This is a genomic window from Gemmobacter serpentinus, assembly GCF_008973825.1.
Taxonomy (GTDB): domain Bacteria; phylum Pseudomonadota; class Alphaproteobacteria; order Rhodobacterales; family Rhodobacteraceae; genus Gemmobacter; species Gemmobacter serpentinus.
The window spans coordinates 112,584-169,454 of record NZ_WCHR01000020.1 but is presented as its reverse complement, the minus strand read 5'-3'; the positions used below and the strand labels follow the sequence as shown (position 1 = coordinate 169,454).

The following is a 56,871-nucleotide window of genomic DNA, read 5'->3' as shown; positions in this document are numbered from 1 at the left end:
GCCCGCAGCAATCCACCGTCGATGATTATTGCGACGATATCCTGCGTGTCATGCAGGTGCTCGGGGCCAGGCGGCTGGTGCTGGTCGGTCTGTCGTACGGAAGCTGGATCGCCACATCTTTCGCGATGCGCCATCCCGACCTTCTGGACGGGCTGGTCCTGTCAGGCGGCTGCACCGGCATGTCCGAGGCGGGCCCGGAGGAGCGTGAGGCCTTTCGCCTGTCGCGCGAGGTGCCGTTGGATGCGGGCCAGACCCCGCGTGATTTCGCGCCGGCGGTGGTCAAGGTTCTGGCCGGGCCGGATGCCAGCCCGGAGGTGCGCCAGCAATTGTTCGATTCCATGGCCGCGATCCCGAGCGCGACCTATCGCGATGCGCTGACCTGCTTTACCAACCCGCTGGAACGGTTCGATTTCGCGCGCCTGACCATGCCGGTGCTGCTGATGACCGGCGCGCATGACCGCCTTGCCCCCCCTGCCGAAATTCGCAGTGTGGCGGGCCGGATCTGGGATCTGTCGCCGCGCCCCGATGTGCGGTTCGAGGAAATCGCGGGTGCCGGACACCTGTGCAATCTGGAACGCCCCGAGACCTATAACCGCCATCTGGCCGATTTCCTGCGGCGCCTGCCATGACGCAGATCTCGCGCCGCGAACAGAACCGGATCGAACGCGAGCATCGCATCCTTGAGGCGGCGATGACGGTCTTTGCGCAATCGGGCTATTCCGGCGCGGGGATGGATGCCATCGCCGCCGAGGCCGGGATCACCAAGCCGACGCTCTATCAGTATTTCGAAAGCAAGGAGGCCCTGTTCTCCGCGATGATGCGGGGCTTTCGCAACGAGATGCTGGATGTGTTCCAGCACCCCTCGGATGAGGGCATGGTGCAGGATCTCTACCTTTTCGCATGGGATTACGCCGATACGGTGATGCGCCCCGATATGCTGGCACTGGCCCGGCTGATCATCGGCGAGGTCGGCCGCTTCCCCGAGATCGGCCGTTATTATCAGGAGGCCGGGCCGGATCGTCTGTTGCAGGGGATCATGACCTATCTCGACAGTTGCCGCGCGGCGGGCAGGCTGGAGTTTCAGGATGCGGAGCTGGCGGCCGAAGACCTTTGGGGGCTGATCCTTTCCGCCCCGCGCACCCATGCGCTTTACAAGCCGGACCTCGTGCCGCCGCGCGCCGATCTGGCGCGGTTCATCCATAACGGGTTGCGGGTGTTCCTGCGCGCCTACTCCACCCGGCCTGCCGACGATCTGACACAACTCGAGAAGCTGACAAGGCTTCCGCCCCCCGCTTCAACAGGTGATGCATGACGCTTGACGAATTTCTGGCGGATCCCGCCAGCCGTTTTGCCACGGTGGCAATGACCGATACCAACGGGCTTTTGCGCGGGCAGATGGTCTCTGCCAGCAGTCTGAAGGGGATCGCCCGGAACGGCATGGGCATGTCCCCCGCGCAACTGGCGCTGGACCCGACCGATGCCTTCCAGACCATCCCTGGCGTCAATGATGACAAGGGCGATTTTCACGACGATCCGCTGGAGCTTGACCCCGCGACGATCCGCCGCCTGCCATGGTCGAAACCTGGCCATGACCTGCTGGTGCTGTCGAATTTCACCGGGGCCTCGGCGAAGATCTGCCCGCGCTCCATCCTCAAATCGGTGCTGGCCCGCGCCGAGGCGGCGGGTCTGGTGCCGAAATACGGGATGGAGCTGGAATATACCCTGTTTGACGAGACACCCGAAAGCGCCCGCGCCAAGGGCTATCGCAACCTTAAGCCCGCGACCCAGCACGCAAGTCACGATCTAATCCTTTATCAAGTGGTGCAGACCGAATGGTATGAGGCGCTGGCTGCGATCTGCGAGCCGTTGAAGATTGATCTTGCGAAGATGCATGAGGAAATCGGTGCGGGGTTCATGGAGGCCTGTATCGGTGCGGGCACCGGGCTGGAGCCTGCCGACCAGCTGGTGCTGCTCAAGAATTTCCTGCGGGCGCTGGCGCTGCGGCAGGGCAAGTCGGTCACCTTCATGCCGCGCTGGAGCGAACAGGCCGACAGCCAGTCGATCCATCTGCATATCAGCCTGCTGGACAAGGCCAGGGCACCGCTCTTCTGGGAGGAGGGGGCAAAGAACGGCGTTAGCCAGACCTTCCGCCATTTCCTTGGAGGCTTGCAGAAGTATATCGGGGACATGACGCTGCTGTTCCAGCCGACGGTAAACAGCTACCGCCGGTTTGCGCCGGGCACTTTCGCGCCGCCGGGCCTGACCTGGGGCTATGAGAACCGGACCACCTGTTTCCGGCTGGTCGGTCACGATCCGGGCAGTCTGCGGGTGGAAAACCGTCTGCCGGGCGCGGATTGCAATCCCTATCTCTCGGCTGCGGCGACCATCGCTGCAGGTGTGGCCGGGGTAATCGAACAGGTAGAGCCCGACCCGGAGGTGATCGGGTCCGGCTATGCGCAAGAGCCCGGCCGCGATTTTGCCCGCTCCATGCCCGAGGCGATCGCGCGGCTGCGCGGATCGGATTTCGCCAGGGACTGGCTTGGCCCCCGCTTTGTCGAGGCCTTCAGCGCGACTCGCGAAGGCCAGTATCACGAATTTTGCCGCAAGGTTCCCGATGTGGAGCTGGAGCGGTATTTCGATCTGGGCTGACGGGGATGGAGGATCTGCGCGCCCGTTTCCTCGAAGGCATGAGCCGTGCCGCAACCTTTGTCGCGGTGGCGACCACCGATGGGCCTGCGGGGCGTTTCGGGGTCACGATTTCCTCGCTGACCTCGGTTTCGGCGGATGGCGATCAACCCTCGCTTCTGGCCTGCATCCACCACCTTTCGCCCGCCGCGGGCGCAATCCTGAAAAACCGCAGCTTCTGCGCCAACCTGCTGCATGAGGGGCAAGAGGCGATGGCGAACCTTTTTGCCGGGCGCGGCGGCGACGGTCATGACAACCGCTTTGACCGGGCGGGCTGGACACCCGGTCCGCTGGGCCAGCCGCAGATCACCGGGGCGACAGCGGTGTTTGAATGCCGTCTGGCCACCGCCCTGCTGTGGGAAACCCATCACATCATCGTCGGGCGGGTGGTCGGGATCACACTTTCCGAAGATCCGGCGGCGTTGCTTTACGGCCAGCGCGCCTATCGCCGCGCGGTGCATCTGCCAAAGGAAAACTAACCACGCGTGACATCTTGGGTGACCCAGGCGGCGACAAGACCGCAGGGCCCCGGAACAGGGAGACGGAACATGACGGATATCGCGGGGGCTGGGGCGAACCAGCTGCGCAAGAATTCACTGGGGCTGATGGCAGTCACCTTCATGGTGATCTCGGCGGCGGCGCCCCTGACCGGGGTAGCGGGGGCCATGCCCATCGCCTTTCTGCTGGGCAATGGCACGGGGATCCCGGCCACCTTCATCGGGGTCACGTTGCTGATGCTGGCCTTTTCGGCAGGCTATGTCGCGATGGCGCGGCATGTGAAGAATGCGGGTGCCTTTTACGCCTATACCGCCCGCGGCCTTGGTGGTCAGGCCGGGGGCGCGGTCGCGATGGTGGCGGTGCTGGCCTATAATGCCATGCAGTTCGGGCTGATCGGCCTGCTGGGTGGCATCTCGGCCGGGGTCTTTGGCGAAATGGGGCTGACCGCGCCATGGTGGGTCTATTCGCTGGTGGCGATCCTGCTGGTGGGCTTGCTGGGCTACCGTCAGGTTGATCTCTCGGCCAAGGTGCTGACCATTCTGGTGATCGCCGAGTATTTGATCGTGCTGATCGTGGATCTGGCGATCATCGGCAAGGGCGGTGCGCAGGGGCTTGGCTTCAATCTTTTCGACTTTGCCGCGATCAATTCCGGTTCGCTGACGGTGGCGGTGCTGTTCTGCCTTGGCTCTTTCATCGGGTTCGAGGCGACCACGATCTATGCCGAAGAGGCCCGCGATCCGGCCCGCACCATCCCGCGCGCGACCTATCTGTCGGTCCTGATGATTGGGGTCTTCTATGTCTTCACCACCTGGCTGATGATCGTGGGCATCGGTGCGGCCGAGCTTGTGCCGATGCTGGCAGGGCTGCCCGATCCTTCTGCGTTGTTCTTCATTCTGGCCGATACCTATGTCGGCGGTCCGGTGCCGATGGTGGCGGGGCTGTTGCTGGTCACCAGCCTGTTTGCCGCCCTTTCGGCCTTTCACAATTACATCGCGCGCTATTCCTATGTCGCCGGGCGCGAGGGGCTGCTGCCCGGCGCCTTTGGGCGCACCCATGATGTGCATCAAAGCCCGCATGTCGGATCGCTGGTGCAGACAGCGGGCGCGCTGCTGGTTCTGGCGATCTTTGCCGGGCTGAAGCTTGATCCGGTGCTGAACATGTTCACCTGGATTGCGCAGATCGGCACGCTGGGCGTTCTGGGGATGATGACGGTCACCTCGGTCGCGGTGATTGTCTTCTTCCGGGGCCGTGGCGATGGATCGCCCGTGACCACGCTTGTCCTGCCCGGCCTGTCGGCGCTGATCATGGCGGCGCTGTTCGTTTATATCTTCCTGCACTTCGGTGACCTGACCGGCACGGCGGGCGCGGCCCTCGGGGTGATCCTGCCCAGTCTGGTGCCGCTGGTGGCACTGGCGGGTTGGCTGATGGCTGCCCGGCTGAGGGCGCGCGATCCGGCAGCCTTCGCCCGGATGGGGGAAAACCGTCTGGAATGAGGGGGGCTGTCTTGCAGGCGCGTCGTGACCGGTGGGCCTGCAAGCATCAATTGCATGTCGCTCCGCCCGGCGTCCCGTCATGCCACGACTGCGGTCTCAATTGGACGGTTGGCCGGGCCAAGGCCGAGAACAGCAGACAGGCAACAACCGTACCTTTGGGGCGGGGCCACTCCAAGGTGGTGCCAACGGCACCCTTGTCAGTGAGCCTCAGCTCTTGTCGGCTTCTGCCATCATCCGCAGGCGGATCTGGAAGCCCGCCAGAATGTGTTTGCGGGCCGCCCGCTCCGCACGGTCGCCATCGCCTTCGGCAATCGCCGCCACGATCTCTTCATGCTCGCGCTGCGCTGCCTCCAGCCTGCCGGCTTCCATATAGGTCGTGCCCGGCAGCAGGCTGAGATGCACCCGCAGATTGTTCAGCGCGTCGATCATGAACTTGTTATGCGAGGCATGGGCGATCTGGCGGTGCAGAACTTTGTTGCGCTCCAGCAGTTTGACCGGATCTTCCAATGCGCGGTCCGCCATCACCATATCGCGCAGCAGATTGACCTCTGATCTTGAGGCATGTTCTGCGGCAAGCCGGGTCGCCATGCCCTCCAGTCCTTCGCGCACGGCAAAAAGCTGACGCAGCTGGTCGTAGCTCAGATGGGCGATAATCAGCCCGCGCTGCGGACCATGTTCGGCCAGGCCCATGGCATGAAGGCGATGCAGCGCTTCACGCACGGGGGTGCGGCTGATGCCGAGGCGTTGGGCCAGTTCAGTCTCGGTGAGGCGGCTGCCCGGACGCAATTCACCAGCTTCAATCAATTCCATAAGATGATCCAGCGGGTTGCGCCGGATCATCGTCGCCTCGGTCTCTTGCTTCATAACGATGGCTAAGCCTTTCACGGAACTTCTGGCCGCACCAGAACAACACGGAGCATTCAATTGTATCCTGTATACAAATGTTCCCTGTTCGGCGCCAGAGGGTGGAAGGTTCTTCCATGGGATGCTTGGCTTGGGGAAGCTTATTCTCTCAGGCGGTCAAAGCCGCGCCGCAATTCGGCGATGAGGTCATCGGGGTCTTCCAGGCCGACATGGATACGCACGGTTTGCCCGCCTGGCGTCCAGGTGGTGGCGCTGCGATAGACGGACGGGTTCGAGGGCACCAGCAGGCTTTCAAACCCACCCCAGCTTGATCCCATCCCAAACAGGGTCAGCCCGTCGAACATCCGGCCAAGCGCCGCGCGGTCAACCGAACGCATCACAAAACCGAACAGGCCCGACGCGCCGGAGAAATGCTGTTTCCACAGGTCATGCCCTGGATCGCCCGGCAGCCCGGGATGCATCACGCGCAGCACTTCTTCCTGTTGCAGCAACCAATTGGCGACCTTCAGGCCACTGGTGTGATGGTGCGCCATCCGCACGGCCATTGTCCGCAAACCGCGCATGGCAAGGAAGGCATCATCGCCACCGACACAGACGCCAAAGCGCAGATAGGTGTCGCGCAGCCGGTCATATTGCGCGTCCCTGCACGCAATGCTGCCAAGCATCAAATCGGAATGGCCGGAGATATATTTGGTGCCCGCTTGCACCGAAATATCAACCCCTTGCGTCAGAGGTTGGCAGAAATAACCGCCACTCCAGGTGTTGTCGATCGCGGTTGGGATGGCACGGCGCTGCGCGACTGTGCAGATTGCGGTGACGTCCTGCACTTCGAAGGTCTGCGAGCCGGGCGATTCCATCCAGATCAGCTTGGTTTCCGGCCGAATCAGGCTCTCGATCTCGGCACCGATGGCGGGATCATAATAGGTCGTTTCGACGCCGAATTTCCTGAGCATCAGCTCGCAGAACTTGCGGGCCGGGCCATAGGCGCTGTCCGTCATCAGGAAATGTGCGCCGGGTTCGGCAAAGGCCATCAGGACGACACTGATCGCATTGACGCCCGAGGGGGTGACCAACGCCTTGTCAGCCATTTCCAGTGCGCAGATCGCATCTTCCAGCGCATGGGTGGTGGGGGTGCCCCGGCGGCCATAGCGCAGCTTTGTGCCCTCCTTTGCTTCCAGCGCAGCCAGATCGGGGAACAAGATGGTCGATGCCCGATAGACCGGAGTGTTGACCGCGCCGGAATGCTGCGCGGGGGCGCGGCCTGCATGGGTCAGGATCGTGTCATAGCGCAGATGTTCACTGTTCATGTTGGCTTCCTTTGGCGAGGAGTTCCCTGTTGCATACTGCATAAAACATATGTATACAGTGATGCAAGGGGCATCAATCACGCATAGCGAAAAGCCATGAGCCGCCCCGCAACAGAGAGGGAATGACATGATCAAGACAAAGGTTGCCGGACTTTCCGCCGTGGCAGGCCTCATGCTGGGTGTTGCGGTCGGGTCGGTGGCGCAGGCCGGTGCGGGCGATACGCTGGCTGCCGTCAAGGCGCGGGGCGAGTTGCTTTGCGGTGTCCATCCGGCCCGTCATGGCTTTGCGGCCCCCGACAGCCAGGGCAAATGGAGCGGCTTCGAGGTTGACTTCTGCCGCGCCATCGCCGCGGCAGTGTTCGGTGATGCGTCCAAGGTCCGCTTTGTCGCGCTTTCGTCGCAGCAGCGTTTTCCCGCGATCCAGTCGGGCGAGGTGGATGTGCTGGCCCGCAATGTGACGGCCACGCTCAGCCGCGATACGGCCTTGGGTCTGAACTTCGCGCCGCCGATCTTTTACACGGGCACCGGCTTTCTCGTGCGCAAGGCCGACGGTATCGCAAAGGTGTCGGATCTGGACGGGGCGGTGATCTGCATGGCACCCGGCTCGACCACCGAGCGGAACGTCGCGCAGATTTTTGCGGCCGCGGGGATGACCTATACCCCGGTGGTGATCGAGAACAACAAGCAACTGGTGGATGCCTATGTCACCGGGCGCTGCGATGCGCTGACCAAAGACAAGGCCGCCCTGCCGGGTGTTGCCGCGTTTGACACCGAAAACCCCGCCGACCATATGCTGCTGCCGGGCATCTACTCCAAGGAGCCGCTGGCAATGGCCGTGCGCCAGGGCGACGATCCGTGGTATGATCTTGTGAAATGGGTCACCTATGCGACCTTCAACGCCGAAGAACTGGGCGTGACGCAGGCCAATGTCGACGAGATGAAAGCCTCGGCCGACCCCGACATCCAGGCCTTGCTGGGCGTGATCGGCGATAACGGCACCAAGCTGGGCGTCGACAATGCTTGGGTCTACAATATCGTCAAGCAGGTCGGAAACTACGAAGACATCTACATGCGTCATTTCGGTCCCGAGACGCCGGTGGCGTTGGACCGCGACCAGAACACGCTGTGGTCCGAAGGCGGACTGCTTTACGGCTTCCCGATGCAGTAACGTCGCTGGCCCGCTTATCCCGTCTCCCTCGCGCCCGGCTTGCCCGGGGGTGAGGGACATGCTTGCCCGGCACCGGGCCCATCTTCGGGGACGACAGATGATTGATACCAACCAGGACCGGAGCGGGAAACGATCCGCACGCAGCCTGACAGACATCCTTTACAGCGAGAGTTTTCGCACGCTGATCTATCAGGTCGCATTGGCGGTCGGTGTGGCCCTGCTGGGCCTTTACCTTTACCAGAACGTCATCGAGAACCTGAGCCGCCAGAACATCGCCACCGGCTTTGGCTTTCTGGATCAAGTGTCGCAATTCGAGATCGGCGAGACGCTGATCAACTATTCCTCGCGCGATACCTATGGCCGCGCGCTGATGGTCGGGTTGATGAACACGCTGACCGTTTCTGCGGCGGGGATCGCTGTCGCCACGGTGATCGGCTTTTCGATCGGCATCGCACGGGTGTCGAACAACTGGCTGCTGCAACGCATCGCCATCGCCTATGTCGAGATCGTGCGGAATATTCCCGTCATCCTTCAGGTGATCTTTTGGGGGGCGGTGATCCGCAACCTGCCCGCGCCGCGTCAGGCGGTCGAGCTTTGGGGGCTTGGGTTCCTGTCCAACCGAGGGCTGACCTTCGCGCTGCCCGCCACCGACCCTGCGCATGTCTGGATGTTTGCGGCGTTGATCGCCGGGATCGTTCTCGCCATCGTCGCCTGCCATATGGCCAAGCGGCACCGCGAGGCGACCGGCCGGTATATCGACATGCTCTGGCCCTGTGTCGCGCTGGTTTTCGGGCCGCCTGCAATGGTCTGGCTGGGGTTCGGTGCGCCGCATGACATCAGCTTTCCCGAACGCCAAGGGTTCAACTTTGTCGGCGGGGCCACGATCAGCCCGGAATTCGTGGCGCTGATGGCAGGGATCGCGCTTTATTCTTCGGGGTTTATCGCCGAAATCGTCCGCGCCGGCATTCAGGCCACCCCGCGCGGCCAGATTGAGGCAGCCCGTTCCATCGCGCTGCGCCCCCGTTTTGTCATGCGCTATGTCGTGCTGCCACAGGCGCTGCGGGTAATCGTGCCGCCGCTGACCAGCCAGTATGTCAGCCTGGTCAAGAACAGCTCGATCGCGGTCGTCATCGGCTACCCGGATCTTGTGAACATCGGCAACACGGTGATGAACCAGACCGGGCAGGCCGTCGAGGCGATTGCGGTGATGATGATGGTCTATCTGATCATCAGTATCGTGACCTCGCTTCTGATGAACTTCTACAACCGCCTTGTGGCGATCAAGGAACGGTAAGATCATGACCTCGGTTTCCCAACACCCTGTCGCCAAACCCGCCGCCTATAACCCTGACGCCAAGATCCCCGCTCTGGTCTGGCTGAAAAGCAACCTTTTCAGCTCGGTCTGGCAAAGCCTGCTGACGGTCATCGTGGCTGCCGTGCTGATCCGGTTCTGCTGGTTCGTGCTGGATTGGGGCGTCATCAACGCGGTGTTCTACACCGCTGACCCCGATACCTGCCGGGCTGCTACCGGGGCCTGCTGGGCGGTGATCGTCGAAAAGCACCGGCCCATGCTGTTCGGGCTATATCCCTATGCCGAGCATTGGCGGCTTGTGCTGATGATGGTGATCTATCTTGTCACGATCGTCGTCTCGCTCAGCCCGCGCTTCTGGAACCTGCGCCTGCTGGTGCCGCTGTGGATCGTGGCGACATCCGCCATTGGCGTCCTGATGTTCGGCGGTGTTTTCGGTCTGCGCTATGTGCCGACATCGGAATGGGGCGGCCTGCCGCTGACCATGCTGCTGTTCACCGGCACTGTGCTGATCGGGATGCCGATTGCGGTGCTGCTGGCTTTGGGGCGGCGTGCGCCTTTGCCGGTGGCGCGCAGCGTATCGGTTGTGTTCATCGAGGCGCTGCGTGGCGTGCCGCTCATCACCATCTTGTTCGTGGCCGTCAACGTGTTTCCGCTGTTCCTGCCCGCCGGGGTCGAGGTGAACAAGCTGTTGCGCATCACCATCGGCATCGCGATCTTCTTCGCCTGCTATCAGGCCGAGGTGATCCGGGGCGGGCTTCAGGCCATTCCGCGCGGCCAGTATGAGGCCGCAGCCTCGATCAGCCTCAGCTATTGGCAGACCACCCGCAGGATCATCCTGCCGCAAGCGTTGCGGATCTGTCTGCCCGCGATCACCAATCACATCATCGCTGCGATGAAGAACACCTCGTTCGTCATCATCATCGGCCTTTTCGACATCCTGACCGCAACCACGGCGGTGATGCAGGATCCCCTTTGGCGCAGCTTCTACATCGAAGCCTATCTGTTCGTCGCGCTGGTTTACCTCTTCTTCGGCTATGCGCTGTCGCTCTATGCGCGCCAGGTCGAGAAGTGGATCGCCTCGGGCCGGATCTGACAGCACATACCGGAGAATATCATGACCCAATCCTCCTTTACCGATCAGACCGCAGCGCCCGTCATCCGCATGGAGAACGTGTCAAAATGGTTCGGCAGTTTTCAGGCGCTGCACGAGGTCAACCTTGATGTGCGCAACGGGGAACGTGTCGTTGTCTGCGGGCCTTCCGGCTCGGGCAAGTCCACGCTGATCCGCTGCATCAACCGCCTTGAGGTGCACCAGTCCGGCCAGATCTTTGTCAAGGGTCTGGAGATGACCGACAACGTCAAGAACATCGACACGATCCGCCGCAACATTGGCATGGTGTTTCAGAACTTCAACCTTTTCCCGCATCTGACCGTGCTGGAAAATCTGACCCTGGGGCCGATGCTGACAAAGCAGGTGAAGAAATCGGCCGCGGAAGAGCTGGCCATGCATTTTCTGCGAAAGGTCCGCATCCCGGAACAGGCGCATAAGTATCCGCTTCAGCTTTCGGGCGGGCAGCAGCAGCGCGTGGCCATCGCGCGCAGCCTGTGCATGGAGCCGGAGATCATGCTGTTTGACGAGCCGACCTCAGCCCTTGACCCCGAGATGATCAAGGAAGTGCTCGATACCATGATCGAACTCGCCGAAAGCGGCATGACCATGATCGTGGTGACGCATGAAATGGGCTTTGCCCGCACCGTGGCCGATAGCGTGGTGTTCATGGCCGATGGGCGCAAGATCGAAAGCGCGCCACCCGAAGAGTTCTTCGGTAACCCGCGTGAGGAACGGACCCGCGCCTTCCTCGACCAGATCCTGAAGCACTGATCCGATCCGGCCCAGACTGGGCCGGATTCCCTAACAGGAGTTTCCCTCGTGCCGTCCTTGACGTCCGAGCTTGCGGCCCGCGCCGCAGGCCTGTCTTTTCACGACCTCAGCCCGGCGGTATGCCACTGGGCGTGTCATGCCCTTGCCGATACCATCGCCTGCGGCATTGCGGGTGCCAATGAAGATGTGGTGCGCCGTCTCGCCTCGGTTCTGCCTGCCGCCGCCGGGAGTTCTGCCCTGCTGGGTCAGGCCGGGCGGCTGCACGAACTGGACGCCGCCCAGATCAATGGCGTCGCCGCTCATGCGCTGGATTTCGACGATTGCAACCTTGAGATGGACGGCCATCCGTCCGTTTCCATCGTGCCCGCCCTTCTGGCGCTTGGTGACCGTCTGGATGTCAGCGGTGCGGATCTGCTGACCGCCTATATCGCAGGGATAGAGACCGAGATCCGCATTGCCCGCCTGTCGAACCCCGCCCATGCCGACCGCGGTTGGCATCCGACAGTAACCTTTGGCGTGCTGGGCGCGGCGGTCGCCTGTGGGCGGCTGCTCGGGCTTTCGGCAGAGCGTATGGCGGTGGCGATCGGCATCGCGGCCTCGTCCGCAGCCGGGCTGCGGGCCAATTCCGGGACGATGACCAAACCGCTGCACGCCGGGCAAGCCAATCGCAACGGATTGCAGGCGGCCTTGCTGGCAGAGGCGGGTTTCACCGCCAATCCCGCCGTATTGGAGCACAAGTTCGGCTTCATGGCTGCCTTTAACGGCAGCGTCCCGGCAGATATCGCCCCGGCGCTGGAGGGGTGGGGGCAGGATTTTGCGCTGTTGTCGCCGGGGATCGCGATCAAGCAATATCCCTGCTGTGCCTTCATCCATTGCGCCATTGACGCCGGCGCCGAGCTGCAATCCCAGATCGGCACCAGCACGATTGAGGCGGTCGAGGTGGCGCTGCACCCAAGGCGGCTGAAGAACATTGACCGCCCGCAGCCGCGTGACGGGCTGGATGCGAAGTTCTCCACCCAGTATCTGACGGCCCGCGCGTTGATCTCGGGCACTGTCGGCTTTGCGGATTTTGAGCAACCGCTGCTGTCGGATGCGGCAACCCAGACACTTTCGGCCCGCGTCGGCCTGACGGCGCATGAGGGCGATGACCTCTCTTTCGGACGGGTCACTGTGACCCTGAACGATGGCCGCCGCCTTTCCGCCGGTGCCAGCGTCGCGATGGGGCGCGGCCCTGCAAACCCGATGACCGAGCCGCAGTTTCGCGCCAAGTTCACCGATTGCACCCGGCGGGCGCTACCCGCTGCGGTGGCAGCCGCGTTGTATGACCGGCTGGCAACCCTGGCCGATCAACCCTCCCTCCGGCAGCTGACGGCGCTGATGCAGCCTGGACCACAACGCAGCCTTCCCCTTGCGGCAAACGAAAGGTAATCCGATGTCCCTGTCACGCGAACTCGCCAAGCGGGTGGCCGCCCTTGATCCCGCAAGCTTCGATCCCGAAGCGGTGAAATGGGCCCGCAACGCCATTGCCGATATGATCGGCTGCACCCTGCTGGGGGCACCCACCGACACGACCGATGCGGTGCTGATGCCCGATCTGTATGGGGCCGGCCCCTGTCTGGTGCTCGGCCGCAAGACCCGACTGGGGATGCTGGATGCGGCTTTTGTCAACGGCACCGCCGGCCATGCGCTGGACTATGACGACACCTCCAAATCGCTCTCCGGTCATCCCACCGTCATCATCATCCCCGGCCTTCTGGCGCTGGCCGAGGCGCGGGGGGCCAGCGGCAAGGACCTGACGGATGCCTATATCATCGGGGTCGAGGCGGCGACGCGATTTGCCCGTGGTGTCAACTTTCAACATTACGAAAAGGGCTGGCATCCCACCGCCACGCTCGGGATTTTCGGTGCCGCTGTGGCAGCCGCAGTCCTTATGAAACTGAACGAGGACCAGATCGCCAATGCGATCTCGATCTCGGCTTCGCTGGCTGCGGGGATTAAGGCGAACTTCGGCACAGCGACCAAACCGATGCATGCGGGGATCGCCGCCCGCAACGGGCTGTTCGCGGCCTTGATGGCCGAAAAGGGGGTGAACGGATCGCCCGTGGCGCTGGAACATCCGCAGGGTTTTCTGGAGGTGTTCAACGGGGCCGGCAATTATGACACCGCCCGGATGCTGAAGGATTGGGCCGCGCCGCTGGATCTGCTGGCACCGGGTATTTCGATCAAGAAATATCCCTGCGTCTACAGCGTGCATGGCGCGATTGACGCTGCGATCCAGATGCAGGGCGAAGCCTTGCCCGACAGTGTCGCCGTGGCCGAAGTGATGGTGCGGATGCATCCTCGCCGCCTGCTGCCGCATGTGCGCAATGCCGCGACCTCTGCGCTGAATGCCAAATTCTCGCTGCCTTATGCGGTGGCGCGTGGTCTGGTGAACGGGGCTGTGCTGCTGGAGCATTTCGAGGATGGTGCCCTGCATGACCCCGAGGTGACTCGTATCATGGGCCTGATCCAGATGGAGCCGCATGATGACGACGCCAATGATTATGGGGCCGAGGTGGTGGTGACGCTGCAAGATGGCTCGGTGTTGCGGCAATCTGTGGCGGCACCCCTGGGCCGTGGCCCCGAAACCCCGCTGCCACAGGAGATGCTGGAAGCGAAGTTTGCCGATTGCGCCCGCGCCTGCCTGACCGAAGCGGGGGCAGCCGACGTCTTCGCCCTGTTGATGCGGCTGGAGCAATTGCCCCATGCCGCCGATCTGACCGCCGCCATTGCCGCCGCGACCCGCTGAAGGAAACCCTGACATGAGTTTTGCACGCGAACTTTCCCGCCGAGCTCTGGCGATCAACCTTGACACGGTTCCCGCCGAGGCGGTGCATATCGGTCGCCGCGCATTCGCCGATACCGTCGGGGTGGCGCTGGCGGGTGCCGATGCACCCTATCTAGACGCATTGGAGGCCACGCTTGAGATTGGCGCGGCCCCCGGACAGGTGACCCTTTGGGGGCGTGGCGGAAGCCGGGCCTCGGTGCTTCATGCGGCTCTGGTGAATGGCACGGCGGCCCATGCGCTGGATTTCGACGACTGCTCGACCACGATGGGCGGCCATCCGTCTGCGCCGGTGGTGCCGGTGGTTCTGGGGCTGGCCGAAGCCTATGGGGCCACCGCAGGCAAGGCGCTGGAGGCCTGGATCACCGGCGTCGAGGTGGAAACCCGGCTGGCACGCGGGCTCCTGCCGCATCACTATGAGAAGGGCTGGCATCCTACCGCAACTTTGGGCGTGTTTGGTGCCACCGCAGCGGCAGGGCGGATGCTGGATCTGACCGAGGATCAGATGACCACGGCATTGGCGGTGGCGGTGTCGATGGGCTCGGGGCTGAAATCGAATTTCGGCACTCCGGTCAAGCCGCTGCATGTCGGGCAGGCCGCGCATAATGGCATCATGGCCGCGATGGTCTCGCAGCGCGGCATGACGGCCAACCCCGATGCGTTCGAACATAATTACGGCTTTTTCAACCTGTTCAACGGGGCGGGCACCTATGATGCCGATGCGATCCTGTCGGGCTGGGACGGCCCCTTGGAGGTGCTGACCCCCGGCATCGCGATCAAGCAGCACCCCTGCTGCGGCAGCGCGCATTCGGCCATTGACGCGGCGCTGCGGATCGTCGCGCGCGAGGGTCTGCTCCCCGCCGATCAGATCGCCCGGATCGAGACCCGCACCCATGACCGTCGTCTGGCGCATACCAACCGGCCTGCGCCGCGCTCGGGTCTGGATGCCAAATTCAGCGTGCAGTTCCTGACCGCCAAAGCCTTGACCACCGGGCAGATCCGGCTGGCCGATTTCGACGATGCGCGGTTCATGACGGTCGATCTGGCTGCGCTCTTGCCGCATGTCACCGCCTCTGGCCATCACGAGGCGAATGCCTATCTGGGCGAGGTTCGGGTGGTGATGAAAGACGGGCGCGAATTCAGTGCCAGCGCCTCGACCAATTTCGGGCGTGGGCCGTTGAACCCGATGTCGGATGCCGAACTGGGCGCCAAGTTCACCGATTGCGCCGGTGCGCAACTGGGCGCGGCTGCGGCGGGGGTCTATGCGGATTTCCTTGCGCTGCAAGCTGATAGCCCGCTTGGCCCGCTATTGGCGCGGCTGTCCGGCAAGGGGGCGTAAACGATGTTGACGGTCTACGGGCGCACCAATTCGTCGAACAGTGCCAAGGTATTCTGGCTGCTTCAGGAACTTGGTCAGGACTACCGTCTGGTGCCGACGGGGCGTGGCTTTGCCGCCACCAATACGCCGGAGTTTCTGGCACTGAACCCCTTCGGCAAGGTGCCGGTGGTGCAGGATGGGGAAATGGTGGTCTGGGAATCCAACGCCGTGTTGCGCCATCTTGCATCGCGCTTTCCGACCCCGCTCTGGCCTGCCGAGCCAGGGCTGCGCAGCCGGGTCGATGGCTGGATGGACTGGGCCTCGCTGTCGTTGACGCCGCCGCTGACGCGGCTGCGCAAGGCGCGTGCCGCCGGCAAGACCGAGGATACCGACCTTCCGGCGGTGATCGCGGCCTTTGCTGCGCTGGATCGCTGGCTGGCCGGGCACAGCTTCATCGCGGGGGATCGGCTGTCGCTGGCCGACATCACCGCGGCCCCCGCGGTGTATCGCTTTTTCCTGCTACAAGAAGCGGGCACCGGCTTTGCGAACCTTGCCCGCTATGCCGGGCTTTTGGCAGAGTACGGGGGATATCGACACTTTGTTCGCGATGCGCTGTCCTGATGCCGCAGCGGGGTGACCTGACCCGGTTTGGCCATCAGGGGGCGGGTCCATTGCCGCCGCTCTGCAAGGCGGGTGCTGGCGATGGCCGATACCTGCTCCCCTGATCTGGGGATAAAGATCGGAAGCCAACCCTGGGGCCTGATACCCCGTTAGGGCAATCAGGCCGCCGGATGGCGCACAGGGCAGGCACCCGGTGTACTCTCCTGCGTGACCGCCTGCCGCGATACCAGCCTACGGATCAAAGCTGTGCCAGCGCGGCCGCGCGCCAGCGCCGCACGCGGGCGGGCTGCGGATCACGCAGGGTGATACAGCGCGTGTTGACTGCAAGATCGACCAGTTCCAGCATGATCTGCAGCCGGGTGCCGGCAATGGTGACAATCGCCTCTGTGCGGGTGGCCCCGTCCGGCGGGGCCGGGGCCTGTTCAAAGGCAACCTGGCTGGCTATCTGGCCTTGCCGCGCGGCCCAGGTCAGCGCGGCATGTTCGGCCACCTGCGCGGGCGCGGACAGTTCTGGATTGCCGCGCCAGGCTGGCAGATAGGGCTGGTCTGCCCCCAGGGCCGCCAGAAATTCCGGCACCTGTTCGGGGGTCAGATGGCCATAGCGATGGCGAGATGGCAGATGCACCAGCGAGGCGGCAAAGCGACAACCGCCCAGATGGGTTGATTGCAGGATGCGAAAACGGGTGGGGTCTGCGGCGGCGCGGAGCGCGCGAAACGTGGCATGGCCATACCGCGCGCAGCAGGGATCCTGCCGGCCATCTGTGCAGCACAAGATGATCTGGCGCGGGTCGGGTTGACCGTCCAGTTCAGCGCCAAGGGCAAGCCCGGGCAGCAATCGGGCTGCCTCTTGCGCGCTGCACGCGCTGCGGATGCGGCCGCCGGCCGACAAGGCGATATCGTCCCCCTCGACCAATGCGACATGGGCACCATGCGCCGTGGCGGTGCGGATCGCGTCTGAAAGCGCGGGTGGCATATCGCGCGATTGCGCGCGTGGCACGCGCCACGCACCGCGCGGCCAGCGCAGCAAGATATAGCGCGCCGCCGCCTGGCCCATGCCGATCAGCGGCTCCTTGCGCGCCAGCGTCAGGTCGCGACAGAATTGCCGCCCGTTCATAGGCCTAGGCATCGGCCCGGGCATCGGCTCTGGCGTCATGGGCTCAGTCCAGCAGATCGGGTTCGGTCTTGACCCGGCTGAGGTGGCGCACCAGCAGGGCCGCCGCCAGCTTGCGATCCCCCAGCCGAACCGCCTGCAGGATCGCCAGATGGTCGCGCGCCGCGCGGCGCAATCCTGTTTCGGTCAGCGCGGTGAATTCCGTATATTCGGTCATGCGCCGCAGATTGTTTTGCAACTGGATCGCCCGCACCAGAAAGCGGTTTTGCGACCAACTGACCAGCGTTTCGTGAAAGCGGGCATTGGCCTCGAACCACGCGCTGCCTTGCAGATCTTCCAGCGCCACGCCCAGCAAGATGCGCTGTTCGGCCTCGAGCGCGGCAAGTTCGGCGGGATCAGGCCGAAACGTATCTTCCTGAATCGCCCCGCATTCGATGATCGCGCGGAAGGCGTAGCTTTCGTTCACCGATTGCGTGTTGTCGAGACATTCGGTGAAGCGCCAGCCGTGCCCCTCGCGCCGCTCGGCCAGCCCCTCGGAGGAGAGCCGTGTCAGCGTGCGGCGGATCGCGCTGCGGGGCGCGTCCAGCAATTCGAGCAATTCGGCCTCGGTGGTCTCGGCCCCGATGCGGCCACTTGCGCGGGCCTGCAATACCTGACGATAAAGCTGCTCGCCGCCCGACGGGGGGAACAGGTCTTCGGCGACATCGAAATCCTCGATGGCACGGGCGAGGGTAAATCCGCGCGCGTGCTGCGCAAGAAAACCGCGCGCCACGAGATATTGCAGCACCTGTCGCACGGGTGTGCGCGAGATGGCGAATTCCCGCGCGAGGCCCGCATCGGAAATCCGCTCACCCACACTCCAGCGGCCGGCGCGGATCAGGCCGATCAGCTTGTGCGCCACCTCGATCTGCAGCGCGCTCAGCCCCGCTGTTTCGGCATCTTGTGCAGGTGCCTCAAGCGGGCTGGCGGGGGCTGACATTGCGCGGTTTACTCCTGCATCAAGGCATGGGCAAAGAAGTCCTTCACCTTATGCAGCATAGTGCGGTCATCATGCGCAACCCCCGGCACGATGTCATGCCGCACCGAGATACCCTGTGCCTCATAGCTGGCCTTGAGGCTGCGCATCCGGTCGTTGCGGTTTGCCCCTTGCAGATCGGCCCCTTCCATCCACCAGCTATCACCCTTGGCGATGCTGATTTCCCAGGTTTCAAGGTCGTCTCCGCCCACCAGCATCTGGACCGGGACGCGTCGCATCGCCTCCAGATCGATCTCTTTGCCAAAGTGTTTGCCGAAATCGCGCAACCCCACCCACCAGTCATGGTTGAAATCGAGCAAGGTCACGATGCCCGGTGCCCCGATAGAGGCGGCGCGCAGCCGCTCAGGGTGCAGATAGAAGAAACGGTGGGTGAAATGCCCGCCGCCGGAAAAGCCATACATCATGACGCGCGGATCGGGGATGCGGTATTTCTCGCGCATTTCCTCGATCATGTCGATCATGATGAGGTCATAGTCGATGCCGTCCTGGCGCATCGTCTTGTAGGATGACAGATCGCCCGGATAGCAGATATTGACCGGGAACAGCGGGGCCAGCACGATCACGCCATGCGCCTCGGCAAAATCGGCAAAGGCGTCGCGGTAATTCTGCATCCCGCGCTCTGTGCCATGCACGATCACGGCCAGCGGATAGGTCTTGTCACCTTCTTCATCGTAATCTGAGGGGACATAGGCGCAGTAGCTGAATCGCTGGTCCATGCGCGCGGCATAGACCGTGGTATGGCCGAAATCGTAATAGGTCAGGTTCTTGCCATGTCCGGCGACATTGCGCATTTCTTCGCTCCTTGCAGCCCCCTCCGGGGCGAAAAATCCTAGCGGGCTCCCAGCCGGCGCCCAAGTTCCGTGGCCACTTCGCCAAAGGCTGCGGCCGCCCCCGGCGACACCCCGCCCTGTCCCATGAAGTTGTGGATCATGCCCGTCTGGCAGATATAATCCGATGCGGCCCCTGCGGCCTTTGCGGCAAGATGGAAGGCGTGGCCCTGATCGCGCAACGGATCGTGACCGGCGGTGATGACCACATGTGGCGGCATCAGTCCAAGATCCGGGGCCAGCAACGGCGATGCCAGCGGATCAAGCGCGTCCTGCGGGGTGCGCAGATAAAGCTGGCCGAAATGTCGCATCAGCGTGGTGTCGAGAAAGAAGCCGTCGCCATAGGCCGCAACCGAGGGGTAGTCCGGCCCGCCCTCGGGGGTAAAGGGGCGGAAATCCGTCACCGGATAGAGCAGAACGGTGGCCGCAACCGGCTGGCCAGCACGGCCAGCGGCCAGCGCGGCGCTGATTGCCAGATTGGCGCCGGCACTGTCGCCACAAAGGGCGATCCGGCCCTTATCCAGCCCGAGCGCCCCGGCGTTTTCGCGCAACCAGCCTAGCGCGGCCTGGGCGTCAGCCACGGCACAGGGAAACCTGGCCTCGGGGGCGCGGCGATAGTCGACGAACAGGATGTCGACACCCGATTGCTGCGCCAGTTGCCGGGATTGGTTGTCATAGGCATCGGCATCGCCCAGCACAAACCCGCCGCCGTGGAAATAGATTGCCACCGGACGCAGGCCCGCCCCACCCACGCCTTTCCCGGTCGCGGTTCGCGCCCGCTCCAGCATTCTTCCGATATCGGGATCCAGTTGCATGATTGGCCTCAATTGAATTATGAAAGACTATAATGCAAATATTCAAGAGGATGCAATGGAAACCCGTGATCCCCTGATCGCGATGCATGTGCCGCCGCATTTCGGTGCGACAGAGGCGCAGATCCGTGCGCAGATCATCGCAGAGCCGTTTGGCCAGTTGGTGACCTGCGATTCTGCAGGGCTGGCGGCAACGGCAACGCCGTTTCTGTTTGAAAGCGACGGCCCGAATGAAATGTGCCTGCTGGGGCATATGGCAAACCGGAACCCGCAGGCGGCAACATTGCAGGATGGGATGCCGGGTCTGGCGCTTTTCATGGGACCGCAATGCTATGTATCGCCCCGCATGTTTCTGGAATCGGCAGAGTTGCCAACCTGGAATTATATCGCCTGTCAGCTCAGGGGCAGACTGACGCCGATCGATGATGAGGCGGGCAAGCTGGCGGTGCTGGCGCGCACCGCCGCGGTGATGGAGCGTCAGGGCAACCCCTGGTCGCTGGCCGAGGCTGACATGGCGCGGGTCACCCGTCTGTTGCCGCATATCCGTGGCTTTCGCCTGACGGTGGAGCGTCTGGAAGGCGCACGGCGGCTGAACCAGAACAAGCCCGCATCCGAGCGCAACAATATCATGACCGGGTTGTTCGACAGCGGTGCTGGCGACAGCTATCGTATCGCCGGGCTGATGGCGGCAGACCTGGGCACCCTCGCATCGGCCCGCGTCTGACACCTTCATGCCGGTGCTGCCGGGGCAGGGAGGGCATCCAACGGGCATCGCCGGGCATCTGATATCGGCGTGGATGGCAGATCTGCTTTCGCTCGGGGGCGACTGCCGAGGAAATTGACGGGTTCTGTCCCACGCTGCCCCGCGCTTGCGGCAGCCGATCCCATGCCCTGCAGGTATTGGCCGGTCAGCCTTCTGAAAAGCGCATGTAGCGCGGATGGGCGCGGCACCATTCCTCGGCTGCGAGACGCGCAAGGGCAAGCGCCGCTTCGGCCTGCGCCCGGCGCGCCTTGTTGAGATGGACACAGCGCACATCCATCGGGGCCAGTTGCACGGTTGCCGGCACCTCGACCAGCAGGCCATTGGCCAATTCGCGTTCGACCGCCGCAAGGGGCATCGCGGCAACGCCATATCCGGCGCGCACCATATCGCTGATCATGCCCAGAGAATTCGCCATATGGCGCGCCTTGGGGCGGCGGCGGGTCTCTCCGATCATCTCGGCGACCGGCGCATATAGCGGCGAGCTGCGCGGATAAAGCACCAGCGGCAATTCGCGCAATTCGCCGGGGGTCAGCGGGCGGGTCAGTGTGCCGACCACATCGGGGCGCGCCACCCAGCCCACATGATACTGCACCGAAAAGCTGCCGCCGACCTGTGGCAGACCGGCTTCGCCGGTGACAAAGGCAAGATCTATGGCCCCCGAGCGGATCAGCGGATTGAGATCGGCATTGCCGCCGGAGATGAAATCGACCAGCTCGTCCGGGCGTTCGGCCGCGAGCTTGCGGCGCAGCGTGACCCCCCAGCTTAGCGTGACCATCCCGACCAGCCCGATGGTCAGGCGACGCTTCTGGCTGTCCTTCATCCGGGTGGCCAGCTGCTCGGCGAGATTGAGGAAGTTTTCGGCGAATTCCGCCACCACCTGTCCTTGATCGGTCAGCGTGAAATTGCTGGCTTGCCGATCGAGAAGTGGCGCGCCAATGCTGTCCTCAAGCCCCGAGATGCGCGCCGAAATGGCCGGCTGCGTCAGGCCGACATGATCCGCAACCTTCTGAAAGTTCTCTAGTTTTGTTAGCCAGTAGAACGCTTCCAGTTGTTTGAGATTCACGCCAGCCGCCCCGTTAACACCGCTCGGTGCTCTTCATAAATTTTTTCTATGGCTGGGACCAGATTTTTTGCTTTGACCTGCCATGACCGCAGGCTTGATATGCTTGCGGACCCCTGCGGCGCATGATGGTGCCAAGGGGATGAGCGACAAGGACGAGCCATGACGATTGCCGTTTATCTGCCCGCGGCCAGCAGCACGCAGAACTGGTGCCAGATGCTGGGCGACCTTATGCCGGATTGGGACATCCGTGCCTTTGACCAGATCGAGGATCCCGCATCGGTCACTTATGCGGTGGTCTGGCGTCCGCGCGTAGGCGATCTGGCGCGGTTCCCGAACCTGAAGGCAATCGTATCGATTGGCGCGGGGATCGATCATGTGTTGCTCGATACCGAAGTGCCGCGCCATGTGCCGGTGATCCGCACCGTCGGCACCGACCTGACCCAGCTGATGAAGGAATATGTCGCGCTGCACACGCTGCGAATGCACCGTAACCTGCCCCAGATGCAGGCCAATCAGGCCGCCTCGAAATGGGATGCAATCGTTGTTCCGCCCGCGCCCGAGCGGCGGGTTGGCGTGATGGGGCTTGGCAATCTCGGGGCTGCCTCGGCCCAGCTTCTGGCGCAGATCGGGTTCCAGACGGTCGGGTGGTCGCGCTCCCCCAAGGAGATCGGGGGGATCACCACCTATGCGGGCATGGCGGGCCTGCCGGATTTTCTGGCCGGGACCGAGGTCCTGGTCTGTCTGCTGCCGCTGACCGACAGCACGCGCGGCATTCTGGATGCCAATGTCTTCAATCAATTGCAGCGCGGTGCCAGCATCATCAATGCAGCACGCGGGCCGCATCTGGTGGATAGCGATCTGCTGGCGGCGCTGGAATCTGGCCAGGTCTCGCACGCCACACTGGATGTGTTCCATATCGAGCCGCTGCCGGTGGATCACCCGTTCTGGAGCCATCCGAAGATCACCATCACGCCGCATGTTGCCTCGATGATCGACGCCCCGACCGGCAGCAAGATCATCGCGCGCAACCTGCGCCTGTTTGATCAGACCGGCAGCGTGCCCGATCTGGCCGATGTCGCGCGCGGCTATTGAGACGCGACCAAGGAGGACGTCATGAATTATACGATCAATCCGATGCCGCCGCAGATCCCGCAAGACACGTTGGACCTGCTGGCCCAAGTCGAAACGGCGACGCTGGGTCATTGGCGTCATTTCGGCTTCCTGCACCGTTCCATCCAGCCGCTGATCCCGCGTCGCCGGGTGGTCGGCACCGCCGTCACCATTGCGATTCCGGGGCCGGATTCGACGCTGCTGCACCACCTGATGGGCATGATCCGTCCGGGCGATTTCATCATCGTTGATCGGCTGCATGATGATCGGCACGCCTGCTGGGGCGGCGGAGTGACCGTGGCTGCCAAGGCCGCGGGGGCTGCGGGGGCCGTGGTGGACGGGCCCTGCACGGATCTTGAGGAAATCGTGACCTCGGACTTTCCGATGTGGTGCCTTGGCATGTCGCCGATCACGACCCGGATCTATGATCTGGGCGGCGCGATCAACGTTCCGGTCAGCGTCGGCAATACGGCGGTGATGCCGGGTTGGGCGGTGCTGGCCGATGAAAGCGGCGTGCTCGTACTGCCACCCGAAGACGTGCGCGCCGAGGCCGAAAAGGCCATCGCGACCCAGACCCGGGGTAAAGTGCGTGAGGCCAGCCTGCGCACCGATGGTGTCAAACTCGGGGATCTTTCGGGGGCGAGTGCCAAGGTCCTGGCCAAGCTGGCCGCGGGTTGATCCCCGGCTGCTGATTCCTTTACGGCGGTGCGCCGATCCTGCGCGCTGAAGAATTGCAATGTCCCGCAACCGGAGCCCAAGCCGTGACGACCCTGCCCTTCACCTGTGAAAAGACCTCAGCCCATGGTGCAGGGGGCATGGTCGTGACCAACCACCCGCTGGGGACAGCCGCCGGTGCCGAGATGCTGGCGGCGGGTGGCAATGCCATAGATGCGGCGGTGGCCGCCCTGCTGGCGCTGACGGTGGTGGAGCCGATGATGGTCGGCATCGCGGGCGGGGGGCTGTCGCATATACGAATGGCGGATGGCCGCTCGATCGTCTTTGACGGCTTGGCGCAGGCTGCGGCCGGGATGCATCCCGAGATCTACACCCCCGTCGCGGATGAAGGACCTGCTTACATGGATGCGCTGGATCGGCGCAATCTGGTCGGCCCTTCGGCGGTTGCGGTGCCGGGCAACCTTGCTGGCTGGGCGCAGATGCACAGGCGTTTTGGGATATTGCCTTGGGCCGATGTGGTTGAACCCGCGATCCGCTACGCCGCGCGCGGCTTTCAGGTCACGCCCTATCTGGCCGGTGCGATTGCCGAAAATGCTGCCGATCTGGGGCAGGATCGCGCAGCTTCTGCGCTGTTTCTGCCGGGTGGAACGGCAATCGCGGCAGGGGCACGGCTGGTCATGGGCGATTACGCCGAAAGCCTGCGCCTGATCCAGACCGAGGGGGCGGCGGCGCTTCATGGGGGCGCGCTTGGGGCGGCGCTGGTCGCCAGCATGGCGAAAGGAGCGGGTTCGGGCTGGCTGACGCTGGAGGATCTGCGCAGCTATGCGGCACTGGAGCGGGCACCGCTGGTCGGGCAGTATCGCGGCTATCAGATCGTCGGGCCGCCGCCACCTGCCTCGTCGGGGGTGCATATCCCGCAGATGTTGAACATGCTGGCGGGGTTCGATGTTGCGGCCATGGGCTTCGGCACGCCCGAAAGCCTGCATCTGCTGGCCGAGGTGATCCGCATCGCCTTTGCCGACCGCCGCGCCCATTCCGGGGATCCGGCCTTTATCGATGTGCCGGTGGAGCGGTTGATGTCTCAAGCCCATGCCGAAGCGTGCCGTGCCCAGATCCGGCCGCAGGCGGGGCTGCGCATCGCCCCCGCCGCCGGACGCGAAAGCCGTGATACAACCCATGTCACCATTGCAGATCGGGACGGCAATATCGTCACCGCAACCCATACGATCAACGGCTTGTTCGGCGCGCGCTACATCGTTCCGGGCACCGGGATCATCCCAAACAACTACATGTCGAACTTTGATCCGCATCCCGGCAAGGCCCTTTCGGTGCAGCCGGGCAAGCGGGTGCCGACATCGATGGCACCGATGATCGTGCTGCGCGACGATCAGCCGGTCTGGGCACTTGGGCTGCCCGGGGGGCTGCGCATCTTCCCCTCGGCGCTGCAGGCCATTGTCAATCTGATCGATCACCGGATGCCCCTGCAGGCGGCGGTCGAAGCCCCGCGCCTTTGGACCCAGGGCGCAGAGATCGAGATTGAGCAAGGCCATGCAGGCCAATTGGCCGCGCTGCAGGCGATGGGCCATGATGTGCGGGTGATGCCCCATATCGGCGGCGGCATGAACGCCATTGCCTTTGGCCATGCGGGCGCGATGGAGGGTGCCGCCTGCTGGCGTGCCGATGGCACGGTTGCGGCCCTTGCCGGTGGTCCGGCGCGGCCGGGCATCCGCTTCTGGCCCGATCGCGCCCCGGAATCGCGCCCGGACAAGCCTAAACAGGCCTGATCGTTCGAACATCGAAAAATGGCACCGGAACCATTCCGGTGCCATTTCCATTTTCGGGACAAGCGTCGATGCTCAGGGCTTTGGCGCATTGACCCGCCATGCCCGTTTTGGGCGGGAGGCTGCGGCCCCCCGCGCGCCGTGCCTCAGTTGACCTTGGACACGCCCCATGCCCGGGTGCGCCCGCCGGGCCAGACGGTATAGCCGTTGACCGATTTGCTGACCGCATCGACCAGCGGCACATACATCAGCCCCATGACGGCAAGATCTTCGACCAGCAGGCCATGCAGCTCCCGGAACAGGTTCTGGCGTGCTTGCGGATCGGCTTCCTTGGTCGAACGGATATAGAGATCCATCGCGGCCGGGTTTTCCCACTGGGCCGAGGCATCCGTGGCCTTGTCGCCAAGGAACACGCCATAAAGCAGCGACGGGTCCAGTCGCGGCGAGTAGCTGAAGGATTGCAGCTGGAACTTGCCGTTGGAATAGTTGTCGAGCTGCGTGGCCCAGTCCAGCACCTCAAGCTGGGCATTGATGCCTGCGGCCTGCAGCATAGCCTGCGCCACGACCGCGACCTCATACATGTTCTGATAACGGGTATTGGTCTGGATGGTGATCGGCTGGTTCTTGTATCCGGCTTCGGCCAGAAGGGCCTTGGCGGCCGCCACATCATAGCGCGGCCAGTTCAGGAAGCTCTCGTCAAAGAAGGTCGAGGCATTGGGCACCATCGAGGGGTTGAAGCTGGACAGTCCGCTTGAGCGCAGCTTGGCGATCTGTTCAAAGTCGATGGCCTGAATGATCGCCTTGCGCATCCGCACATCCGACAGCAGCGGATCGTCGGTCTGCACCAGAAGCACCTGAAAACCGAGACCGTCGCCGGTGACGATGGCCGCGCCATTCTTTTCGGCCTCGCCGATATTGGCGGGTTCGAGATCGGGCAGCACGTCGATCTGCCCGGCATAAAGTGCGGATTCAGCTGCGGCGGTATCGGGAACGGTCAGGAAGCGGACGGCATCGACATAGGCTGTGCGATCCCCGGCATAGCCCGACATCGGGGTCTTGAGCGGGACGTAATCTGCAAAGCGCTCCAGTTGCAAATACTGGCCGCGTTTCCACTCGCCCATGCGGAAGGGCCCCGACCCGATCGGCGCCTCAGTGTTCCAGGTGCCATCAGCCGACATGCTGTCGGGATGCGCGACCCAGCCATTGCACTGGATATTGGCCAATTGTGCAAGGAACAGGGCATTCGGTTCATTGATGGTGAAGACCACGGTGCGATCATCGGTTGCGGTGATCGATTCAACCTTCAGCCCCTGCGTGCCGTCGAAATACGGATTGCAGAACCAGTCGCTGCCGGCGGCGACGCGGCGGTCCCAGTTCCAGATCACATCCTGTGCGGTGACCGGCGCACCATTGTGGAACCTCGCCCCTTCGCGCAGCGTGAACGTATAGGTGCGGCCATCATCCGACAGCGTCCAGCTTTCGGCCAGCAGCGGTCCGATCGTCAGATCGTCCTTATAGGCGACCAGGGTTTCAAAGATATGGTGCATGACCATATCGGTATTGCCATCGCGGTTCAGGCCATCGGTGGCGCGGATGTCCGAGTTCAGCCGGATGGTCAAGGTGCCCCCGGTCTGTTGCGCCAGGACAGCGCCGACGCCGAATGTGGCAAGCCCGGCGGCAAGGATGACGGATTTCCAGTTCATGGTGTTTCCCTGTTGTTTGGTGTCCGCTGTTATGTCGGTCTGCGCAGGCCGCGGCGGTTCGCGTCCAGCACAGTCGTGAAAAACTCTTGCACCGTCCCCAGCATGGGCGTGTCGTTATGCGCGGTGCCGGGGATGATGTCGTGGCGCACGGCGATGCCATGGCTGGCAAGGCTCGCCTTCAGGCTGAGCAGCCGGTCGTTGCGGTCGATGCCCGCGATATTAGCGTCGGGCATCCACAGCGGATCATCGGGTTGGATGGTGATTTCCCATGTCTCGCGATCCTCCGCGCCGACGATCAGTTGCACCGGCACCTGGCGGATGGCGTCAAGGTCAAGTGCCTTGCCGAAACGATCCTGGAAGTCACGCACGCCGACCCAGAAATCGCGGCTTTGGTCAAGCAGCGTCACCATGCCCGGCGCGCCGACCGAGGCTGCCAAAAGCCGTTCGGGGTGCAGATAGAGAAAGCGGTGCGTGAAATGCCCGCCGCCCGAAAAGCCATACATCATGACGCGCCGGTCGGGGATGCTATATTTCTCGCGCATTTCCTCGATCATGTCGAGCAGGATCAGATCGTAATCCACCCCGCCATGGCGCAGGAACTTGTAGCTCGAAAGGTCTCCGGGAAAGCACAGGTTCACCGGAAACAGCGGTGCCAGCACGATGACACCATGCGCTTCGGCAAAGGCCGCAAAGCTGTCACGATACCGGGTCATGCCGCGCGCGGTGCCGTGGATCAGCACCACCAGAGGATAGTCCTTGTCGCCATCCTCGTCATAATCGGCGGGGATATAGGCACAGTAGCTGCAGCGCGGGTCGCGGCGCGCGGCATAGACGGTGGTATGGCCGAAATCGTAATAGCTGAGGGATTTGCCGTGACCTTGAACATTGCGCATTGCCGGGTCCCCTAGGCCATGACCGCGCCGAAGCTGCGGTCGATCAGCATCGCCGCATCCAGCAGCCGCCGCGTATAGTCGTGCTGGGGGGTGTCAAAGATCTCGTCCCGTGTCCCCATTTCGACGATAAGCCCGTTTTCCATCACCGCGACGCGGTCGGCGACCTGTTCGACCGCGCCAAGATCATGCGACACGAAAAGACAGGCGAAGCCGTGCTTGTCCTGCAAGGCCCGGATCAGCCGCAGGATCTGCTTTTGCACTGTCATATCCAGCGCCGAGACCGGCTCATCCGCCACCACAAAGGCCGGGTTGCGCACGATGGCGCGGGCAATGGCCACGCGCTGGCGTTGCCCGCCCGAAAGCTGATGTGGCAGGCGATCGGCCAGGGCCCATGGAAGCCCGACCTCTTCGAACACCGCGCGCACGCGATCGCGGCGGTCGGCCGCAGTCATCGCCTTGTCCAGCAGCAGCGGTTCGGCCACCACTTTTTCGATGCGTTGGCGTGGATCGAGCGAAGAGTAGGGGTCTTGGAAAACGATCTGCATCCGCGCGCGCAACCGCGCGGTTTCCGGCCCCGCTTGCAGCAGGTCGTGGCCCTGATAGCGGATGGCCCCGGCACTGGGCCGCACAAGCCCGACAATGGCGCGCCCGATGGTGGTCTTGCCGGAGCCAGAAGCCCCGACAAGCGCCAGCGTCTCGCCGCTGCCGATGGTCAGATCGACGCCATGGACGGCGCGTTTGGGCGGGTCGCGGCGCAAGAACCGCTCGCGCCCCGGGTAATCGATGACGACCCCCTGCACTTCGATCAGCGCCGGGCGCGCGGTGGTGTCGCGGCTGCCACCTTCGGCGCGGCGTGGCAGCGCATCGATCAGGCTTTTGGTATAGGGATGCGCCGGGGCCGTTAGCACTTTGGCGCTGCGGCCCTGTTCCACCGCGATACCTGACTGCATGACCACGACGCTAGGGGCGTATTTCGCCACCATGCCGAGATCATGACTGATCAGCAGAACGCCGGTGCCCTGCTCTTGGGTCAGTTCGACCATCAGATCCAGCACATCGCGTTGCACCAGCGTATCCAGTGCCGTGGTCGGTTCATCCGCGATCAGCAATTCGGGCTTCAGCAGCATGACCGAGGCCAGCATGATCCGCTGCCGCATCCCGCCCGAAAATTCGTGCGGCCAGGCCGCCAGGCATTTGGCAGGGTCCTTGATACGGATGCGTTCCAGCATCGCAAGGCTGCGGTCGCGGATCTCTGCATCCGACAGGCGGTGATGCAGACGCAATGCCTCGGCCATCTGTTTGCCGATCTGCATGGCGGGGTTCAGCGAAACCATCGGCTCCTGAAACACCATGCCGATGCGCGCGCCGCGCACCTTGCACATCTCGTGGTCCGACAGCGTCAGCAGTTCGCTGCCTTTCAGGCGGATCGAACTGCCCTCGACCGGCATCAACGGCGCAGGCAGCAGGCGCAACACCGAGCGCGCGGCCATGGTCTTGCCCGACCCGCTTTCGCCAACAAGAGCCAGCATCTCGCCCGGGGCAATGTCAAAGGACAGGTCGCGCACCACCGGCGGCAGGGTCCGACCCGGGCGCACCGTCAGGTTGCGCACTGAAAGCAGCGGGGGCTGCGCATTCATCGGCATCATCCTTGCATCTTGGGGTCAAGCCAGTCGCGGACCGCATCGCCAAACATGTTCACCCCGAGCAGCGTCACAGAGATGCAAAGTCCCGGCAGAAAGATCAGATGCGGTGCCTGCCCGGCATAGGGCCTTGCGGTCGACAGCATGTTGCCCCAGCTGGGTTCTGGTGGCGGCACGCCAAGCCCGAGGAAGCTGAGCGCGCTTTCCGCCAGGATCACCCAGCCGAACATCGTGGTCGCAAGCACTGTCACCGGCGCCAGGCAGTTGGGCAGGATATGGCGAAACATCGTGGTCAGTTCGGAATTGCCCATCACGCGTGAGGCTTCGACGAATTCGCGCTCGCGCAGCGAAAGCACCGTGCCGCGCACAACCCGCACCACCACGGGCATATAGGCCAGACCCAGGGCGATGATGATCCCTTGCCGGCTGGCCCCAAAGACCGCCATGAACCCAAGCGCCAGCAACAGGCCCGGAAAGGCCAGCAGAGCATCGTTGAACATCATCAGGACCCGATCGACCCAGCCGCGCAGAAAGCCCGCCAGAATGCCGATGGCCAAGCCACCAGCCACCGCAAAACAGGTGGTGAAAAACGCGATCCAGATGCTGGTGCGCGCGCCATGGATCAGCCTCAGCATCACATCGCGGCCAAACTCGTCGCCGCCGAGCGGATGCCCGGACATCGGTCCCTTGAGCCTTGCGGCGAAATCCAGCGCCATCGGATCGCCCGAGACCAGCAGCGGACCGAAGATCGCGATCAGCACCACGCTGCCAAGGATCAGCGCCCCCAGCAGTCCGTTCAGCCGCAGGGCGGGCATTTTCAGGCCAAGCACGCTCATGCCGTCACCCGCGGATCAAGCAGCGGATAGATCAGGTCAACCAGCAGGTTCACCGCGACATAAAGGAATGCGATGAACAGCATACAGCCCTGCACCACCGGATAGTCGCGCGCAAAAATCCCGTCGATCAGCATCCGGCCAAGTCCGGGGATGGTGAAGACGGTTTCGGTGACCGCGATATTCGCGAGCAGGCTGCCAAGGATCAGCCCGATCAGGGTCCAGGTCGGCGCGAAGGCGTTGCGAAAGGCGTGCCGCCACATCACCGCACGTTCGGACAGGCCCTTGGCGCGGGCATGGGTGATGTATTCCAGCCGCGCCACCTCGATCGTGCTGGCACGCGCCATGCGGGTGATGGCACCCGCCTCGACCATCACCAGCGTCATCACTGGCATGATGAGGTAAAGCAATCCGTCCCCCAGATTGTCTGCGACCGACACATAGCCCACCACCGGCAACCATCCGAGCCAGAGCCCGAAGATTGTCAGCAGCATCAATCCCAGCCAGAAGCTGGGGATCGACAGGAACAGGGTCGCGGTGCCGACGATCATCACATCGCTCAGACGGTTTTGCCGCCATGCCGCGATCATCCCGGCCGGGACCGCGATCAGTGATGCGAACAACACCGCCACCAGCACCACCGTGGCCGAGACCGAAAATCGCTCGAAGATCAATGGCAGCACCGCTTCGCCGGTGGCGGTGGACTTGCCGAAGTCGCCGGTCAGCACATTCCCCAACCATGTGGCGAATTGCACCGGCAGCGGTTTGTCCAGCCCCATGCGCGCGCGCAGTTCCTCAAGCTGGCCGGGCTGGGCCATATCCCCCAGCATCAGGGCCGCCGGATCGCCCGGAATGATCCGCATCAATGCGAAGATCGCCATGGTGACGATCAACATCGTCGGGATCGCGCTCAGAATCCGCGTGAGCAGGAAGCGCAGCATCAGCCCGCCTCCGCCAGACGGCCATTGGCAAATCTTGCCTGCATCTCGGGGTCCATCGCCAGTTCGTAGCGGGTGAAGTTGCGCTGAACGGCTGGCAGCGGTGCCACTTCCATCACCCCAAGCGCCGGATCGCAGAGGATCATGGCAACCGTGGCCGAGAGGTTGTCGACACCCTCTCGGGTCAGGGGCGCGCGACAGACCGCCAAAGGTGCCCCGAAACGGTCGAACAGCGCCGCCTTCAGGTCATCCATCGTGATATCGCCATGCCGCGCCATCAGCCGCTTTTCGACCCGGTGATCCCGATAGAGGCTGTCGGGCACCTGCGCCAAGCCCGTCTCGCGCAGCTTGCTCAGCGCCACCTGGCTTTGCCAATGATTGGCATGGACGATCATGTCGTTCCTGGGGAACAGGGTGAACGCCTCGTCTGGGGCACATTCCAGGTCGACGGCGTGTCCCTCGGCGGTCGAGAGCATCATGTTGTTCGACCCGGATTTCGGTGTGATCGCCACCACCCGCAGCGACATCGCATAGGATGCCGCTTCAAGCGCGCGGCGGCGGATGAAGGGCAGGGGGATGCCGATCTCGCGGTAGTCGCGTTCGCATTCCAGATAATTGGCGGTGATGGTGGTGCCGATCGAGTTGAAGCCGCTGCGCGCCAGGCCGCCGGCCTCGGTAAATGTCAGGATCGAAGGGCCGTCTTCGCGCTCGATCTTCAGCACGACCGAAGTGTCGGTGCATTCCGATTTCCAGTCCCAGTTCTGGCCATGGAGCAGCCGCCCCTCGCGGGTGGCTTCGGGCAGGATCACCGCGCCGGTGCAACCATCGGGCTCGTCTTCGGGCAGGTTCTTCTCGCGCCGGGCCAGTTGCAGCACCTCGGTGCGGGCATTGACCAGCACCACGGTGGTCAGGTCCACGGCGGCCCCGCGGGCGATGCCTTCCATCTCCTCGACCAGATCCGGTGCCCAATCGCGGATGCGCGGCAAGAAGGTCTGCACCAGCCGCGCCACCTCTGTGCGGTCATAGCCCAGTCGGCCCAGCTGCGCTTCATAATGCCCTGCAGAAAGGCGGACGCGCTCGCGCGCCTGCTCACCATAGCTTTCGCCACGCGCTTTCGGCGCCCCGCGGACCTCGATCAGCGGAAAGGCGGTGACCTCTGTCATCTTCGAGATTCCCTGTTGTATTCTTTCTCACAGGTTATTGAATTTTGATCATATGAAAAGCGAAAATTTTGCCATTTGAGAAATCTGTTGATTTTACGCCCTTGCAGAATGCAATTTGTTCCAATCCGCACAGGAGCATTGCATTGACCCCAGACGCCCGGACTGACGATCAGGACGACCTGCCCAGTGACCTTCAGATCGAGGTCGCGCGGCGCATTCTGCAACGGATCCGCGACCTTGGGCTGAGCCCGGGCACCCGGCTGTCGACCACCGATCTGGCCCGCAGCTTTGGTGTGTCACGCTCGCCGGTCGCCGCGGCGCTGGATCTGTTGGCCGAAAAGGGGGTCGTGACGCCAGCGGGGGGGCGCGGCATGGCGGTCGCGCGTGACATCACGGGTGAATCGATTACGGATCTGTTGCCCAGCTCGCCCGCCGAAGCCCTGTATCAGCAGATCATGCGCGACCGTGCGGCGGGGCTTTTGCCGCAAGAGGTGTCGGAAGCCGAATTGCTTCCACGCTATGGGGAATCGCGCGGGCTGATCCGCAAGCTGTTGATGCGCTTTGCCGCCGAGGGCTTGGCACGGCGTTTGCCGGGTCATGGCTGGCGGTTCGTGGATTCGCTGGAGACCGACGCCGATTACGCGGCCAGCTACGAATTCCGCATCATCGTCGAATGCGCGGCCCTGCAGACGCCGGGGTTCTCCGCCGATCCTGAACAGATCCGCCAGATCCGCCGCGCACATGAACTGGTGCGAGAGGCGCCGCCGAACTCGGTCGGAAGTGACGAATGGTTCCGCGTCAACGCCAATTTTCACGAAACCATCGCCTCATGGTCCGGCAACCGCTTTCTCCATGAGGCGATCCAGCGCCAGAACAATCTGCGCCGGATGCAGGAAACGGTCTATTATCAGGTGCTTGGCCCGGATCGATTGCAGTAATCCTGCAACGAACATATTGCCATTCTTGATGCGATCGAAGCCGGCAAGATCGACTGGGCTGCGGCCCTGTTGCGCCAGCATCTGCGCAACGCTGCCGACAGCTAGCCCGCCAGCCGCCGATGACAGCCCTCAGGCTGTCCCAGATGGCGCGTCGTTGGCGAAGGCGGGATGGGGCCGGCTGCACGCATTTCCGGGGCCTCAGGTCTTGCCTGCCAGCGTGACACCGGGCGGCAGCGCGGCAATGGCCTGCGCCAATCCGCGCGCCATCACGCCATGCTCGCCGCTGACCACAGCCATTTCCGCCCCATGATCCAGGGCAAAACTCTGCTCTGCTGCGCGCCAGGCTGGCATCCACCAGGGCTTGCCAGCCCTCTTGGCGGCTGCCACCAGCTGGTCAATATCTGCGCGGTCGGCCTCGGTGAAAGCATAGCCGGCCCGGCCACGGGTCAGCGCCAGATCGAAGGGACCGATGAAGATGCCATCGACACAATGATGCGCCAAAATCGCTTCCACATCCTCAAACGCCTCGGCGGTTTCGATCATGGGCAGGCAACGGAAATTGCGGTTCGAGCGTTGGAAGAAATCTGCATCCAGGGCCGAAAACCCGGTCGAGCGCCCGCCCGCATAGCTGCGCGTGCCCAGCGGCGGGTATTTTGCGGTGGCGAGTGTCGTAGCCGTCTCTGCCAAGCGGCCGACATGGGGAATGATGACGCCATCGATGCCCAGATCGGCGGCGCGCTGAACATGGACAGGCTCTGGCCCTTCGATCTTGAAATAGACCGCCAGCCCCATCGCCTTGGCGGCGACCACCAGTGCCTCGCGCCGCTCGGGGGCGAAGGCATTATGTTCGATGTCACAGACGAGGGTGCGGAACCCCTGTCCGGCAACCATCTCGAGCAGGTCAAGGTTGGGGGTGCTCATCCAGAAGGCGCAGTCCATGAAAACCTCGCGGGAGTTGGTGTGGTTTGGGATCGGAGTTACTGGGGATGCAGGTCGAACAGCGACGCTGGGTCGGGGCGCGCGGGCAAAATCTGTTGTTCCGCCAGAGCGTCGCAGAATGCAGCCAGCATGGCCTGGTTCGCCGCTGCACCACTGGCCTCGGTGCCGTCCGGGATGGCGCGCGCGGCCCGCAGCAACTCATCCAGCAGCCAGGGGCTGGTCTCGGCATATTTGCGCCGCTTGGCCCGCCAGACCGCGCGGGATTGATCCAGCAGCCGGCTGATCTCTGCCGCGATCCAGGGTTCACGCTGCGCGACCTCGCGGCGGATGCTGATCATGTGATGCCCGGGGATATAGCCGGACCGGGCAAACCACGCGGACTCTGCCGCCACCACATCGGGCAGCAGGGGCCGCAACGCCGCATCGGGGCCAAAGCTGCCCGCTGGCATGAAAGGCGTGCAGATCGCATCCAGCGCGCCGCTGGCCAGCAGATCCAGCATCGGCACCTCGTCCGGGCAAGGTTCGATCCGGCCCGGGCGCCCGTAGCCGCGCAAACGGTCCGTGATCGGGTGATCGGCCGTCAGCCGCCCTGCGAACCAGCGGGCATCCTCGATGCCGACGCCCGCGTCGGAAAGGGCCGCACGGGTCCAGATATTGCCGGTGTCATGCCAGCCGGTCAGACCGATCCGGGCCCCCTTCAGCTGTGACAGGCAGGTCAGGGGGCTGTTCCGGGCCACAAGCACACAGCGATGACGAAAGCCGCGCATGATGAAATGCGGGATTCCGATGATCCGATCCTCGCCCGCCACGCGCAGCGCCACATAGCGTGACAGCGAGGTTTCGACCGCATCAAACGGATCAGGGTCGCGCACGGCGGGTAACAGGCTGTCCAGCCGGGTGATCCGAAGATCCAGCCGGTCAGAGATCACATCACCCAGAAGCAACGGTGTCAGATGATCCCAGTCCCGGGTCGCAAGCGTGACGGTCAGGCGGGCCACGGCAGATCCTTTCGCAAGCGGAAGACGCGCGACCCTTGTCGGGTCGCGCGGGGTGGGCCCTAGCCCAGCACCGATTTCACCGCCCCCGCCATTGCGGAGACGATGATATCGGCCTCGGCGCGGGTCAGGCAGAGCGGTGGCGCAAAGCCAAGGATATCGCCCTGCGGCATGGCGCGCGACAGAACGCCCTTTTCCGCCATCGCCGCATAGATTTGCGGGCCGACTTTGCGCCCGGCATCAAAGAATCGGCGGTCGTCCCTGTCTTCGACCAATTCGACGGCTGCCATCAGGCCCTCGCCGCGCACTTCGCCGACATTGCGGTGATGGGCAAGCGCATCGCGAAGCGCCGCCTGGAAATAGGCCCCCGTCTCACGGGCGTTGGTGACCAGATCCAGCTGGTCGATCAGCTTGAGATTGGCCACGCCGGCCGCAGCGCAGACCGGGTGGGCGGAATAGGTCCAGCCATGGCCGATGGGACCCATCGCATCAGAGCCCTGCACAAGCACATCCCACATCCGCTGGCTGACGATGGAGCCCGACAGGGGCAGATAGGCCGAGGTCAGGCCTTTGGCGATGGTGATCAGATCGGGTTCCATCCCGTAATGGTCAGATCCGAACATGGTCCCCAGCCGGCCAAAGCCCGTCACCACCTCATCGGCGATCAGCAGGATGTCGTATTTCTTCAGCACCGCTTGAATCGCGGCCCAATAGCCCTTTGGCGGCGGCACGATACCGCCGGTCCCCAGGATCGGCTCGCCGATGAAGGCGGCAACAGTATCCGGTCCTTCGGCCAGGATCAGGTCTTCCAGCTTCGCCGCGCAATGGGCCGAGAATTGCTCCTCGCTCATGCTGCGGTCTTCGCGGCGGAAGTAATAGGGGGCCTCGGTGTGCAGGATCGGCGCGCGCGGCAGGTCGAACGCCTTCTGGAATGCCTCTAGGCCAGTCATGCTGCCCGTCATCACGCCCGAGCCATGATACCCGCGCCAGCGCGAAATGATCTTCTTCTTCTCGGGACGGCCAAGCGTGTTGTTGTAATACCAGACCAGCTTGATATTGGTTTCGTTCGCGTCGGACCCCGAGAGGCCGAAATAGACCCGGCTCATGTGCTTGGGCGCGCGCTCGACGATCATGCGCGCCAGCGTGACCGAGGCTTCGGTGCCATGCCCGACATAGGCGTGATAATAGGCCAGGTTGCGCGCCTGTTCCGCGATGGCCTCCGCGATTTCTTGCCGACCATAGCCGACATTGACGCAATAGAGCCCGGCAAAGGCATCAAGGCTGCGCTTGCCGTTGGTGTCGGTAATATAGACACCCTCGCCGCCGGCGATGGTGCGGATCGGGGTCTCGCCCCGGGAATGCGCGCCCATATGGGTCGAGGGATGGAAGAAGTGATCCCGGTCCCAGGCATTCAGCTGATTGTCACGATCCGACATGTGATCCTTTCCCGGCAGCTAAGCAGCCGTGTCGATGCAGACGTATTTTAGTTCAGTAAAAGACTCAAGCCCGTGACGGGCTCCCTCGCGGCCGAGGCCAGACATTTTCCAGCCCCCGAACGGAACCGGCCCGCCGGTAATCTTGACCCGGTTGATGGCGATCATGCCGAAATTCAGCGCACGTCCCATGCGCCATTGCCGGGCACCGTCGCGGGTGACGACATAGGCAACCAGCCCGTAATCCGTTGCATTGGCGCGGGCGATCACCTCGGCTTCGGTGTCGAATGGCAGCACCGCGGCAACTGGTCCGAAGGTTTCTTCCTGCAGGATCCGCGCGCCATCCGGGACATCGGCCAGAAGGGTCGGGGGGACATACGCGGCCCCCAACGGCGACACAGTGCCACCCGCCAGCACCTTTGCGCCCTTGGATCGCGCGTCCGCGATCTGCGCCATGACACGGGCCGCCGCGCGATCATGGATCAGCGGGCCGATCTCGGTTTCAGGTTCCAGTCCGGGGCCAGACCGCAAGGCCGCCACCGCCACCGCCATGCGCTGGCAGAATGCGTCATAGACAGCGCGCTGTACGAAGATGCGGTTGGCCGCCAGACAATCCTGCCCCGAGGTGGCGAATTTGGCATCCATCGCGATGCGGACAGCGTGGTCGAGGTCGGCATCGTCAAACACGATCAGCGGGGCGTGGCCCCCCAGTTCCATCACCAGCCGTTTCATGGTGCCGGCACAGGCCTGCGCGATCTGCGTGCCAACGGCGGTCGAGCCGGTAAAGCTGAGTGCTGCCACACGCGGATCACGCGTGAACGCGCCGACCAGTTCGATCGATGCGCCGGTCACCACGTTGAAAACCCCCGCGGGCAGACCTGCGCGCTCCGCCAGTTCGGCCAGGGCCAGTGCAGAGAGCGGCGTTTCGGGCGAGGGGTGGACGGTCACGGTGCAGCCCGCAGCCAGTGCGGCGGCGGCCTTGCGCGTGATCATCGCCGAAGGGAAGTTCCATGGTGTCACCAGCGCGGCCACCCCCAGAGGTTCGCGCCGCACGACCATTTCGGCACCCGGCAGATGCGAGGTGACGCTTTCGGTGTTCATCCGCTCGCCCTCGGCGGCATACCAGCGCAGAAAGCCCGCGGCATAGACGATCTCTCCGCGCGCCTCGGCCATTGGCTTGCCCTGTTCCAGCACCATGATAAGCGCCAGATCCTCGGTGTGCCGCAGCATCAAGTCGGCCCAATGGGCCAGCAGCGCACCGCGATTGGCGGGCAATCGTGCCGCCCATGCGGGAAAAGCCGCGTTGGCGGCATCGATGGCCGCGCTCGCCTGCTGTGCCGAAAGTGCGGTCACCCGCGCCACTTGGGCACCGCTGGCAGGGTCCAACACAGCGGTGTCGCGCGCGCCGGCTGTCCAGCGCCCGTCGATATAGGCAAGGCCCCGCAACAGGCCGCGATCTTGCAGCCGGTCGAGTGCCGAATGATGTGAAGGGTGCGGCAGATGCCGGGGCTGCGACATGAGAGCGAAATCCTGCGATGATTTTGGCCCTGACACCATGCCGCTTTGCGCGGGCTTGGTTGGTCCAAAACGCCGGGGATGATGGTCCGCCGGGACTGAAATGCGCATCATCCTTAGTCCGTCCCGGCTTTGACCTGCCGGGTGACGATGTAGGTGAAATAGCGCTGCACGCCGATCTCCATGCCAAGAATGCGGTCCATCAGCCTTTGATAGCTGTCGATATCGGGGGTTTCGGTGGTCATGAAGTAATCGACACCGCCGCCGACAGCCTGACAGCCGACGACCTCGGGCAGTCCGGCGATGGCGGTCTCGAAGCGGAGGAAGTCGCTGTGGCGGTGGCTGGCCAAAGTCAGCTCGACCAGGACCCGCACCATGGGGCGCAACCGTCCGGGGGCGATTCTTGCATGATAGCCGGTGATGACCCCGGCGGCCTCCAGCCGGCGCAGCCGCACCCAGACAGGGGTTGCAGACAGCCCGACCTCGGCCGCCAGTGCCTGCTTGGTCAGGCGGCCATTGCGTCGCACCGCCGCCAGAATCCGCTCATCCACGGCATCCAGAGGCACCGGAGCCGATTGATCTGACGGAGAAATGCTTGCCATGTTTTTCATGTCATTATGGATTCATAGTTGACACATAATACGCCAAATGATTTGGCTTTTATACTGAAATAAAACAACAGGGATGAAAATGAGCTCCGCAACCCGCCTGACAGCCCATATCCTGCCTTTTGCATTGGCGCTCTGGCCCGGTCTGGCTCTGGCCGAGCCGCTGAAGGTGCAGCTCAATGCCGATATCCGCAGCAACCAGCCGGGCGTGAATCGCGACGCAGGTTCCGACTCGGTGATGATGAACGTGGTCGAGGGTCTGGTGACCCAGGGCGATGGTGGCCGTATCGTGCCCGCGCTGGCCGAAAGCTGGACCGTCTCCGAGGATGGCACGCGCTATGCCTTCACGCTGCGCGACGGGGTGACCTTTCACAATGGCGAACCGCTGACCGCGGATGCCGTGAAGTGGAGCCTCGAAAAGATGCTTGGGGATGAGAACTTCCCCTGCCGCAATTTCTTTGATGGATCGCGTGGTGCGAAGATCACCGAAATTGCGGCACCCGATGCCCGCACCGTGACACTGACGCTGGAAACACCCAACGCGCTGCTGCTGCCGCTTATGGCGCAGACCCAATGTGGCGGCATGGGGATTGTTGCGCAGGCGTCCTATAATGCGGATGGCAGTTGGAAATCACCGATCGGCACCGGGCCTTTCGCCTTTGGTGCGTGGAAGCGGGGCGAGAGCATCCAGTTGATCAAATACGCCGGCTATGTGCCGCATGGCGATGCGCCGGACGGGTTCGGCGGCCGCAAGGAGGCCTTGGTCGACGAGGTCAACTTTCTGGTGGTGCCGGACATCTCGACGGCGATCGCCGGTCTGGAAAGCGGTGCGTTGGATATCCTGCCCTATATCTCGCCGACCGAAGGTGCCAAGTTGCGCGACGAAAAGGGTCTGGCCATCACGGCCGAGCCGCATGGCGGCATCGTGACCATGCTGTTCCAGACCGACGATCCGCTGATGTCGAACCTCGCGCTGCGCAAGGCATTTGTTGCGGCGCTCGACATGCCCGGTCTGGTGGACGCGATCATGGGCGGCCTGACCACGCCGAACAACTCGCTGGTGGCGTCCAAATCGAGCTACCATGGCGATGTGCAAAAGCAGGGCTACAGCTATGACCCGGCCGCGGTTCCTGCGCTGCTGGCCGAAGCCGGTTACAAGGGCGAGAAGATCACGATCCTGACCAACCGGCGTTCGGCGATCAATTTCGACACCGCGATGATCGCCCAGGCGATGCTGCAGGCCGTCGGAATCAATGCCGAGATCGAGGTGCTGGACTGGGCAACCCAGCTCGACCGCTTCAATAGCGGCAACTATCAGGTGATGGCGTTCAACTATTCGAACCGGGCTGATCCCGCGCTGGCCTTCCAGGCTGTTACGGGCTCCAAGGCCGAGAATGCCAACGCCATCTGGGACAATGACGAGGTCACCGCCCTTGTCGCCCAAGTGACGGCCGAGGCCGACCCTGCCAAACGTCAGGCGCTGTTCGACACCTTGCATCAGCGTTTCCTTGCGGAGCTGCCCTTGGTCATGCTGACCAACAGCCTGGATGTCAGCGCCGCCCGTCCCGGCATCGAAGGCTATCGCACGCTGCAAGGGATCGTGCGCCTTTGGGGCGTGTCGCGCTCGTGATCTGCTGACCATCAGGACCCGCCATGCTGCGCTTTGCCCTCACGCGACTTTTGTCGACAATCCCGACCCTGTTGCTGGTGTCGATCGCTGTTTTCGGCCTGATCCGGCTGATCCCCGGCGATCCGGCCAGTCTGATCATGGGCGATCTCGCCGATACGGCGGCGCTTGAGGCGGCGCGGCAGGCGATGGGGCTGGACCGGCCCGTTCCGGTCCAGTTCCTCATCTGGCTGGGCAAGGCCCTGACGGGTGATCTTGGCAATTCGATTGCCAGCAACGAGCCGGTGCTGGATCTGGTATTGCGTCGTTTCGCCACTTCGGCCTGGATGGTGCTGATTGCGGTCGCAATTGCCACGCTGATCGCCGTGCCGCTGGGGATGCTGGCGGCCCGGAGACAGAACGGGGCCCTGGATCTTGGCATCATCGCCATGTCCACGCTGCTGGTGTCGATCCCGACCTTCTGGCTGGGGTTGATGATCCTGCTGACCTTCGGACTGAAGCTCGGCTGGTTGCCGGTGATCGGCTATGTCGCGATCACATCCGACACCAAGGCCGGGCTGATCTATCTCATCATGCCGGTGCTGACGCTGGTGCTGCATGAGGTCGGTATCATCGTCCGCATGGCGCGGGCCTCGACACTGGATGTGCTGCGGCTGGACTATGTGACCCATGCCCGCGCCAAGGGGCTGAGCGAGGCGGCGATCATGACAAAACATGTCGCGCGCAACGCCTTCGGCCCGACCTGGACGCTGATCGGGCTGATCCTTGGCAATCTGCTGGGGGGCGTTGCGGTGGTCGAAACCGTCTTCACCATGCCCGGGCTGGGCCGCCTGATTGTCGATGCGATTTATGCCCGCGACTATCCGGTCATCCAGGGCTGTCTGCTGTTCGTTGCCGTCATCTACATGGTGGTCAATCTGATCGTCGATCTGCTTTATCCCATCTTCGATCCGCGGGTGACCGCGCAATGAGACCTATGCGCCCAAATCAAATCATTGGCCTGACCCTGATCGCACTGGTGCTGTCTGCTGCCGTGATCGGCACGTTCTGGACCCCGTTCGACCCATTGCGCATCGATCTGCGCAACAAGCTGGCGGCACCCGGCCTGCCCAATCTGCTGGGCACGGATGAGTTCGGCCGCGATATCCTGTCGCGCCTGATGGCCGCGGCAGGCACCAGCACCAGCATAAGCCTCATCACCGTCAGCTTTGCCGTATGCGGCGGGGTCACCCTTGGCATGATTGCAGGCTATGCCCGTGGTGCGGTGGACCGCGCCATCATGATGGTGAATGACGCCATGCTGTCCTTTCCCTCTATGCTGCTGGCGCTGGCGCTGCTGTCGATCACCGGGGCCAACAAATACGGCATCATCCTTGCCTTGGGGCTGGCCTATACACCGGCCATGGTGCGGGTGGTGCGCGGTGCCGTGCTGTCGCTGCGCGAGCGTGAGTTCATCGAGGCCTCGCGGATCATGGGCAATTCCGCAGCCTATACGATGCTGCGCCACCTGCTGCCCAATTGCCTGGCACCCGTGATCGTGCTGGCGACGACCATGTTCGGTTCGGTCCTGCTGACAGAAAGTGCGCTCTCGTTCCTCGGGCTGGGGGTGCCGCCACCGGCACCGACCTGGGGCAATATGCTGGCCTCTGCCCGGCCGCATATGTCCGCCGCGCCCTGGTTGGGGATCTTTCCGGGCCTGTGCATCGCCCTGACCCTGCTTGGCATCAATCTGTTCGGCGATGCGATCCGTGACCGGCTCGATCCCCGTATGCGAGGGCTGTGACCCATGACCGGACCCCTGATCGAAGTCGACAACCTGTCGCTCAGTGTGGCGCATCGCCCGGAATTCATCATCGTGCGGGATGTGTCCTTTGCCCTTCAGCCCGGAGAGATCCTTGGCATTGTCGGGGAAAGCGGCTCGGGCAAGACCATGGTGGCACGCAGTCTGATGGGCCTGCAGCCGCAGGGTATCGTGGTCAGCGAAGGGGATATCCGCTTCAACGGCGTTTCGGTGCCGGGCATGGCACCGGCGGCGCTGCGCAAGCTGCGCGGGGCGCAGATCGGTATGGTGTTTCAGGAACCGATGACCTCGCTGAACCCGTCGATGACCATCGGTGCCCAGCTCGAAGAGCCGCTGAAGCTGCATACCAAGCTGAACCGAACCCAGCGGCTGGCCAAGATGGTCACCATCCTGAAGCGGGTGGGGATCGACGATACCGCACAGGCGCTGAAGGCGCATCCGCATCAGTTTTCCGGCGGGATGCGACAGCGGATCATGCTGGCTTCGGCCATGCTGCTGAAACCGGCATTGCTGATCGCCGATGAGCCGACGACCGCCCTTGATGCGCTGGTGCAGCGCGAGGTGATGGAATTGATGGTCGAGATGGTGCGGCAGGATCAATCCGCCATGCTGTTGATCAGCCACGATCTGCCGATGGTGGCGCGCTATTGCGACAGGGTCATCGTGATGCGTCAGGGCGATATGGTCGAGGAAGGCCCGGTCGATCGGGTGATCTCTGCGCCGACGCATGACTATACCCGCGATCTGCTGCAATCGCTGCCATTGCGCGGCCCGGCACGGGAATTGGCCGCAGCGCCCCAGCCGATGATCGAGGTGCGCGCGCTGACCGTCGACTATCGTGGTCGGGGAGGCTTGCTGGGCCGTGGGGCGTTGAAGCGCGCGCTGCATCCGGTCGATCTGGCGGTCTGGCCCGGCGAGGTGGTGGCGGTGGTCGGGGCATCCGGCTCGGGCAAGACGACGCTTGGTCGGGCGATTGCCGGGCTGGTTCCGGCCAGCGGCGGGCAGATCCTTTACCAAGGCCAGCCGGTCGCGAGGAATGCCGCCTATCGCCACAATTGTCAGATGGTGTTCCAAGACCCTTTCGGCTCGCTTGATCCGCGCATGTCGATCCGCCAGCTGGTTGGCGAAGCCCTGCGCCATGACGGCCTGGACCGCGGCGAAGTGACCGCGCGTGTCACCGCCATGCTGGAGGAGGTTGGCTTGGGCGCGGCCTTCCTGGACCGCTTTCCGCATGAGTTGTCGGGCGGCCAGCGTCAACGCGTCGCCATCGCCCGCGCGATCATTCGCAACCCGAAGTTCATCATCGCGGACGAAGCGGTTTCGGCCCTTGATGTGACCGTGCGCGCCCGCGTGCTGGACCTGCTGAGCGACCTGCAACGCCGCTATGGCTTTGCCTGTCTGTTCATCAGCCACGACCTAGGCGTGGTCGAGCAGATGGCCGATCGCGTCGTAGTCATGCGCGACGGGCGCATCGTCGAGCAGGGACCGCGTGACGCGATCTTTGACGCCCCCACCACCGATTACACCCGTGCGCTGCTGTCGGCGATTCCGACATTCGAGCGCACTGAAACCGGCGTTTCGCTGAATTGGCGCTTTGCGTCGGCGGGCGAAAATGCATCCCAGGACAAAGCCCCAATCTGATGACACCTTACACTGACGGCCTGCCCCGCCTCGCGCCATCGTTGCGCGGGACCGATCCCTCTGTCCTGCTGGACCTGCTTGATGCCATCGCCCGCGAGGGGCTGGAGATACATAGCTTGCTGGTCTGGCAGGAGGATGCCCTGATCCTCGATGCATGGTGGGCCCCCTATGCGCCGCAACGACCCCATATGATGCATTCTGTCACCAAGAGCTTCACCTCGGCGGCGGTCGGCCTGGCGGTGGCCGATGGGCTTCTCTCGGTCGAGGATCGGGTCATCGGCTTCTTTCCCGAGCTGCCGCCCCCAGACCTCCCGCACGAGGAACTGGCCCGTCTTGGGCGGATGCGGGTGCGGGATCTTCTGACGATGGCCTCCGGGCATGGGCAGGGGATCTCGGGGGGCTCATGGCGGCGCATCACCACCAGCTGGGTGGCCGATTTCTTGCGTCAACCCATGACCTATGAGCCGGGCGAAGTCTTCGTCTATGACAGTGCATCCAGCTATATGCTGTCGGCCATCGTGCAGCGTGCAAGCGGGCGGCGCATCCATGACCTTCTGGACGAGAGGATCTTTCGCCCGATGCAGATGTCGACGGCGATGTCATGGGATCTGGGGCCGGACGGGGTGAACACCGGCGGCAATGGCCTGAGCTGCACGACCGGGGATATGCTGAAACTGGGTATCCTGCATTTGCAGGGCGGCGAATGGCGGGGGCGGCAACTGTTGCCGCGGGACTGGACCACGGCGGCGGTCGGTTTGCAATTGCGCGATGTGGTGATGGGGGCCTTCACGGGCGATCACTACCTTGGTCCCGACGCGCCAGGTGCCGAAATCCGCGAGGGTTACGGTTATCAGTGGTGGCGCGGCCCGCATGACAGCTTTTCCGCCAACGGCCTCTTTGGACAGTATTGCATCGCCCTGCCGAACGAGCGTGCCGTGGTGGCCTTTACCGCCGGGATGGAGGATAGCGACCCGCGTATGCATGATCTGGTCTATGACCTGTTGCGCCCGGCGCTTGGGGCTGGCGCAGGCACTCCGAGCGCGGAAGCGCGGTTGGCGGCGCGTCTGGCCGACCTGCAGGTGGCAACCCGCCCGCGTGGTCCGGGGGCCGCGCCTGCGGCGATCGCCCGGCGCTTTGGCCAATGGCAGGTGGACCCCAATGACCAGCATCTTGAGCGGATCGGGCTGGATCCGGTGCCGGGCGGCGTTGCGCTGACGTTGCAGGTCGCCGGGATCGCGCATCGCATCCCAGCCGGATATCGCGCGTTTCTTGAAAGCCGCTCAACGCTGCCCGGCGCGCGGCTGCACCATTCCTATGAACCTGAAGAGGGGCTGCAACTCGCTGCCTGCGCCACCTGGACCCCCTGTGCCGGGACGCTGGTGCTTGACCTTCTCTTTGTCGAAACCGCCTTTCGCGACACGCTGACGCTGACATTTTCCGATCAGGGCCTGCAGCTGTCGCGGCGCGTCAATGTGAACTCGGCCGGGCTGGAACTGCCCGGCATCACCGCCACCCGCCTGCCCGCACAGGAGACCTGCCATGATTGATCCCATTACCGACCTGACCCTTGAGGGCGTGCTTGAAATCCGCGCCCCTCGTGTTGCGGCGGTGCCTATGGTCTTTGACAGCCCCCATTCCGGCCTGACCATTCCGGCTGACTTTCATCCCGCCGTCAGTGCCGAGCGCATCCTTGTTGCGGCTGATACCCATGTCGATGCGCTGTTCGCCGCCGCACCCGATGTCGGTGCGCCGCTTCTGGCTGCATTGTTCCCGCGCAGTTTTCTCGATGTGAACCGTTCCTTGCTCGATATGGATATATCGATGGTTGAGGGAGATTGGCCCCATCCGGTCGGGCGTAGCCCGACGGCGGCGCGCGGCATGGGGCTGATGTGGCGCTATGCCTGGGGCAATGAGCCGATGCACAGCCGCAAGCTGAGCGTGGCGGAGGCCGAGGACCGCATCCGGCGCTATTGGCAGCCCTATCACGCGACACTGGCACAGCTGATGCACGCCACCTATGGCCGCTTTGGCAAGGTCTATCACATCAACTGCCATTCGATGACGGCAGAAGGTCATGCCATTTCCTCGGATGGGGCGGGCACGCAGCGTGCGGATATCTGCCTTGGCGATCTGAATGGCACCGCGGCCTCACCGGAATTCGTTGCGCTGATCCGCGATACCCTGCGCGGCGAGGGGCTGGAGGTTGCGCTGAACAAGCCCTTCCGCGGGGCGGAGCTGACCCAAGCGTGGTCCAGCCCGGCCCATGGTCGCCATTCGGTCCAGTTCGAGATCAATCGCCGCCTATACATGAACGAAACCACGCGCGCCCGCACCGCCGGATTTGACGCATTGCAGGCCACGCTGACCCGGCTCTGCGCCGTTCTGGCTGATTATGCCATGGCGCAAGCGCGGGGATGAAAAGGCGCATTCGCGAGACCACAGGCTGGCCCGCGCCTTGCGCTGCGGGCACAGGCACTGTCTGCGGTGCATTGGCCTGTGTAGCGGCGGCACGGATCCATGCTCAGGATCGCCCGACCGCCTGAGCCTTGGCGTAGTGCCCACTTGGCCAACACGCGACGCATGAACATGTCCTGTGTGACGGGGCAATCCGCGCCCGCGGCCCGGATGTTGCGGGGCAAACGGCAGATCCCGGGCGACTGCACTTGGCCGTAAGGCAATCGGGCTGCGGCATGATCCGGGTCAGTTTACCGGGGGCGCCGGACGCCATTCTGGCTGTCGGCGTCCTGCAACTGCATCAGGCGCGCGGTGAAGCGCGCCATCTCGTTCGCGGTCGGTTTGGCCCCGGTATAGGTTTCGACATAGGCCGGGATCCGCTTCAGCCTGGTTTCAAGCGTCTCTTTCGACTGCATACTGATATAGCCGATCTGGACGAGATAGATCGTGCGTGCCCGAACATCTGCCTCCATCGGCTCATAGCCCCATTTGCGCAGCATCTCTTCCAGCGCCTCCAGCCGGATGCGGTCTGCCGTCTCGATCCGTGTCGCCACCTCGGCACTTTGAAGCGCCCAGCTGCGCACCGCAAATTCCAGCTTCTGGTCGAAGTCGGACGAAAGATAGCAGCTGAGAACGTTCAGCATCGCTTCTGCCCTGGTCTCGGCATATTGCTTTGTCGCGGCGATCATCGGCCTTGTGGTCCTGGCCTCCCAACCTTCCAGAAGGGCCGCCAGAAGATCCTCTCGATCGGTAAAAAACCAGTAAAAGCTGGTGCGTGACAGGCCGAGTTGGCGCGCAAGCGGCAGGATCTTGACCGCATCAACCCCGCTTTCGATCAGGGCCTTATAGCCGATCTCAAGCCAGCCCTCACGAGAGCCGCGCCACCCCGTCTCTGGTGCATGTGCCTGATCCATTGCGCAGTGATAACGCCGGCCCGGGCAGGCGGCAAGTGGGTGTTCATCAGGGAACGGCTGCCGTTCAGTCATGAGTTTTTAATTGACACATGTGAACATTTTGCTTTTCCTGACGCCAATAGGCATTCCACCCGACAGGCAGAATCAATGACCAACGACCCTCTTCTGCAGCCGTTTCAGCTGAAGCATCTGACGCTGCGCAACCGGATCATGATTACAAGTCATGAGCCGGCCTATCCGGAAGACGGGATGCCGAAAGACCGCTATCGGGCCTATCACGTTGAACGCGCAAAGGCGGGCGTGGCGCTGACCATGACCGCAGGGTCGGCCAGTGTCTCACGCGACAGCCCGCCGGTGTTCAACAATATCCTCGCCTGGAAGGATGAGGTGGTCGGCTGGATGAAAAGGCTGACGGATGAATGCCACGATCACGGCGCGGCGGTGATGATCCAACTGACCCATCTGGGGCGGCGCACCCGTTGGGACAAGGCAGACTGGTTGCCGGTGGTGTCACCCAGCCATGAGCGCGAGGCGGCGCATCGGTCTTTTCCGAAGAAGATGGAAGACTGGGATATTCAGCGCATCATCAATGATTACATCGACGCGGCCGAGCGGATGAAAGCCGCAGGCCTCGACGGTCTGGAGTTGCAAGCCTATGGTCACCTGATGGACCAGTTCTGGTCGCCGCTGACCAATGACCTCGAAGGGCCCTATGGGGGCAGTCTCGACAACCGGCTTCGCTTTACCTTTGATATCCTGAAGGGCATCCGTGCCCGCGTCGGCGAGGATTTCATTCTGGGTGTGCGCTATACCGGGGATGAGGATCTGCCGGGCGGGTTCGGGGCCGAGGATGGCATCGCCATTTCGCAAAAGCTGAAAGACAGCGGGCTGGTGGATTTCCTCAATGTGGTGCGCGGCCATATCGACACCGATGCCGGGCTGACCGATGTGATCCCGGTGCAGGGGATGCGCAACGCGCCGCATCTGGATTTCGCGGGCCAGATCCGCAAGGCGACCAATTTCCCGACCTTCCACGCCGCCAAGATCCCGGATGTGCCGACCGCGCGTCACGCCATCGCGGCGGGTCTGGTGGATATGGTCGGCATGACGCGGGCGCATATGGCTGACCCGCATCTGGTGCGCAAAATCCGTGAAGGGCGCGAGGATGATATCCGGCCCTGCGTTGGGGCGAATTACTGCCTTGACCGGATCTATCAGGGCGGGCTGGCCTTCTGCCTGCACAATGCAGCAACCGGCCGCGAAGAAACCATGCCGCAGACGATTGCCCCGGCCCCGATGAAGAAGCGCGTCACCATCATCGGTGCAGGCCCGGGCGGGATGGAGGCGGCGCGCGTCGCTGCCGAGCGCGGCCATGCGGTGACCGTTTTCGAGGCCGCAGACCAGGCTGGTGGCCAAATCCGTCTGACCGCCCTGCAGGAACGCCGTCGCGAGATGATCTCGATCATCGCCTGGCGTCAGGCCATGTGCGAAAAACATGGCGTCACCTTCAAGTTCAATACCTTTGCCGAAGCCGGCGATGTGCTGGCCACGAACCCCGATGAGGTGATCGTGGCGACCGGAGGCCTGCCTCATACCGAAGTGCTGACGCATGGCAATGAATTGGTGGTATCCGCCTGGGACATCCTGTCGGGCGATGCAAAGCCCGGACAGAATGTGCTGATCTATGATGATGCGGGCGATCACGCCGCATTGCAGGCCGCCGATCTGATCGCGGCCACCGGCGCAAAGGTTGAAATCGTCACCCCGGATCGTGCCTTCTCGCCTGAGGTGATGGCGATGAACCTGGTGCCCTATATGCGCAGCCTGCAAAAGCGCGACACCACCTTCACCGTGACATGGCGGCTGGTTTCGGTGGCGCGGGATGGCAATCAGTTGCGCGCAACGCTGGGCAGCGATTACGGCGGCGTCACGCGGGATCGGTTGGTCGATCAGGTGGTGGTCAATCACGGCACAAGGCCGCTGGATGACCTTTACTTCGAGCTGAAGCCGCAGTCATCGAATCTTGGTCAGGTTGATTACGAGGCGCTGACCACGGGCGGTCTGCAAGAGATCGCGGCGAACCCCGACGGCCGCTTCCGCCTGTTCCGCATCGGCGATGCCGTGGCGGCGCGCAATACTCATGCCGCAATCTATGATGCGCTGCGGCTGGTGAAGGACCTGTAATGCCGGCTTGATGACGGTGCCGATCTTAAGGGGTGACCCTGTTCAAAACCATCGGTGACAAAGATCGCCGGGGCAAGACCAACCAGAAATCCAACAAGAGGGAGTTGAGACATGAGAAAACTCGCAACGGCTTTGCTCATGGGCGGGGCCTTCGCAGTCCCGGCCATGCTGTCCACGCCAGCCCAGGCTCAGACAGCCCAATGCGGCGACCTTTCCATCGCACAGATGGGCTGGGCCTCGGCCGAAATCATGACCGAGGTGGCAAAATTCCTGCTGGAACAGGGCTATGGCTGCAAGGTCGATCTGGTCAAATCCGACACGATCCCCGCCATCACCTCGGTCGCGGAAAATGGCGAGCCCGATATCGTCACGGATCTGTGGCTCAATTCCGCGGGGGAGGCCTATACGAAGCTGGAACAGGCGGGCACCATGGTCACCCTGACCCATGTGCTGGATCCCGGTGGGGTCGAAGGCTGGTGGCTGCCGACCTATCTGGTCGAAGCGCATCCCGAACTGGCCACGATTGAAGGCGTGATGGCCAATCCGGCGCTGGTCGGCGGGCGGTTCAACAATTGTCCCGAAGGCTGGGGGTGCCGGGTTGTCAGCGACAATCTTGTGCGCGCTTTGAACCTGCCCGCCTCGGGGATCGAGGTCTTCAACCACGGCTCGGGCGAGACCCTTGCCTCGTCGATGGGCGCGGCGGTCAGCGCCAAGGAACCCTGGTTCGGCTATTACTGGGGGCCGACCGTGCCGCTGGGCAAGTATCCGATGACCAAGGTGAAGCTCGGGGAATATGACGCGGCAAAATTCACCAACCTGCAAAGCCCGAATGCGACCGATCCGCAGGTCTCGGAATTCCCCGAGGCCCCCAGCGTCACCGCGGTCACCGCGAAGCTGGCTGGCGAGAAACCGGAAATCGTCGAATTCCTGAAGAAGATGACCTTCAAGACCGATGACATGAACGCGCTTCTGGCCTGGCAGGATGACAACAAGGCCTCGGCCCAGGAAGTCGCGGTCCAGTATCTGACGACCCATGGCGCGGAATGGTCGACCTGGCTGTCCGATGATGCGCGCGAAAAACTTTCGGCGCTGCTGCCGCAATAAGCGGTCTGAGCCGTAAATCACGGAGAAGACAATGCAAGATCGCCTCCGGCATCCTTCAGGTGCCGGAGGCCGTCGCGAAATCAAAAGACAACAGCGGGGAGGCAAGCGATGGCCAGCTATGACGGGCTGTTCAAATTTCTGGGACTGACGGACTGGTGCAGCGGGGGCGATCAGGGCAGCGGTCCGATGTCGATGGCAGCCCTTCTGGCGCAGACAAAGGGGGGCAGCGAAGAGGCGGGCTCTTTCTGGTCGATGCCGCTGCCGTCGCTGGACAATCTTCATGCAGCCTGCGCCGCCTTTCCGCAAACCCGCGACCTGACCCTTGGGTTGGAGCGCGCCTTTCTGTCGGCGCGCGATGTGTTGCGCGTGGTGCTGGACCCGCTGACCCAGCCGCTGTCCTGGATGCTGCGCGAGATGATCTGGCTGATGACGGCGACGCCCTGGTTCATCATGCTGCCGCTGCTGCTGGCGCTGACCTGGCTGGTGTCGCGGTCCTGGTCTGTGGTCGGGCTTGTCGCGGCGGCGCTGGTGACGCTGGCCTTTGTCGATCACTATACCGAGGCCATGCAGACCCTTGCGATCATTTTTGTCTGCGCTTTCATCTGTGTGCTTTTCGGGGTGCCGATCGGGATTGCGATGTCGCGCAGCGACCGGCTGCAGCGGATCATGACGCCGATCCTTGACATGCTGCAAACGCTGCCCGCCTTCGTCTATCTGATCCCACTGATCTTCCTGTTCAGCGTGACCGAACCGAAGCTCTACGGGATCGCCATCATCCTTTATGCGATTGTGCCCGTGATCCGGCTGACCGACCTTGGCATCCGTCTTGTTGACCGCGATGTGATCGAGGCCGCCGACGCTTTCGGCATGACCAAACGCCAGAAACTGTTCGGCGTTCAGATCCCGCTGGCGTTGCCCAATATCATGGCAGGGGTCAACCAGACCATCATGATGAGCCTTGCCATGGTTGTGATTGCCTCGCTTGTCTCGGCACCCGGGCTTGGCGTGCTGGTTCTGCGCGGCATCCGCAATCTGGAACTGGGGGTGGGGCTGGTTGCGGGCTTCGGCATCGTGCTGCTGGCCATCATCCTTGACCGCGTCACCAAGGCGTCGCTGGCCCGCCTTGATGCCAGCAAATCCTCTCGGCGCGGAGCGTGAGCATGACCATGGAAAAACCTGTCAAAATCTCGATCCGCCATCTTTACAAGATCTTTGGCGACAACCCGAAAGCCGCGCTGGCCGATGTGCTTGCGGGCATGTCCAAATCGGAACTGCTGGCGAAGCGGCAACATGTTCTGGGCCTCAGCGATATCAATATCGATATGCGTCAAGGCGAGACGACGGTGATCATGGGCCTGTCCGGCTCGGGGAAATCGACGCTGATCCGCCATTTCAACCGTCTGATCGAGCCGACCTCGGGCGAGGTGCTGGTCGATGGCACGGATGTGCTTTCGCTCGATGAGGGACGGCTTCGCGATCTGCGGCGCAAAACCATGTCGATGGTATTCCAGAAATTCGCGCTGCTGCCGCATCATACGGTGCTCGCGAATGCCGGCATGGCCCAGGCGACACAGGGCGTGCCGCGCGCATCCTGGGAGCCGGAGGCGCAACGCTGGCTGGAGCGTGTGGGCCTGGGTGGCTATGGCACCCGCTATCCGCATCAGCTTTCGGGCGGGATGCAGCAGCGGGTGGGGATTGCGCGGGCGCTGACCTCCAATTCCGGTATCATGCTGATGGATGAGGCTTTCTCGGCGCTTGACCCGCTGATCCGCACCGATATGCAGGATCTTCTGATCGAACTGCAGCGCGAATTGCACAAGACCATCATCTTCATCAGCCATGATCTTGATGAGGCGCTGAAACTGGCCGATCATCTGGTCATTCTGAAAGACGGGATCGTGGTACAGCAAGGCGAGCCGCAACATATCCTGCTTAATCCGTCCGACCCATACATCGAGGCCTTCATCGGCGATATCAACCGTGCGCGGGTGTTGCGCGTGCGTTCGGTGATGACGGATGATCTGACCTCTGACGATATCGCGGGACAGGTGAATGCGGATGACAATCTCGAACATGTGCTGGCCTTGTCGGGCGGCGATGCCACGCGGCGGTATCGGGTGATGCGCGGGGACAAGCCCGTCGGGACGCTTGAAATGGCAGCCCTGATCCGTGCTCTGGTGCCAAAGCGGGCGGCATAGGGCGGCGCGATGCGGATCGGGATCATCGGGGCGACGGGCTGGCTTGGATCTGCCCTGGGGGTGCGGTTACTGCAACAGGGGGTGGTTGCTCCGGAAGGCCTGACGCTTCTGAACCGCAGCGGCGAACCCGGCCCCTATCAGGCATGGCCGGGCGTCGCCTTCGCGCCCGATCTTGCGGCACTGGTCCGGGCCTCTGACGTGGTCGTGATCGCGGTCCGCCCCGAGACCTGGCCGGAACTGCACTTGCATGCACCCGACCGGCTGGTGATCTCGTTCATGGCGGGGATCGGGGCGGCGGCGCTTGGCGCATCTGGCGGGCGGGTGCTGCGCGCAATGCCGAATGCGGCAGCGGATATCGGAGCCTCCTGGACGCCCTGGTGGGCCAGTGATGCCGTAACCCCCAAGGATCGCGATGTGACACGCCGCATCCTGTCGGCGATCGGCACTGAAGAGGAAATCCCGTGTGAGGATCATATCGATCTGATGACCGCCGTTCCCGGATCTGGTGCCGCCTATCCGGCCCTGATGGCGCAGGCTTTGGCCGAGTATCTGATCGCACAGGGCTTGCCGGAGGGCACTGCCTGGCGCGCGGCGGGGGCGGTGGTGTCGGGCGGCGCGCGTCTGCTGGAGGGCGATGCGTCGCGTGCCCGTGATCTTCTTGCGGCTTATCTGGACTATCGCGGCACCACGGCGGCGGGCTTGCAGGCGGCCGAGACCGCGGGCTTCAGCGCAGCAATCCGCGCCGCCATCAAGGCCGCGGCACAAAAGTCAGCGGATATGGGGCGCTAGGGCGTCATCTCCTGCCGCATTCGCGATCAGCCAGTCGGCAAAAAGCCTGGCCTTGCCGCGCAGCCCTGGCGGGACCTTCAGGCAGAAGGGCGTTTTCGACGGAATGCTTTCCGGCACCAACGGGGTCAGGCGTCCCTGTTTCAAGGCACCCTGCATCAGCCCCTCCCAGGCAAGGACTGCGCCGACATCGTCTTCGGCGGCCTGGAGCGCGATCATATGGTTATTCACCAAAAACCCACGCGTGGCCGGTGCCGCAAGACCAAGGGTTGCGAACCAGTCGGGCCAGCCGGTCCAGGGGTTGTCATCGCCGCTCAGATGCACAAGCGGGGCATGGATGAGATCCCGCGCCGACCTGATGCCGTGCTTTTGTGCGAAACCGGGGGTGCCAAGCGCCAGGATGCGGTCGCGAAACAGGATATGCCAACCATCTGTGGCCCCGGGTTCCAGATAGCCGATGCTCAGATCATCGCGCCCGACAGGGGCGCCACCGGGCGGGCTGACATCATTGACGATCTGCGCCACGCTGATCGTCGGATGGCTTTTCCAGAACGCGGTCAGCTTCGGCGTGAGCCAGAGCGCGCTTACCGCCGTTGTCGCCCGGATGGTCACATCCACGCTTTGCGGCACATTGCGTAATTGCGCGACCGAGGCCGAGATGGTCTCGAAACCGCGTTGCAGCGCCACCAGCAGGAAGGCCCCCTTTTCGGTCAGGTCCACGCCACGATGCTGGCGGGTGAACAGCGTGCAGCCAAGATCGGCCTCCAGCGCCTTGATCTGATGGCTGACCGCCGCCGGGGTCACGTTGATCTCGGCGGCAGCGCGTTTGAAGCTGCGATGCCGCGCCGCGGCCTCGAAGGAGATCAGCGCGGTCATCGAGGAAAGGTCATAGGGGCGTGGCATCCGGCGTCACCTTGACATGAGTTGAATTAACTCAGGATGAATTTTTGTGCCGTTGTCAACCGGCGGCCCCGGACGCGAGACTGGCCCAAATCCGAACCCCAGCCACCGACCATTGCATCGTCAGGGAAGCCAAATGTCCGTCACCTCGCCCCAACTGCCGGAACTTCTTGCGCGGCGCCGCGCAGGCCATGCGCTGGAACAACCATTCTATGTTTCGCCAGATGTCTATGAGGCTGATCTGCAAACCATTTTCTATCGTGAATGGCTATATGCAATCCCGGCCTGCCAGCTTGAGAAAACCGGCAGCTATGTCACGCTGAAGGTCGGGGCCTATCAAATCGTCATCGTGAAGGGGGCCGATGGAGAGGTGCGGGCCTTTCACAATGCCTGCCGCCATCGTGGCTCGATCGTGTGCAAGGCGCGCGAAGGCCGGGTGGCAAAGCTGGTTTGTCCCTATCACCAATGGACCTATGACCTGGACGGCCGCCTGATCTGGGCCAACAATATGGGGCCGGAGTTTGACCCCGGCCAGCACGGGCTGCGCCCGGTTGCGCTGAAGATGCTGGCGGGTCTGGTCTATATCTGTCTGGCCGACGATCCGCCCGATTTCGACGCATTTGCCAAGGCCGCGGAACCCTATCTGGCGGTGCATGACCTGAGCGACGCGAAGGTCGCGCATAGTTCCTCGATCATCGAGAAGGGCAACTGGAAGCTGGTCTGGGAAAACAACCGGGAATGCTACCATTGCAGCGGCAATCACCCGGCCTTGTGCCGGTCCTTTCCGCTGGACCCCGAAGTGGCCGGTGTCTCGGCTGATGGCACGTTCTCGCCGCGCCTTCAGGCGCATTTCGATGCCTGCGCCGCTGCCGGTGCGCCCGCGCAGTTCCTGCTGGGCGGCGATGGCCAGTTCCGCTTGGCCCGGATGCCTTTGCAGGAAAAGGCGGTCAGCTACACGATGGATGGCAAGGTGGCTGTTGCGCGCCCGCTGGGCCGGGTGGCAAAGCCGGATGCCGGATCGCTGCTGATGTTCCATTATCCCAGCACCTGGAACCATTTCCTGCCCGATCATGCGCTGACCTTCCGCGTCACTCCGATCAGCCCGACCGAGACCGAGGTCACGACCACCTGGCTGGTGCATAAGGATGCAGTCGAGGGGGTGGATTACGATCTCAAGCGTCTGACCGAGGTCTGGATCGAAACGAATGACGAGGATCGCGAGATCGTGGAAACCAACCAGCAGGGCATCTTTTCGCCCGCCTATATTCCCGGCCCCTATTCGCCGGATTGGGAAAGCGGTGTGGTTCAGTTTGTGGATTGGTATGCCGACTGGATGGCGCGCGGGCATCGGCCAGAGCCGCGGCTGGCGGCGGAGTGACGCAGGCGTTTCTAAGGCCCCGGCACGCGCTGCGCTGATCTGCCATCGATCCCGATCGTTCGGCTGGGCAGGCCGCCGGGCGCGGGCAGACTGATCCCGCCGCGGCACAGATCGCCTGTGCCGCGGCGGCTTCATTTCGGATGACGCGCCGTTTGGTTGTGGGATGAACAAGCCGGGATGCCGCCGCGCGATGAGGCGCGATCAGCCCGCCCTTTGGGCCGGTCTGAACCGGCATCAGAAGGGCCTGAAAATGTCGGCGCTGTCTGCGGCGACAAGAAATTTCCAAATATCTGTCAGGTAGTAGTCAAGTAATACCAGCTGCGCGCCGCTGCGGCCTATCGTTTGAAAACCGGCCAGCCAATAGCCGGAACGATAAGGGGGGGCCGATGGCAAAACTTGTTCACTCCATGATCCGGGTTCTGGATGAGGCCAGATCGGTGGCGTTCTATGACCGTGCCTTCGGGCTCAAGGTCGCGGAACGTCTGGATTTCGATGATTTCACGCTGGTCTATCTGTCGAATGCCGAAAGCGGCTTCGAGCTGGAATTGACCATCAACAAGGGGCGGCTTGACCCCTATGAACCCGGCACCGGCTACGGCCATATCGCCGTCATCGTGGATGATGTCGATGCCGAACACGCGCGTTTCGAGCGCGACGCCCTCGCACCCCGCAAACTGGTGGATTTCAAGCACCAGGGCCAGGTCCTTGCCCGCTTCTTCTTCGTTCAGGACCCCGACGGTTATCAGGTCGAGGTGATCCAGAAGGGCGGGCGTTTCGGCTGACCATGAACGCACCGGCCGCGTGAAGGCCGGACTTTGGGAGGAGGATACTACATGAAGACGACACGACGCCATGTGCTGCTGGGCAGCGCATCGGCCCTGCTTGCCGCATCGTCATTGGGCGGTGCCGCACTGGGTTTCACGCTGGATCCTGCGAAGGATGAGGCCAGCAAGGCGCTGCTGGCGCGGGTGGTGCGGGTGGCTTTCCCGCACAAGAATTTCCCCGATGCCGCCTATCTGCGCACCGCCGGCGTGATCTTGACGGCAGCCGAGGGCACGCCCGGCCAGAAGCTGGCATTTGCCGCGACCCTGCACGATCTGGATCAGGCGGGTTTCGCCGATATGGATGAGGCGGCG

At 63.3% G+C, this 56,871-nt stretch carries 51 protein-coding genes and 1 pseudogene (2 of these 52 running past the window's edge); 32 read left to right on the top strand and 20 right to left on the bottom strand.

Going from position 1 to position 56,871, the window contains the following annotated elements; all coding sequences use genetic code 11:
* From GBJ34_RS13655 to GBJ34_RS13635, 5 genes are all read left to right on the top strand, one after another.
* On the top strand, positions 1-629 hold the end of the coding sequence (locus GBJ34_RS13655) for an alpha/beta fold hydrolase (protein ID WP_151719761.1). The gene continues 658 nt to the left of window position 1, outside the view; only the last 629 of its 1,287 coding nucleotides appear in the window; its start codon lies off the left edge, out of view; it ends in the stop codon at positions 627-629.
* Positions 626-1,312 (top strand): TetR/AcrR family transcriptional regulator, encoded by a 687-nt coding sequence (locus GBJ34_RS13650; RefSeq protein ID WP_151719760.1) that lies wholly within the window; start codon positions 626-628, stop codon positions 1,310-1,312. The genes GBJ34_RS13655 and GBJ34_RS13650 overlap by 4 nt, the downstream gene beginning before the upstream one ends.
* A complete protein-coding gene (locus GBJ34_RS13645; RefSeq protein ID WP_151719759.1) occupies positions 1,309-2,649 on the top strand; it encodes a glutamine synthetase family protein in 1,341 nt (446 codons plus the stop codon). The genes GBJ34_RS13650 and GBJ34_RS13645 overlap by 4 nt, the downstream gene beginning before the upstream one ends.
* Before the next feature lie 5 nt (positions 2,650-2,654).
* Positions 2,655-3,164: a flavin reductase family protein gene (locus GBJ34_RS13640; RefSeq protein ID WP_151719758.1), complete on the top strand. Its 510-nt coding sequence runs from the start codon at positions 2,655-2,657 to the stop codon at positions 3,162-3,164.
* Positions 3,165-3,233: 69 nt separating this feature from the next.
* Positions 3,234-4,676: an APC family permease gene (locus tag GBJ34_RS13635; RefSeq protein WP_192931219.1), complete on the top strand. Its 1,443-nt coding sequence runs from the start codon at positions 3,234-3,236 to the stop codon at positions 4,674-4,676.
* Between the two features lie 207 nt (positions 4,677-4,883).
* On the opposite strand, the gene GBJ34_RS13630 is transcribed toward GBJ34_RS13635, so the two are convergent.
* Together GBJ34_RS13630 and metC are read right to left on the bottom strand one after the other, a co-directional pair.
* A complete protein-coding gene (locus GBJ34_RS13630; RefSeq protein WP_151719757.1) occupies positions 4,884-5,540 on the bottom strand; it encodes a GntR family transcriptional regulator in 657 nt (218 codons plus the stop codon).
* 140 nt (positions 5,541-5,680) lie between these two features.
* Positions 5,681-6,847, bottom strand: coding sequence for a cystathionine beta-lyase (gene metC / locus GBJ34_RS13625; protein WP_151719756.1), 1,167 nt, complete (start codon positions 6,845-6,847; stop codon positions 5,681-5,683).
* 127 nt (positions 6,848-6,974) lie between these two features.
* On the opposite strand from metC, the gene GBJ34_RS13620 reads away from it, so the two are divergent.
* The 8 genes from GBJ34_RS13620 (at position 6,975) to GBJ34_RS13585 (ending at position 15,972) form a co-directional block, all read left to right on the top strand.
* Complete coding sequence (locus GBJ34_RS13620; RefSeq protein ID WP_151719755.1) at positions 6,975-8,015, top strand: amino acid ABC transporter substrate-binding protein; 1,041 nt, start codon at positions 6,975-6,977, stop codon at positions 8,013-8,015.
* 97 nt (positions 8,016-8,112) lie between these two features.
* Positions 8,113-9,309 (top strand): amino acid ABC transporter permease, encoded by a 1,197-nt coding sequence (locus GBJ34_RS13615; protein ID WP_151719754.1) that lies wholly within the window; start codon positions 8,113-8,115, stop codon positions 9,307-9,309.
* Positions 9,310-9,313: 4 nt separating this feature from the next.
* Positions 9,314-10,420 (top strand): amino acid ABC transporter permease, encoded by a 1,107-nt coding sequence (locus GBJ34_RS13610; RefSeq protein WP_151719753.1) that lies wholly within the window; start codon positions 9,314-9,316, stop codon positions 10,418-10,420.
* Positions 10,421-10,489: 69 nt separating this feature from the next.
* A complete protein-coding gene (locus tag GBJ34_RS13605; RefSeq protein WP_404811431.1) occupies positions 10,490-11,209 on the top strand; it encodes an amino acid ABC transporter ATP-binding protein in 720 nt (239 codons plus the stop codon).
* Positions 11,210-11,257: 48 nt separating this feature from the next.
* On the top strand, positions 11,258-12,637 hold the full coding sequence (locus GBJ34_RS13600) for an MmgE/PrpD family protein (RefSeq protein WP_151719751.1): 1,380 nt from the start codon (positions 11,258-11,260) through the stop codon (positions 12,635-12,637).
* Positions 12,638-12,641: 4 nt separating this feature from the next.
* Positions 12,642-13,997, top strand: coding sequence for an MmgE/PrpD family protein (locus tag GBJ34_RS13595; protein WP_151719750.1), 1,356 nt, complete (start codon positions 12,642-12,644; stop codon positions 13,995-13,997).
* Between the two features lie 13 nt (positions 13,998-14,010).
* A complete protein-coding gene (locus tag GBJ34_RS13590) occupies positions 14,011-15,372 on the top strand; it encodes an MmgE/PrpD family protein (protein WP_151719749.1) in 1,362 nt (453 codons plus the stop codon).
* A gap of 3 nt (positions 15,373-15,375) precedes the next feature.
* A complete protein-coding gene (locus GBJ34_RS13585; RefSeq protein WP_151719748.1) occupies positions 15,376-15,972 on the top strand; it encodes a glutathione S-transferase family protein in 597 nt (198 codons plus the stop codon).
* Between the two features lie 238 nt (positions 15,973-16,210).
* Here the strand turns inward: GBJ34_RS13585 and GBJ34_RS13580 are convergent, their stop codons facing one another.
* From GBJ34_RS13580 to GBJ34_RS13565, 4 genes are read right to left on the bottom strand one after another with little or no spacing between them, the layout of a single operon-like run.
* Positions 16,211-17,125: a sucrase ferredoxin gene (locus tag GBJ34_RS13580; protein WP_226341175.1), complete on the bottom strand. Its 915-nt coding sequence runs from the start codon at positions 17,123-17,125 to the stop codon at positions 16,211-16,213.
* 4 nt (positions 17,126-17,129) lie between these two features.
* Positions 17,130-18,062 carry a GntR family transcriptional regulator gene (locus tag GBJ34_RS13575; protein ID WP_151719747.1) on the bottom strand — a complete coding sequence of 311 codons (933 nt, stop codon included), beginning with the start codon at positions 18,060-18,062 and terminating at the stop codon, positions 17,130-17,132.
* A gap of 8 nt (positions 18,063-18,070) precedes the next feature.
* Positions 18,071-18,910: an alpha/beta hydrolase gene (locus tag GBJ34_RS13570; protein WP_151719746.1), complete on the bottom strand. Its 840-nt coding sequence runs from the start codon at positions 18,908-18,910 to the stop codon at positions 18,071-18,073.
* A gap of 38 nt (positions 18,911-18,948) precedes the next feature.
* The gene (locus GBJ34_RS13565; protein ID WP_151719745.1) at positions 18,949-19,761 is read right to left on the bottom strand and encodes an alpha/beta hydrolase; all 813 of its coding nucleotides are present in this window, start codon (positions 19,759-19,761) and stop codon (positions 18,949-18,951) included.
* Positions 19,762-19,816: 55 nt separating this feature from the next.
* On the opposite strand from GBJ34_RS13565, the gene GBJ34_RS13560 reads away from it, so the two are divergent.
* Positions 19,817-20,482: an FMN-binding negative transcriptional regulator gene (locus GBJ34_RS13560; protein ID WP_192931218.1), complete on the top strand. Its 666-nt coding sequence runs from the start codon at positions 19,817-19,819 to the stop codon at positions 20,480-20,482.
* Positions 20,483-20,666: 184 nt separating this feature from the next.
* Here GBJ34_RS13560 and GBJ34_RS13555 read toward each other — a convergent pair whose 3' ends face one another.
* On the bottom strand, positions 20,667-21,584 hold the full coding sequence (locus GBJ34_RS13555; RefSeq protein WP_151719743.1) for a LysR family transcriptional regulator: 918 nt from the start codon (positions 21,582-21,584) through the stop codon (positions 20,667-20,669).
* Between the two features lie 159 nt (positions 21,585-21,743).
* On the opposite strand from GBJ34_RS13555, the gene GBJ34_RS13550 reads away from it, so the two are divergent.
* The 3 genes from GBJ34_RS13550 to ggt all read left to right on the top strand — a co-directional run bounded on the left by GBJ34_RS13550 (position 21,744) and on the right by ggt (position 25,153).
* Positions 21,744-22,676, top strand: a complete 933-nt coding sequence (locus GBJ34_RS13550; protein WP_151719742.1) for a 2-hydroxyacid dehydrogenase — start codon at positions 21,744-21,746, stop codon at positions 22,674-22,676.
* A 21-nt stretch (positions 22,677-22,697) separates the two neighbouring features.
* Positions 22,698-23,372 (top strand): RraA family protein, encoded by a 675-nt coding sequence (locus GBJ34_RS13545; RefSeq protein ID WP_151719741.1) that lies wholly within the window; start codon positions 22,698-22,700, stop codon positions 23,370-23,372.
* A gap of 83 nt (positions 23,373-23,455) precedes the next feature.
* The gene (gene ggt, locus GBJ34_RS13540) at positions 23,456-25,153 is read left to right on the top strand and encodes a gamma-glutamyltransferase (protein WP_226341174.1); all 1,698 of its coding nucleotides are present in this window, start codon (positions 23,456-23,458) and stop codon (positions 25,151-25,153) included.
* A 143-nt stretch (positions 25,154-25,296) separates the two neighbouring features.
* On the opposite strand, the gene GBJ34_RS13535 is transcribed toward ggt, so the two are convergent.
* Genes GBJ34_RS13535 through GBJ34_RS13510 form a run of 6 tightly spaced genes read right to left on the bottom strand, consistent with a single transcriptional unit; the run spans position 25,297 to position 32,320 of the window.
* Positions 25,297-26,853 carry an ABC transporter substrate-binding protein gene (locus GBJ34_RS13535; protein ID WP_151719740.1) on the bottom strand — a complete coding sequence of 519 codons (1,557 nt, stop codon included), beginning with the start codon at positions 26,851-26,853 and terminating at the stop codon, positions 25,297-25,299.
* A gap of 29 nt (positions 26,854-26,882) precedes the next feature.
* Positions 26,883-27,746, bottom strand: coding sequence for an alpha/beta hydrolase (locus tag GBJ34_RS13530; protein ID WP_151719739.1), 864 nt, complete (start codon positions 27,744-27,746; stop codon positions 26,883-26,885).
* Between the two features lie 11 nt (positions 27,747-27,757).
* A complete protein-coding gene (locus tag GBJ34_RS13525) occupies positions 27,758-29,383 on the bottom strand; it encodes an ABC transporter ATP-binding protein (RefSeq protein WP_151719738.1) in 1,626 nt (541 codons plus the stop codon).
* A 5-nt stretch (positions 29,384-29,388) separates the two neighbouring features.
* Entirely contained in the window at positions 29,389-30,222 is an 834-nt protein-coding gene (locus GBJ34_RS13520) for an ABC transporter permease (protein WP_226341173.1), read from the bottom strand.
* Positions 30,219-31,160, bottom strand: a complete 942-nt coding sequence (locus GBJ34_RS13515; RefSeq protein ID WP_151719737.1) for an ABC transporter permease — start codon at positions 31,158-31,160, stop codon at positions 30,219-30,221. The genes GBJ34_RS13520 and GBJ34_RS13515 overlap by 4 nt, the downstream gene beginning before the upstream one ends.
* Complete coding sequence (locus tag GBJ34_RS13510; RefSeq protein WP_151719736.1) at positions 31,160-32,320, bottom strand: C45 family autoproteolytic acyltransferase/hydolase; 1,161 nt, start codon at positions 32,318-32,320, stop codon at positions 31,160-31,162. Before GBJ34_RS13510 ends, GBJ34_RS13515 begins: the two co-directional genes overlap by 1 nt.
* A 68-nt stretch (positions 32,321-32,388) precedes the next feature.
* On the opposite strand from GBJ34_RS13510, the pseudogene GBJ34_RS13505 reads away from it, so the two are divergent.
* Positions 32,389-33,363, top strand: a pseudogene (locus tag GBJ34_RS13505) (GntR family transcriptional regulator).
* 93 nt (positions 33,364-33,456) lie between these two features.
* Here GBJ34_RS13505 and GBJ34_RS13495 read toward each other — a convergent pair.
* The 5 genes from GBJ34_RS13495 to GBJ34_RS13475 all read right to left on the bottom strand — a co-directional run bounded on the left by GBJ34_RS13495 (position 33,457) and on the right by GBJ34_RS13475 (position 38,742).
* Entirely contained in the window at positions 33,457-34,179 is a 723-nt protein-coding gene (locus tag GBJ34_RS13495) for an aldolase/citrate lyase family protein (RefSeq protein WP_151719734.1), read from the bottom strand.
* A gap of 56 nt (positions 34,180-34,235) precedes the next feature.
* Positions 34,236-35,195, bottom strand: a complete 960-nt coding sequence (locus tag GBJ34_RS13490) for a type 2 periplasmic-binding domain-containing protein (protein ID WP_226341172.1) — start codon at positions 35,193-35,195, stop codon at positions 34,236-34,238.
* 59 nt (positions 35,196-35,254) lie between these two features.
* On the bottom strand, positions 35,255-36,628 hold the full coding sequence (locus GBJ34_RS13485; RefSeq protein ID WP_151719733.1) for an aspartate aminotransferase family protein: 1,374 nt from the start codon (positions 36,626-36,628) through the stop codon (positions 35,255-35,257).
* A gap of 18 nt (positions 36,629-36,646) precedes the next feature.
* A complete protein-coding gene (locus tag GBJ34_RS13480) occupies positions 36,647-38,143 on the bottom strand; it encodes an NAD-dependent succinate-semialdehyde dehydrogenase (protein ID WP_151719732.1) in 1,497 nt (498 codons plus the stop codon).
* Between the two features lie 113 nt (positions 38,144-38,256).
* A complete protein-coding gene (locus tag GBJ34_RS13475; protein WP_226341171.1) occupies positions 38,257-38,742 on the bottom strand; it encodes an Lrp/AsnC family transcriptional regulator in 486 nt (161 codons plus the stop codon).
* 88 nt (positions 38,743-38,830) lie between these two features.
* On the opposite strand from GBJ34_RS13475, the gene GBJ34_RS13470 reads away from it, so the two are divergent.
* From GBJ34_RS13470 to GBJ34_RS13445, 6 genes are read left to right on the top strand one after another with little or no spacing between them, the layout of a single operon-like run.
* The gene (locus tag GBJ34_RS13470) at positions 38,831-40,378 is read left to right on the top strand and encodes an ABC transporter substrate-binding protein (protein WP_151719731.1); all 1,548 of its coding nucleotides are present in this window, start codon (positions 38,831-38,833) and stop codon (positions 40,376-40,378) included.
* A gap of 23 nt (positions 40,379-40,401) precedes the next feature.
* The gene (locus GBJ34_RS13465; RefSeq protein WP_151719730.1) at positions 40,402-41,346 is read left to right on the top strand and encodes an ABC transporter permease; all 945 of its coding nucleotides are present in this window, start codon (positions 40,402-40,404) and stop codon (positions 41,344-41,346) included.
* A 5-nt stretch (positions 41,347-41,351) separates the two neighbouring features.
* Positions 41,352-42,158: an ABC transporter permease gene (locus GBJ34_RS13460; protein WP_226341170.1), complete on the top strand. Its 807-nt coding sequence runs from the start codon at positions 41,352-41,354 to the stop codon at positions 42,156-42,158.
* Between the two features lie 3 nt (positions 42,159-42,161).
* A complete protein-coding gene (locus GBJ34_RS13455) occupies positions 42,162-43,817 on the top strand; it encodes a dipeptide ABC transporter ATP-binding protein (RefSeq protein WP_151719728.1) in 1,656 nt (551 codons plus the stop codon).
* On the top strand, positions 43,817-45,364 hold the full coding sequence (locus GBJ34_RS13450; RefSeq protein ID WP_151719727.1) for a serine hydrolase domain-containing protein: 1,548 nt from the start codon (positions 43,817-43,819) through the stop codon (positions 45,362-45,364). The genes GBJ34_RS13455 and GBJ34_RS13450 overlap by 1 nt, the downstream gene beginning before the upstream one ends.
* A complete protein-coding gene (locus tag GBJ34_RS13445; RefSeq protein WP_151719726.1) occupies positions 45,357-46,235 on the top strand; it encodes an N-formylglutamate amidohydrolase in 879 nt (292 codons plus the stop codon). The genes GBJ34_RS13450 and GBJ34_RS13445 overlap by 8 nt, the downstream gene beginning before the upstream one ends.
* Positions 46,236-46,522: 287 nt before the next feature.
* On the opposite strand, the gene GBJ34_RS13440 is transcribed toward GBJ34_RS13445, so the two are convergent.
* Positions 46,523-47,185, bottom strand: a complete 663-nt coding sequence (locus tag GBJ34_RS13440) for a TetR/AcrR family transcriptional regulator (protein ID WP_151719725.1) — start codon at positions 47,183-47,185, stop codon at positions 46,523-46,525.
* Positions 47,186-47,332: 147 nt separating this feature from the next.
* Between GBJ34_RS13440 and hpbA the strand changes: the two genes are divergently transcribed.
* From hpbA to GBJ34_RS13415, 5 genes are all read left to right on the top strand, one after another.
* Complete coding sequence (gene hpbA / locus GBJ34_RS13435) at positions 47,333-49,369, top strand: N-methyl-L-proline N-demethylase HpbA (RefSeq protein WP_151719724.1); 2,037 nt, start codon at positions 47,333-47,335, stop codon at positions 49,367-49,369.
* 111 nt (positions 49,370-49,480) lie between these two features.
* On the top strand, positions 49,481-50,473 hold the full coding sequence (locus GBJ34_RS13430) for an ABC transporter substrate-binding protein (protein ID WP_151719723.1): 993 nt from the start codon (positions 49,481-49,483) through the stop codon (positions 50,471-50,473).
* 108 nt (positions 50,474-50,581) lie between these two features.
* A complete protein-coding gene (locus tag GBJ34_RS13425; RefSeq protein ID WP_151719722.1) occupies positions 50,582-51,631 on the top strand; it encodes an ABC transporter permease in 1,050 nt (349 codons plus the stop codon).
* A gap of 8 nt (positions 51,632-51,639) precedes the next feature.
* On the top strand, positions 51,640-52,671 hold the full coding sequence (locus tag GBJ34_RS13420; protein WP_151719721.1) for a quaternary amine ABC transporter ATP-binding protein: 1,032 nt from the start codon (positions 51,640-51,642) through the stop codon (positions 52,669-52,671).
* Between the two features lie 9 nt (positions 52,672-52,680).
* Entirely contained in the window at positions 52,681-53,460 is a 780-nt protein-coding gene (locus GBJ34_RS13415) for a pyrroline-5-carboxylate reductase family protein (protein ID WP_151719720.1), read from the top strand.
* Here the strand turns inward: GBJ34_RS13415 and GBJ34_RS13410 are convergent.
* A complete protein-coding gene (locus GBJ34_RS13410; RefSeq protein WP_151719719.1) occupies positions 53,440-54,360 on the bottom strand; it encodes a LysR family transcriptional regulator in 921 nt (306 codons plus the stop codon). The genes GBJ34_RS13415 and GBJ34_RS13410 overlap by 21 nt on opposite strands.
* A 133-nt stretch (positions 54,361-54,493) precedes the next feature.
* On the opposite strand from GBJ34_RS13410, the gene GBJ34_RS13405 reads away from it, so the two are divergent.
* The 3 genes from GBJ34_RS13405 to GBJ34_RS13395 form a co-directional block, all read left to right on the top strand.
* Positions 54,494-55,735, top strand: coding sequence for an aromatic ring-hydroxylating oxygenase subunit alpha (locus GBJ34_RS13405; RefSeq protein ID WP_151719718.1), 1,242 nt, complete (start codon positions 54,494-54,496; stop codon positions 55,733-55,735).
* 386 nt (positions 55,736-56,121) lie between these two features.
* The gene (locus GBJ34_RS13400) at positions 56,122-56,517 is read left to right on the top strand and encodes a VOC family protein (RefSeq protein ID WP_151719717.1); all 396 of its coding nucleotides are present in this window, start codon (positions 56,122-56,124) and stop codon (positions 56,515-56,517) included.
* 51 nt (positions 56,518-56,568) lie between these two features.
* Positions 56,569-56,871 carry the 5' portion of a hypothetical protein gene (locus GBJ34_RS13395; RefSeq protein ID WP_226341169.1) on the top strand. 213 nt of this gene lie beyond the right edge of the window, so only the first 303 of its 516 coding nucleotides appear in the window; it begins with the start codon at positions 56,569-56,571; the stop codon falls past the right edge of the window.

Excerpts from the sequence above, each read along its gene's own strand:
- GBJ34_RS13475 (WP_226341171.1), bottom strand. The coding sequence starts at position 38,742 with ATGGCAAGCATTTCTCCGTCAGATCAATCGGCTCCGGTGCCTCTGGAT.
- GBJ34_RS13515 (WP_151719737.1), bottom strand. The coding sequence starts at position 31,160 with ATGCTGCGCTTCCTGCTCACGCGGATTCTGAGCGCGATCCCGACGATG.
- GBJ34_RS13405 (WP_151719718.1), top strand. The coding sequence starts at position 54,494 with ATGTCCGTCACCTCGCCCCAACTGCCGGAACTTCTTGCGCGGCGCCGC.
- GBJ34_RS13420 (WP_151719721.1), top strand. The coding sequence starts at position 51,640 with ATGGAAAAACCTGTCAAAATCTCGATCCGCCATCTTTACAAGATCTTT.
- GBJ34_RS13645 (WP_151719759.1), top strand. The coding sequence starts at position 1,309 with ATGACGCTTGACGAATTTCTGGCGGATCCCGCCAGCCGTTTTGCCACG.
- GBJ34_RS13565 (WP_151719745.1), bottom strand. The coding sequence starts at position 19,761 with ATGCAACTGGATCCCGATATCGGAAGAATGCTGGAGCGGGCGCGAACC.
- GBJ34_RS13480 (WP_151719732.1), bottom strand. The coding sequence starts at position 38,143 with ATGTCGCAGCCCCGGCATCTGCCGCACCCTTCACATCATTCGGCACTC.
- GBJ34_RS13575 (WP_151719747.1), bottom strand. The coding sequence starts at position 18,062 with ATGTCAGCCCCCGCCAGCCCGCTTGAGGCACCTGCACAAGATGCCGAA.
- GBJ34_RS13520 (WP_226341173.1), bottom strand. The coding sequence starts at position 30,222 with ATGAGCGTGCTTGGCCTGAAAATGCCCGCCCTGCGGCTGAACGGACTG.
- GBJ34_RS13415 (WP_151719720.1), top strand. The coding sequence starts at position 52,681 with ATGCGGATCGGGATCATCGGGGCGACGGGCTGGCTTGGATCTGCCCTG.
- GBJ34_RS13495 (WP_151719734.1), bottom strand. The coding sequence starts at position 34,179 with ATGAGCACCCCCAACCTTGACCTGCTCGAGATGGTTGCCGGACAGGGG.
- GBJ34_RS13410 (WP_151719719.1), bottom strand. The coding sequence starts at position 54,360 with ATGCCACGCCCCTATGACCTTTCCTCGATGACCGCGCTGATCTCCTTC.
- GBJ34_RS13615 (WP_151719754.1), top strand. The coding sequence starts at position 8,113 with ATGATTGATACCAACCAGGACCGGAGCGGGAAACGATCCGCACGCAGC.
- GBJ34_RS13620 (WP_151719755.1), top strand. The coding sequence starts at position 6,975 with ATGATCAAGACAAAGGTTGCCGGACTTTCCGCCGTGGCAGGCCTCATG.
- hpbA (WP_151719724.1), top strand. The coding sequence starts at position 47,333 with ATGACCAACGACCCTCTTCTGCAGCCGTTTCAGCTGAAGCATCTGACG.
- GBJ34_RS13425 (WP_151719722.1), top strand. The coding sequence starts at position 50,582 with ATGGCCAGCTATGACGGGCTGTTCAAATTTCTGGGACTGACGGACTGG.
- GBJ34_RS13635 (WP_192931219.1), top strand. The coding sequence starts at position 3,234 with ATGACGGATATCGCGGGGGCTGGGGCGAACCAGCTGCGCAAGAATTCA.
- GBJ34_RS13450 (WP_151719727.1), top strand. The coding sequence starts at position 43,817 with ATGACACCTTACACTGACGGCCTGCCCCGCCTCGCGCCATCGTTGCGC.
- metC (WP_151719756.1), bottom strand. The coding sequence starts at position 6,847 with ATGAACAGTGAACATCTGCGCTATGACACGATCCTGACCCATGCAGGC.
- GBJ34_RS13400 (WP_151719717.1), top strand. The coding sequence starts at position 56,122 with ATGGCAAAACTTGTTCACTCCATGATCCGGGTTCTGGATGAGGCCAGA.
- GBJ34_RS13440 (WP_151719725.1), bottom strand. The coding sequence starts at position 47,185 with ATGGATCAGGCACATGCACCAGAGACGGGGTGGCGCGGCTCTCGTGAG.
- GBJ34_RS13430 (WP_151719723.1), top strand. The coding sequence starts at position 49,481 with ATGAGAAAACTCGCAACGGCTTTGCTCATGGGCGGGGCCTTCGCAGTC.
- GBJ34_RS13485 (WP_151719733.1), bottom strand. The coding sequence starts at position 36,628 with ATGTCGGATCGTGACAATCAGCTGAATGCCTGGGACCGGGATCACTTC.
- GBJ34_RS13630 (WP_151719757.1), bottom strand. The coding sequence starts at position 5,540 with ATGAAGCAAGAGACCGAGGCGACGATGATCCGGCGCAACCCGCTGGAT.
- GBJ34_RS13545 (WP_151719741.1), top strand. The coding sequence starts at position 22,698 with ATGAATTATACGATCAATCCGATGCCGCCGCAGATCCCGCAAGACACG.
- GBJ34_RS13585 (WP_151719748.1), top strand. The coding sequence starts at position 15,376 with ATGTTGACGGTCTACGGGCGCACCAATTCGTCGAACAGTGCCAAGGTA.
- GBJ34_RS13455 (WP_151719728.1), top strand. The coding sequence starts at position 42,162 with ATGACCGGACCCCTGATCGAAGTCGACAACCTGTCGCTCAGTGTGGCG.
- GBJ34_RS13560 (WP_192931218.1), top strand. The coding sequence starts at position 19,817 with ATGGAAACCCGTGATCCCCTGATCGCGATGCATGTGCCGCCGCATTTC.
- GBJ34_RS13470 (WP_151719731.1), top strand. The coding sequence starts at position 38,831 with ATGAGCTCCGCAACCCGCCTGACAGCCCATATCCTGCCTTTTGCATTG.
- GBJ34_RS13510 (WP_151719736.1), bottom strand. The coding sequence starts at position 32,320 with ATGACAGAGGTCACCGCCTTTCCGCTGATCGAGGTCCGCGGGGCGCCG.
- GBJ34_RS13465 (WP_151719730.1), top strand. The coding sequence starts at position 40,402 with ATGCTGCGCTTTGCCCTCACGCGACTTTTGTCGACAATCCCGACCCTG.
- GBJ34_RS13595 (WP_151719750.1), top strand. The coding sequence starts at position 12,642 with ATGTCCCTGTCACGCGAACTCGCCAAGCGGGTGGCCGCCCTTGATCCC.
- GBJ34_RS13445 (WP_151719726.1), top strand. The coding sequence starts at position 45,357 with ATGATTGATCCCATTACCGACCTGACCCTTGAGGGCGTGCTTGAAATC.
- GBJ34_RS13525 (WP_151719738.1), bottom strand. The coding sequence starts at position 29,383 with ATGAATGCGCAGCCCCCGCTGCTTTCAGTGCGCAACCTGACGGTGCGC.
- GBJ34_RS13605 (WP_404811431.1), top strand. The coding sequence starts at position 10,490 with ATGGAGAACGTGTCAAAATGGTTCGGCAGTTTTCAGGCGCTGCACGAG.
- GBJ34_RS13530 (WP_151719739.1), bottom strand. The coding sequence starts at position 27,746 with ATGCGCAATGTTCAAGGTCACGGCAAATCCCTCAGCTATTACGATTTC.
- GBJ34_RS13610 (WP_151719753.1), top strand. The coding sequence starts at position 9,314 with ATGACCTCGGTTTCCCAACACCCTGTCGCCAAACCCGCCGCCTATAAC.
- GBJ34_RS13570 (WP_151719746.1), bottom strand. The coding sequence starts at position 18,910 with ATGCGCAATGTCGCCGGACATGGCAAGAACCTGACCTATTACGATTTC.
- GBJ34_RS13580 (WP_226341175.1), bottom strand. The coding sequence starts at position 17,125 with ATGACGCCAGAGCCGATGCCCGGGCCGATGCCTAGGCCTATGAACGGG.
- GBJ34_RS13535 (WP_151719740.1), bottom strand. The coding sequence starts at position 26,853 with ATGAACTGGAAATCCGTCATCCTTGCCGCCGGGCTTGCCACATTCGGC.
- GBJ34_RS13550 (WP_151719742.1), top strand. The coding sequence starts at position 21,744 with ATGACGATTGCCGTTTATCTGCCCGCGGCCAGCAGCACGCAGAACTGG.
- GBJ34_RS13460 (WP_226341170.1), top strand. The coding sequence starts at position 41,352 with ATGCGCCCAAATCAAATCATTGGCCTGACCCTGATCGCACTGGTGCTG.
- GBJ34_RS13650 (WP_151719760.1), top strand. The coding sequence starts at position 626 with ATGACGCAGATCTCGCGCCGCGAACAGAACCGGATCGAACGCGAGCAT.
- GBJ34_RS13640 (WP_151719758.1), top strand. The coding sequence starts at position 2,655 with ATGGAGGATCTGCGCGCCCGTTTCCTCGAAGGCATGAGCCGTGCCGCA.
- GBJ34_RS13590 (WP_151719749.1), top strand. The coding sequence starts at position 14,011 with ATGAGTTTTGCACGCGAACTTTCCCGCCGAGCTCTGGCGATCAACCTT.